General features: G+C 67.3%; 54 protein-coding genes (1 of these 54 running past the window's edge). 32 read left to right on the top strand and 22 right to left on the bottom strand.

The genetic code is table 11. The features are described 5' to 3' along the window. The 4 genes from infB to G154_RS05640 form a co-directional block, all read left to right on the top strand. Positions 1–2,576: translation initiation factor IF-2 (infB, locus tag G154_RS05655; RefSeq protein ID WP_237742486.1), on the top strand; the 2,576-nt coding region annotated here is incomplete at its 5' end. Next, on the top strand, positions 2,576–3,070 hold the full coding sequence (gene rbfA, locus G154_RS05650) for a 30S ribosome-binding factor RbfA (RefSeq protein ID WP_019513095.1): 495 nt from the start codon (positions 2,576–2,578) through the stop codon (positions 3,068–3,070). The genes infB and rbfA, both read left to right, overlap by 1 nt. Further along, complete coding sequence (locus tag G154_RS05645) at positions 3,045–4,055, top strand: bifunctional oligoribonuclease/PAP phosphatase NrnA (RefSeq protein WP_019513094.1); 1,011 nt, start codon at positions 3,045–3,047, stop codon at positions 4,053–4,055. The genes rbfA and G154_RS05645 overlap by 26 nt, the downstream gene beginning before the upstream one ends. After that, on the top strand, positions 4,048–5,361 hold the full coding sequence (locus G154_RS05640) for an MATE family efflux transporter (RefSeq protein WP_019513093.1): 1,314 nt from the start codon (positions 4,048–4,050) through the stop codon (positions 5,359–5,361). Before G154_RS05645 ends, G154_RS05640 begins: the two co-directional genes overlap by 8 nt. Before the next feature lie 20 nt (positions 5,362–5,381). On the opposite strand, the gene G154_RS05635 is transcribed toward G154_RS05640, so the two are convergent. The 5 genes from G154_RS05635 to G154_RS05615 form a co-directional block, all read right to left on the bottom strand. Then, the gene (locus G154_RS05635; RefSeq protein ID WP_019513092.1) at positions 5,382–6,329 is read right to left on the bottom strand and encodes an alpha/beta hydrolase family protein; all 948 of its coding nucleotides are present in this window, start codon (positions 6,327–6,329) and stop codon (positions 5,382–5,384) included. Positions 6,330–6,537: 208 nt separating this feature from the next. Continuing rightward, positions 6,538–7,350 carry an ABC transporter ATP-binding protein gene (locus G154_RS05630; RefSeq protein ID WP_019513091.1) on the bottom strand — a complete coding sequence of 271 codons (813 nt, stop codon included), beginning with the start codon at positions 7,348–7,350 and terminating at the stop codon, positions 6,538–6,540. Between the two features lie 13 nt (positions 7,351–7,363). After that, positions 7,364–8,407, bottom strand: a complete 1,044-nt coding sequence (locus G154_RS05625; protein WP_019513090.1) for an ABC transporter substrate-binding protein — start codon at positions 8,405–8,407, stop codon at positions 7,364–7,366. Between the two features lie 26 nt (positions 8,408–8,433). Then, the gene (locus tag G154_RS05620) at positions 8,434–9,318 is read right to left on the bottom strand and encodes an ABC transporter permease (RefSeq protein ID WP_023985613.1); all 885 of its coding nucleotides are present in this window, start codon (positions 9,316–9,318) and stop codon (positions 8,434–8,436) included. A 132-nt stretch (positions 9,319–9,450) separates the two neighbouring features. Then, a complete protein-coding gene (locus G154_RS05615) occupies positions 9,451–10,482 on the bottom strand; it encodes a LacI family DNA-binding transcriptional regulator (protein ID WP_019513088.1) in 1,032 nt (343 codons plus the stop codon). A gap of 170 nt (positions 10,483–10,652) precedes the next feature. Between G154_RS05615 and G154_RS05610 the strand changes: the two genes are divergently transcribed. From G154_RS05610 to G154_RS05595, 4 genes are read left to right on the top strand one after another with little or no spacing between them, the layout of a single operon-like run. Continuing rightward, entirely contained in the window at positions 10,653–11,819 is a 1,167-nt protein-coding gene (locus G154_RS05610; protein WP_031601442.1) for a Gfo/Idh/MocA family protein, read from the top strand. A gap of 2 nt (positions 11,820–11,821) precedes the next feature. Further along, complete coding sequence (locus tag G154_RS05605; RefSeq protein WP_023985614.1) at positions 11,822–13,000, top strand: dihydrodipicolinate synthase family protein; 1,179 nt, start codon at positions 11,822–11,824, stop codon at positions 12,998–13,000. After that, on the top strand, positions 13,000–13,830 hold the full coding sequence (locus tag G154_RS05600; protein ID WP_019513085.1) for a sugar phosphate isomerase/epimerase: 831 nt from the start codon (positions 13,000–13,002) through the stop codon (positions 13,828–13,830). Before G154_RS05605 ends, G154_RS05600 begins: the two co-directional genes overlap by 1 nt. Further along, complete coding sequence (locus tag G154_RS05595) at positions 13,827–14,933, top strand: glycerate kinase (RefSeq protein WP_019513084.1); 1,107 nt, start codon at positions 13,827–13,829, stop codon at positions 14,931–14,933. The genes G154_RS05600 and G154_RS05595 overlap by 4 nt, the downstream gene beginning before the upstream one ends. On the opposite strand, the gene deoC is transcribed toward G154_RS05595, so the two are convergent. From deoC to G154_RS05555, 8 genes are all read right to left on the bottom strand, one after another. Next, the gene (gene deoC / locus G154_RS05590; protein ID WP_019513083.1) at positions 14,927–15,613 is read right to left on the bottom strand and encodes a deoxyribose-phosphate aldolase; all 687 of its coding nucleotides are present in this window, start codon (positions 15,611–15,613) and stop codon (positions 14,927–14,929) included. The genes G154_RS05595 and deoC overlap by 7 nt on opposite strands. Before the next feature lie 38 nt (positions 15,614–15,651). Continuing rightward, positions 15,652–16,650: an ABC transporter permease gene (locus G154_RS05585; protein ID WP_019513082.1), complete on the bottom strand. Its 999-nt coding sequence runs from the start codon at positions 16,648–16,650 to the stop codon at positions 15,652–15,654. Beyond that, positions 16,643–18,199: a sugar ABC transporter ATP-binding protein gene (locus tag G154_RS05580; protein ID WP_019513081.1), complete on the bottom strand. Its 1,557-nt coding sequence runs from the start codon at positions 18,197–18,199 to the stop codon at positions 16,643–16,645. Before G154_RS05580 ends, G154_RS05585 begins: the two co-directional genes overlap by 8 nt. Then, positions 18,196–19,182: a sugar-binding transcriptional regulator gene (locus G154_RS05575; RefSeq protein WP_019513080.1), complete on the bottom strand. Its 987-nt coding sequence runs from the start codon at positions 19,180–19,182 to the stop codon at positions 18,196–18,198. The genes G154_RS05580 and G154_RS05575 overlap by 4 nt, the downstream gene beginning before the upstream one ends. Next, positions 19,182–20,735: a ribulokinase gene (locus G154_RS05570; protein WP_019513079.1), complete on the bottom strand. Its 1,554-nt coding sequence runs from the start codon at positions 20,733–20,735 to the stop codon at positions 19,182–19,184. Before G154_RS05570 ends, G154_RS05575 begins: the two co-directional genes overlap by 1 nt. Before the next feature lie 2 nt (positions 20,736–20,737). After that, positions 20,738–21,826, bottom strand: coding sequence for a galactitol-1-phosphate 5-dehydrogenase (locus G154_RS05565; protein WP_019513078.1), 1,089 nt, complete (start codon positions 21,824–21,826; stop codon positions 20,738–20,740). Between the two features lie 44 nt (positions 21,827–21,870). Beyond that, a complete protein-coding gene (locus G154_RS05560; protein ID WP_019513077.1) occupies positions 21,871–22,869 on the bottom strand; it encodes a substrate-binding domain-containing protein in 999 nt (332 codons plus the stop codon). Positions 22,870–23,007: 138 nt separating this feature from the next. Further along, entirely contained in the window at positions 23,008–23,763 is a 756-nt protein-coding gene (locus tag G154_RS05555) for an enoyl-CoA hydratase (RefSeq protein ID WP_019513076.1), read from the bottom strand. Between the two features lie 55 nt (positions 23,764–23,818). On the opposite strand from G154_RS05555, the gene G154_RS05550 reads away from it, so the two are divergent. Both G154_RS05550 and G154_RS05545 read left to right on the top strand, forming a co-directional pair. Continuing rightward, positions 23,819–24,082 (top strand): DUF2277 domain-containing protein, encoded by a 264-nt coding sequence (locus tag G154_RS05550; RefSeq protein ID WP_019513075.1) that lies wholly within the window; start codon positions 23,819–23,821, stop codon positions 24,080–24,082. Beyond that, the gene (locus tag G154_RS05545) at positions 24,079–24,627 is read left to right on the top strand and encodes a DUF1802 family protein (protein WP_019513074.1); all 549 of its coding nucleotides are present in this window, start codon (positions 24,079–24,081) and stop codon (positions 24,625–24,627) included. The genes G154_RS05550 and G154_RS05545 overlap by 4 nt, the downstream gene beginning before the upstream one ends. Here G154_RS05545 and G154_RS05540 read toward each other — a convergent pair. Then, on the bottom strand, positions 24,616–26,262 hold the full coding sequence (locus tag G154_RS05540) for a CocE/NonD family hydrolase (protein WP_023985618.1): 1,647 nt from the start codon (positions 26,260–26,262) through the stop codon (positions 24,616–24,618). The two genes, G154_RS05545 and G154_RS05540, sit on opposite strands and share 12 nt — an antisense overlap. 32 nt (positions 26,263–26,294) lie before the next feature. Beyond that, a complete protein-coding gene (locus G154_RS05535) occupies positions 26,295–26,867 on the bottom strand; it encodes a DUF3558 domain-containing protein (protein WP_019513072.1) in 573 nt (190 codons plus the stop codon). 134 nt (positions 26,868–27,001) lie between these two features. Here G154_RS05535 and G154_RS05530 point away from each other — a divergent pair, with 134 nt between their 5' ends. The 4 genes from G154_RS05530 (at position 27,002) to G154_RS05515 (ending at position 30,318) form a co-directional block, all read left to right on the top strand. After that, positions 27,002–27,976 (top strand): metallophosphoesterase, encoded by a 975-nt coding sequence (locus G154_RS05530; protein ID WP_023985619.1) that lies wholly within the window; start codon positions 27,002–27,004, stop codon positions 27,974–27,976. After that, on the top strand, positions 27,977–28,633 hold the full coding sequence (locus G154_RS05525; RefSeq protein WP_019513070.1) for a 4'-phosphopantetheinyl transferase: 657 nt from the start codon (positions 27,977–27,979) through the stop codon (positions 28,631–28,633). Next, positions 28,630–29,526: a tRNA pseudouridine(55) synthase TruB gene (gene truB / locus G154_RS05520; protein WP_019513069.1), complete on the top strand. Its 897-nt coding sequence runs from the start codon at positions 28,630–28,632 to the stop codon at positions 29,524–29,526. The genes G154_RS05525 and truB overlap by 4 nt, the downstream gene beginning before the upstream one ends. Before the next feature lie 177 nt (positions 29,527–29,703). Next, a complete protein-coding gene (locus G154_RS05515; RefSeq protein WP_019513068.1) occupies positions 29,704–30,318 on the top strand; it encodes an SRPBCC family protein in 615 nt (204 codons plus the stop codon). On the opposite strand, the gene mntR is transcribed toward G154_RS05515, so the two are convergent. Beyond that, entirely contained in the window at positions 30,315–31,013 is a 699-nt protein-coding gene (gene mntR / locus G154_RS05510; protein ID WP_023985621.1) for a manganese-binding transcriptional regulator MntR, read from the bottom strand. The genes G154_RS05515 and mntR overlap by 4 nt on opposite strands. Positions 31,014–31,094: 81 nt before the next feature. Here mntR and G154_RS05505 point away from each other — a divergent pair, with 81 nt between their 5' ends. The 7 genes from G154_RS05505 to bla all read left to right on the top strand — a co-directional run bounded on the left by G154_RS05505 (position 31,095) and on the right by bla (position 38,184). Continuing rightward, positions 31,095–32,072, top strand: coding sequence for a bifunctional riboflavin kinase/FAD synthetase (locus tag G154_RS05505; protein WP_023985622.1), 978 nt, complete (start codon positions 31,095–31,097; stop codon positions 32,070–32,072). A gap of 97 nt (positions 32,073–32,169) precedes the next feature. Continuing rightward, positions 32,170–32,439, top strand: a complete 270-nt coding sequence (gene rpsO / locus G154_RS05500) for a 30S ribosomal protein S15 (RefSeq protein ID WP_019513065.1) — start codon at positions 32,170–32,172, stop codon at positions 32,437–32,439. A 44-nt stretch (positions 32,440–32,483) separates the two neighbouring features. Continuing rightward, positions 32,484–32,936: a hypothetical protein gene (locus tag G154_RS05495; protein WP_019513064.1), complete on the top strand. Its 453-nt coding sequence runs from the start codon at positions 32,484–32,486 to the stop codon at positions 32,934–32,936. A 265-nt stretch (positions 32,937–33,201) separates the two neighbouring features. Continuing rightward, positions 33,202–35,457 carry a polyribonucleotide nucleotidyltransferase gene (locus G154_RS05490; protein ID WP_019513063.1) on the top strand — a complete coding sequence of 752 codons (2,256 nt, stop codon included), beginning with the start codon at positions 33,202–33,204 and terminating at the stop codon, positions 35,455–35,457. A 53-nt stretch (positions 35,458–35,510) separates the two neighbouring features. Then, positions 35,511–35,906, top strand: coding sequence for a glutamate synthase-related protein (locus G154_RS25865; RefSeq protein WP_081649940.1), 396 nt, complete (start codon positions 35,511–35,513; stop codon positions 35,904–35,906). Positions 35,907–35,986: 80 nt separating this feature from the next. Next, a complete protein-coding gene (locus tag G154_RS05485) occupies positions 35,987–37,273 on the top strand; it encodes a pitrilysin family protein (protein ID WP_031601446.1) in 1,287 nt (428 codons plus the stop codon). Between the two features lie 14 nt (positions 37,274–37,287). After that, positions 37,288–38,184: a class A beta-lactamase gene (gene bla, locus G154_RS05480; RefSeq protein WP_110807065.1), complete on the top strand. Its 897-nt coding sequence runs from the start codon at positions 37,288–37,290 to the stop codon at positions 38,182–38,184. An 18-nt stretch (positions 38,185–38,202) separates the two neighbouring features. On the opposite strand, the gene ald is transcribed toward bla, so the two are convergent. Then, positions 38,203–39,330, bottom strand: a complete 1,128-nt coding sequence (gene ald, locus G154_RS05475; protein WP_019513060.1) for an alanine dehydrogenase — start codon at positions 39,328–39,330, stop codon at positions 38,203–38,205. Between the two features lie 92 nt (positions 39,331–39,422). On the opposite strand from ald, the gene G154_RS05470 reads away from it, so the two are divergent. Further along, positions 39,423–39,938: an Lrp/AsnC family transcriptional regulator gene (locus tag G154_RS05470; protein WP_023985625.1), complete on the top strand. Its 516-nt coding sequence runs from the start codon at positions 39,423–39,425 to the stop codon at positions 39,936–39,938. Continuing rightward, positions 39,935–40,774 carry a hypothetical protein gene (locus G154_RS05465; protein ID WP_019513058.1) on the top strand — a complete coding sequence of 280 codons (840 nt, stop codon included), beginning with the start codon at positions 39,935–39,937 and terminating at the stop codon, positions 40,772–40,774. The genes G154_RS05470 and G154_RS05465 overlap by 4 nt, the downstream gene beginning before the upstream one ends. Before the next feature lie 10 nt (positions 40,775–40,784). Here the strand turns inward: G154_RS05465 and G154_RS05460 are convergent, their stop codons facing one another. Beyond that, the gene (locus tag G154_RS05460) at positions 40,785–41,696 is read right to left on the bottom strand and encodes an NAD(P)-dependent oxidoreductase (protein ID WP_019513057.1); all 912 of its coding nucleotides are present in this window, start codon (positions 41,694–41,696) and stop codon (positions 40,785–40,787) included. A 9-nt stretch (positions 41,697–41,705) separates the two neighbouring features. After that, positions 41,706–42,464: an META domain-containing protein gene (locus G154_RS05455; protein WP_019513056.1), complete on the bottom strand. Its 759-nt coding sequence runs from the start codon at positions 42,462–42,464 to the stop codon at positions 41,706–41,708. Positions 42,465–42,506: 42 nt separating this feature from the next. Between G154_RS05455 and dapB the strand changes: the two genes are divergently transcribed. From dapB to G154_RS05435, 4 genes are all read left to right on the top strand, one after another. Continuing rightward, a complete protein-coding gene (gene dapB / locus G154_RS05450) occupies positions 42,507–43,244 on the top strand; it encodes a 4-hydroxy-tetrahydrodipicolinate reductase (protein WP_023985626.1) in 738 nt (245 codons plus the stop codon). Further along, entirely contained in the window at positions 43,241–43,711 is a 471-nt protein-coding gene (locus G154_RS05445; RefSeq protein WP_019513054.1) for a hypothetical protein, read from the top strand. The genes dapB and G154_RS05445 overlap by 4 nt, the downstream gene beginning before the upstream one ends. A gap of 44 nt (positions 43,712–43,755) precedes the next feature. Next, on the top strand, positions 43,756–44,163 hold the full coding sequence (locus G154_RS05440; RefSeq protein WP_045546583.1) for a flavodoxin family protein: 408 nt from the start codon (positions 43,756–43,758) through the stop codon (positions 44,161–44,163). Positions 44,164–44,269: 106 nt separating this feature from the next. Next, positions 44,270–44,728, top strand: a complete 459-nt coding sequence (locus G154_RS05435) for a hypothetical protein (RefSeq protein WP_019513052.1) — start codon at positions 44,270–44,272, stop codon at positions 44,726–44,728. 1 nt (position 44,729) lies between these two features. On the opposite strand, the gene G154_RS05430 is transcribed toward G154_RS05435, so the two are convergent. Beyond that, a complete protein-coding gene (locus G154_RS05430) occupies positions 44,730–45,467 on the bottom strand; it encodes a dienelactone hydrolase family protein (protein ID WP_019513051.1) in 738 nt (245 codons plus the stop codon). Positions 45,468–45,581: 114 nt separating this feature from the next. On the opposite strand from G154_RS05430, the gene G154_RS05425 reads away from it, so the two are divergent. The 5 genes from G154_RS05425 to G154_RS05405 all read left to right on the top strand — a co-directional run bounded on the left by G154_RS05425 (position 45,582) and on the right by G154_RS05405 (position 49,932). Then, positions 45,582–46,340 carry a thymidylate synthase gene (locus G154_RS05425; RefSeq protein WP_045546574.1) on the top strand — a complete coding sequence of 253 codons (759 nt, stop codon included), beginning with the start codon at positions 45,582–45,584 and terminating at the stop codon, positions 46,338–46,340. Beyond that, positions 46,337–46,801, top strand: coding sequence for a dihydrofolate reductase (locus G154_RS05420; protein WP_019513049.1), 465 nt, complete (start codon positions 46,337–46,339; stop codon positions 46,799–46,801). The genes G154_RS05425 and G154_RS05420 overlap by 4 nt, the downstream gene beginning before the upstream one ends. A gap of 58 nt (positions 46,802–46,859) precedes the next feature. Then, on the top strand, positions 46,860–48,077 hold the full coding sequence (locus tag G154_RS05415; protein ID WP_019513048.1) for a winged helix-turn-helix domain-containing protein: 1,218 nt from the start codon (positions 46,860–46,862) through the stop codon (positions 48,075–48,077). A 74-nt stretch (positions 48,078–48,151) separates the two neighbouring features. Further along, positions 48,152–49,255, top strand: a complete 1,104-nt coding sequence (locus G154_RS05410; RefSeq protein ID WP_019513047.1) for a GGDEF domain-containing protein — start codon at positions 48,152–48,154, stop codon at positions 49,253–49,255. 77 nt (positions 49,256–49,332) lie between these two features. Continuing rightward, on the top strand, positions 49,333–49,932 hold the full coding sequence (locus G154_RS05405; RefSeq protein ID WP_019513046.1) for an SDR family oxidoreductase: 600 nt from the start codon (positions 49,333–49,335) through the stop codon (positions 49,930–49,932). Positions 49,933–50,617: 685 nt separating this feature from the next. Here G154_RS05405 and G154_RS05400 read toward each other — a convergent pair. Together G154_RS05400 and G154_RS05395 are read right to left on the bottom strand one after the other, a co-directional pair. After that, a complete protein-coding gene (locus G154_RS05400; RefSeq protein ID WP_045546582.1) occupies positions 50,618–51,019 on the bottom strand; it encodes a DUF6188 family protein in 402 nt (133 codons plus the stop codon). After that, a protein-coding gene (locus tag G154_RS05395) for a hypothetical protein (protein ID WP_019513044.1) crosses the window boundary here: on the bottom strand, positions 51,016–51,318 show its 3' end. It continues 963 nt past the right edge of the window; 303 of the gene's 1,266 nt are visible here — the last part of the coding sequence; its start codon lies off the right edge, out of view; its stop codon occupies positions 51,016–51,018. The genes G154_RS05400 and G154_RS05395 overlap by 4 nt, the downstream gene beginning before the upstream one ends.

Raw genomic sequence — 51,318 nt, 5'->3', positions numbered from 1 at the left:
AGCAGCGGGAGCGCGCTGCCCGCGTAGGCGAGCACCAGCGTGTAGACCGTGCTGGCGATGTGGTCCCGGCCGCACCCGCGGCCCAGGCTCCGACGCCCGCACCGGCTCCGGCTCAGACCCCCAGCCCCGCGGCGCCGACACCCGGCCCCGCGCCGACGCCCGCACCCGCACCGTCGGCACCCGCGGCCACCGGCACTCCCGGGACCACCCAGACCCCCGGTCCCCGTCCGGGTCCGACTCCCGGTCCCAAGCCCGCACCGCGGGCACCCCGTGTCGGCAACAACCCCTTCTCGTCGCAGGCACCGGTCGAGCGTCCGGCGCCTCGTCCGGCCGCCGGTCCCGGTGGCCCGCGTCCGGGCCCCGGCCCGGGTGGTCCGCGTCCCGGCGCACCCCGTCCCGGTGCCGCCTCACCAGGCAACATGCCGCCCCGTCCGCCGGGCGCGCGTCCCGGCGCGACCGGTCGTCCCGGTGGTCCGCGTCCCGGACCGGGCGGTCGTCCGGCTCCCGGTGGCCGTCCCGGCGGTGGCGGCGGTGGTAACTACCGCGGTGGCGGTGCAGGCGGCGGCGCAGGTGCCGGTGCCGGCGGCGCAGCGGCCGGTGGATTCCGCGGACGCCCCGGTGGTGGTGGCGGCGGTGGCCGTCCCGGCCAGCGCGGCGGTGCCGCAGGTGCCTTCGGCCGTCCCGGTGGTGCCCCTCGGCGCGGGCGCAAGAGCAAGCGCGCGAAAAGGGCCGAATACGAGAACATGCAGGCCCCGGTCGTCGGTGGCGTGCGGTTGCCGCACGGCAACGGCGAAACCATCCGGTTGGCCCGCGGCGCGTCGCTGAGCGATTTCGCCGACAAGATCAACGCCAACCCGGCTTCGCTGGTGCAGGCGCTGTTCAACCTCGGTGAGATGGTCACCGCCACGCAGTCGGTGGACGATTCCACGCTGGAGCTGCTGGGCAGCGAGATGAACTACGTCGTCCAGGTCGTCTCCCCGGAGGACGAGGACCGCGAGCTGCTGTCCTCCTTCGACCTCACCTATGGCGAGGACGAGGGCGGCGAAGAGGACCTCGAGTTCCGCCCGCCGGTGGTCACCGTCATGGGCCACGTCGACCACGGCAAGACCCGCCTGCTCGACACCATCCGTAACGCCACCGTCCGTGAGGGCGAGGCCGGTGGGATCACGCAGCACATCGGCGCCTACCAGGTCCTCACCGAGCTGGACGGCAACGAGCGGCTGGTCACCTTCATCGACACCCCCGGTCACGAGGCGTTCACCGCCATGCGTGCCCGTGGCGCCAAGGCCACCGATATCGCGATCCTGGTGGTCGCCGCCGACGACGGTGTGATGCCCCAGACGGTGGAGGCCATCAACCACGCGCAGGCGGCCGATGTGCCGATCGTGGTGGCGGTCAACAAGATCGACAAGGAAGGTGCCGACCCGAGCAAGATCCGGGCGCAGCTCACCGAGTACAACCTGGTGGCCGAGGAGTACGGCGGCGACACGATGTTCGTCGACATCTCCGCCAAGCAGGGCACCAATATCGATGCGCTGCTGGAAGCGGTGTTGTTGACCGCCGATGCGTCGCTGGATCTGCGGGCCAACCCCGATATGGAAGCCCAGGGTGTGGCCATCGAAGCGCACCTGGACCGCGGTCGCGGTCCGGTGGCGACGGTGCTGATCCAGCGCGGCACGCTGCGGGTCGGCGACTCGATCGTCGCCGGCGACGCCTACGGCCGCGTCCGACGCATGGTCGACGAGCACGGTGAGGATGTCGAGGAGGCGCTGCCGTCGCGTCCGGTGCAGGTCGTCGGGTTCACCTCGGTGCCCGGTGCCGGCGACAACCTCCTGGTTGTCGACGAGGACCGCATCGCCCGCCAGATCGCCGACCGGCGCAGTGCGCGCAAGCGCAACGCCCTGGCCGCGCGCAGCCGCAAGCGGATCAGCCTGGAAGACCTGGATTCGGCGCTGAAGGAAACCAGCCAGCTGAACCTGATCCTCAAGGGCGACAACGCCGGTACCGTCGAGGCGCTGGAAGAGGCCTTGATGAACATCGAGATCGACGACGAGGTGCAGTTGCGCGTCATCGACCGCGGTGTCGGTGGTGTCACCGAGACCAACGTCAACCTGGCCTCGGCCTCGGATGCCATCATCATCGGCTTCAACGTCCGTGCCGAGGGCAAGGCGACCGAGCTGGCCAACCGCGACGGTGTCGAGATCCGCTACTACTCGATCATCTACCAGGCGATCGACGAGATCGAGGCCGCGCTCAAGGGCATGCTCAAGCCGGTCTACGAGGAGAAGGAGCTCGGCCGCGCCGAGATCCGCGCCATCTTCCGGTCGTCCAAGGTCGGTAACATCGCCGGTTGCCTCGTGCAGTCGGGCATCATGCGGCGCAACGCCAAGGCCCGCCTGTTGCGCGACAACGTGGTGGTCGCCGAGAACCTCACCATCTCCTCGCTCAAGCGGGAGAAGGACGATGCCACCGAGGTCCGCGAGGGTTACGAGTGCGGTCTGACCGTGACCTACAACGACATCAAGGAAGGCGACGTCATCGAGACCTATGAACTGGTCGAGAAGGCGCGCACCTAATGGCTGATCCAGCTCGCGCACGCCGGCTGGCCAAGCGGATCTCGACGATCGTGGCCTCGGCCATCGAGTACGAGATCAAGGATCCGCGGCTGGCCGGCGTGACGATCACCGACGCGAAGGTGACCGCCGACCTGCACGATGCGACGCTGTACTACACGGTGTTGGGGCCGACCCTGGAGGACGAGCCCGATTACGCCGGTGCGGCGGCCGCATTGGAGAGTGCGACCGGTGTGCTGCGCTCCAAGGTGGGCGCGGGCACCGGCGTGCGGTTCACCCCGACGCTGGCCTTCGTCAGGGACACCGTTCCGGACGCGGCCAATCGGATGGAAGAACTGCTGTCGAAGGTGCGGGCGGCCGATGCCGACTTGGCCCGAGTTCGGGAGGGTGCGGTGCCGGCAGGCGATGCCGACCCGTACCGTGTGAGCGGGGGAGACGCTCGCGGGGACGAACTCGACGCTGAGGACACCGGTGACGACGACCGATACGACCGCTGAGACCGCAAACGACGCGGTCCCATCCGGCCCGCGGGTCGATGCCGCGGGTGCGGCACGGTTGTTCGATGCTGCCGATTCGATCGTCATCATCGCGCACGTCTATCCCGACGCCGACACCATCGGCGCCGGTCTGGCACTCGCACAGGTCGCCGCCACGGCGGGCAAGGACGTCCAGGTCAGCTTCGCCGCTCCCGATGCACTTCCCGAGTCGCTGGCCACCCTGCCCGGCGGGCACCTGCTGGTCCCGCCGGCCCAGGTGCGCCGAGACCCGGACCTGGTGGTCACCGTCGACATCCCGTCGGTGAACCGCCTCGGCAGCCTGAGCGGGTTGGCGGAGGGTGCCCGCGGGGTACTGGTCATCGATCACCATGCTTCCAACACACTGTTCGGCACAACCAACTTCGTGGATCCCAAGGCGGACTCGACGACGATGCTGGTCGCCGAGCTCCTCGATGCCTGGGACAAGCCGATCGACGAACCGGTGGCGCACTGTCTCTATGCCGGATTGACCACCGATACCGGCTCTTTCCGGTGGGCCAGCGCACGCGCGCACCGGTTGGCGTCCCGACTGCTCGATACCGGGTTGGACAACGCCGGTATCAGTCGCGACCTGATGGACACCCACCCGTTCGCCTGGCTCCCGATGTTGTCGCGCGTGCTGGGTTCGGCCCGGCTGATCGACGATGCCGCCGGCGGACTGGGGCTGGTCTACGCCATGGTCGACCACGAGGAATGGACCAATGCCCGGCCCGAAGAGGTCGAGAGCATCGTCGATATCGTGCGCACCACCGCCCAGGCGGAAGTGGCGGCGGTGTTCAAGGAGATCGAACCACGGCAGTGGTCGGTGTCGATGCGCTCCAAGTCATTGGATGTCTCGGCGGTGGCAGGGCGTTTCGGCGGCGGGGGACACCGCCAGGCCGCAGGCTACTCGGCCGCCGGCTCAGCCGATGACGTCGTCCGTGCGTTGCAGGACGCTCTTGGCTGACGAACCCGTCACCGCGCGGCGGATCGCCGGACTGGCGTTACCCGCACTGGGAGTGCTTGCCGCCGAACCTCTTTACCTGCTGTTCGACCTCGCCGTCGTAGGTCGGCTCGGGGCGCTGAGTTTGGCGGGTCTGGCGATCGGCGGCTTGGTGATCTCACTGGTCGCCTCGCAAGGCACCTTCCTGTCCTATGGCACCACCGCACGATCGGCGCGTTTCTTCGGGGCAGGCGATCGCGCCGCCGCAGTCCGTGAAGGTGTGCAGGCCACCTGGCTCGCGGTGGGGCTCGGGGTGCTGATCGTGGCCCTTGTGCAGGTCTTCGCCGATCCGCTGGTCTCCGTGCTCGCCGACGGCGGCGCGCTGGCCGCCGAGACGCTGCCATGGCTGCGCATCGCCATCTGCGGGGCGCCGGCGCTGTTGATCTCGTTGGCAGGCAACGGCTGGATGCGCGGTGTGCAGGACACCGTGCGGCCCCTTCGCTATGTCGTCTTCGGTTTCGCCGTGTCGGCGCTGCTGTGTCCGCTGTTGGTGTACGGCTGGCTGGGATTGCCCCGGCTGGAGTTGGCCGGCTCGGCGATCGCGAATCTGGTCGGGCAATGGTTGGCGGCGTTGTTGTTCTGCCGGGCCCTGCTCGCCGAAAAGGTGCCGCTGGCAGCCGCGCCCGCCGTACTGGCTGCGCAGCTGCTGATGGGACGCGACCTGCTGGTGCGCTCACTGGCCTTCCAGGCCTGCTTCGTCTCCGCGGCCGCGGTGGCCGCCCGGTTCGGCGCCGCCTCGGTGGCTGCCCACCAGGTGGTGTTGCAACTGTGGAGTTTCCTTGCCCTGGTGCTGGATTCGCTGGCCATAGCCGCTCAGTCACTGGTCGGTGCCGCCCTGGGCGGTGGCCAGTTGAGCCACGCCAAGTCGGTTGCCACCCGCGTCACCATCTTTTCCACCGCGGCCGCCGCGATACTCGCGCTGATCTTCGCCGCCGGTTCCGAGGTGATCCCGCGGCTGTTCACCTCCGATGCGGCGGTCCTCGACCAGATCGGCGTGCCATGGTGGTTCCTGGTCGGCCAATTGATCGTCGCCGGAATCGTTTTCGCGCTGGATGGGGTGCTGCTGGGCGCCGGTGACGCCCGGTTCATGCGTAACGCGACGGTGTGCAGCGCGTTGGTCGGTTTCCTACCGCTGATCTGGTTGTCGTTGGCGTTCGGCTGGGGACTGGCCGGCATCTGGTCGGGCCTGTCCCTGTTCATGGTGCTGCGCCTGCTGTTCGTCGGCTGGCGCACCCTCTCGGGACGCTGGCTGGTGGCAGGCACCGGATAGTCCCCAGCTGAAGCCGGCCGTCAGGCTCCCAGCGTGCGCTGGATGTCACCCTTCATGGCGTTGAGCTGGCTGCCCCAGTAACCCCAGCCGTGGGTGCCGTTGGGCGGGAAGTTGAACGTGCCGTTGGTACCACCGGCCTTCTCGTACTGGGTCTGGAAGTTGCGGTTGCTGTCCAAGGTGATCGTTTCCAGCACCTGGCCGGCCACATCGCCACCACCGCCGAGCTCACCGGGACGACCGGTGCCGCAGTACACCCAGATGCGAGTGCCGTTGGCGACGAGCTTGCCGACGTTCACGGTCGGGTCGTTGCGCTGCCAGGCCGGTCCGCCGCCCAGACCCCACATGTTGATCGCGTTGAACCCGCCGGCGTCGGCCATGGCGAAGGTGACCAGCAGTGGCCACAGGCCCTGCGAGAGGTTCAGGTAGCCCGACAGCGAGGCGGCGTAGCTGAACTGACCGGGGTGGAAGGCTGCCAGGGTCAACGCGGCGCTACCCGACATCGACAGCCCGACAACGGCATTGCCGTTCGGCGAGATGCCCTTGTTGGCCGCCAGGTAGTTCGGCAGCTCGGAGGTCAGGAAGGTCTCCCACTGGTAGTTGTAGGTCTGGCCGTTGCCGACCGCGGGTCCCTGCCAGTTGGTGTAGAAGCTGGACATGCCACCCACCGGCATGACGACCGAGACTCCGGATTCGAAGAAGGTCTCGAAGGCCGCGGTCTCGATATCCCAGCCGCTGTTGTCGTCGCGGGCGCGCAGACCGTCGAGCAGGTACACCGCGCGCGGACCGCCCCCTTGGAAGCGCACCGGGATGTCGCGGCCCATCGCGGCCGAAGGAACCATCAGCGTCTCCACCGGTAGCCCGGGACGGGAGAATGCCGAGGCGGTGGTCGGTTGGACCACCCCGACGAGCAGGAGTGTGGCCATCAGGCCGACCACTACTCGGCGGGTCACTGTGTGCAGATTTTTCATGAGATCGATGCCGTCCTGTCGGGCGAGCCCCCCGCGGCGCGCAGGTACGAAGATGCGGTCCGGAACTGCGCTGGGCCGGACCGGTGTCATCGATTACGTCGTCCGCGAACGGCTTTTCGTTACGACGCCTTCGGTTCGCTGTCGGTGAACGCCCGGAAACACCACGGACGCCCGACGCATTCAGCGCCGGGCGTCCGAGGGTGCTCGATCAGTCCGCGGCGCCGGAGCTTCCCAGCAGGTAGCGGACCCGATTGGCCACCGTGATGAACTCTGGCCGTTCCATCGTCTCGGCGTAGTCCCGTTCGGCGGGTAGGTCGACGTCGATGGTCTCGATGATGCGGCCCGGCCGCGGGCTCATCACCACGACCCGGTTGGCCAGGTACACCGCCTCGGCCACCGAGTGCGTCACCAGTACGACGGTGGTTCCGGTTTCCCGCCAGATCCGGTGCAACTCGACATTCATCTTTTCCCGGGTCAGCGCGTCGAGTGCACCGAAGGGCTCGTCCATCAACAGCACCTCGGGTTGGTGCAGCAGCGCCCTGCACAGCGAAACACGTTGCTGCATACCGCCGGACAGCTCGTGGGGCAGGGCGTTCTCGAACCCGCTCAGCCCGGTCATCTCGATCAGGTAATCGCAGCGGGACTGTGCCTCCTTACGGGGCATGCCCCGCATCTCGGCCTGCAGCAGGATGTTCTTGCGGACCGAACGCCATTCCAGCAGGGCGGCCCGCTGGAAGACGTATCCGATATCGCGCTGTGGTCCCTTGACCTGCTTCCCGCGCAACCTGACATCACCGGAGGTGGCGGTGGTCAATCCGGCGACCACCTTGAGCAGGGTGGACTTGCCACAGCCCGACGGTCCGGCGATGGAGACGAACTCCCCGTGTGCGACCCGCAGATCGACATCATCGACGGCGGTGACGGTGGACCGTTTGGAGGAGAACGTGACGGTCAGGTTGTCGATGGAGATGGCGTCTGAGGTCACGGTGGTCCTCGGTGCGGTGATCGTTGCGGAGGTCATGATCGGGCTCTCCCTATTGTCCTGCGGTGGCGGGGACGAACGATGACGCCCAGTATTCGGCCGGGTCCTTGGCCGACTGCAGGAGACCGGCCTCGCTCAGGGTGGCGATGGTGGAGGTCCAGTCCTGTTCGGCATTGGTGCCGGGAACCTTGCCGGTGGTGGCCGGGGTGTTCAACAGCGGGATGGTCTCCTGCCACTGCTGCAGCAGTACCTGCTCCGGTGGCGTCTGCGGGTCGACACCGACCATGGCCTTGGCGGCGGCCTCGGGATCGTTCTTGGCCGACTCGTAGGATTCGCTGACCGCGTCCAACATCGACTGCACCAGTTCCGGATTGTCGGCGATGGTGGAGTTGTGGGTGATCAAACCGTTGCTGTAGAAGTTCAGCCCGGCGTCGGAGTAGCGGAAGTAGCGCATTTCGCGGCCGCTCTTGTTGGCGATGGTGGGGCCCTGGTCGTGGGCGAAGCCGATGAGCCCGTCGACGCGGCCGGCCATCAGGGCGGCCATCTTGCCCGCGGAGTCCAGGTTCTGCTCCTGTACCGCACCGGGTTCCAGGCCGACATCGGCGAGGTACATCGGGAACGTGGTGGTCGGGGCGTCACCTGCGGACACCGCGATGGTGCGTCCGGCGAGATCGGCCGGTTCCTCGATTCCGGAGTCGGCGAACACCTGGACCGCCGAGGGGGTGGTCTGCAGGAACACGCCGACGCTCTTGATGTCGACGCCTTGGTCGATATTGCTCAACACCGCGGCGGTATCGGACCAGCCGAAGTCGACCTGCTTACCGCCGACCGCCTGCGCGGTGCGGGTGGAGCCCTGGCCGGGATCGATGGTCAGGTCGATACCGTGCTTGGCGAAGATGCCCTCTTTCACGCCGAGGTAGAGGGGAGCGTGCTCGCCGTAGGGGTACCAGTTCAGCATCAGCGTGACCGGGGTGGTGCCCTCGCCACCGTCGGCGGCCGAGTTGTCCTGGCCCGCACCGCCGCCGCAGGCGGCGAGTGTGAGCATGGCGGTGGTGGCGGCGATCGCGCCGGCGGCGCGACGATTCAGCGAAAACATTCCGGTCTCCTGTTTCGGGGTGGGTGTCAGACGTCCGCGGTCGAGGCGGAGTTGGATGTACGGCGCGAGGCGTGCCAGGGGATGAGCAGCTTCTCGGCGATCTCGATGATGGCGAACAGCACGATCCCCAGGATGGACATGATGATCAGGGCCGAGAACAGCATGGCGGTGTCCAGGCTTCCGTTGGCCTGCAGGATCACATAGCCCAAACCTTCGTTGGCGCCGACGAATTCACCGACCACGGCGCCGGTGACCGCGAGGGTGGCGGCCACCTTCAGGCCGGACATCAACTGCGGCAGGGACGCGGGGAAGCGAACCTTCATGAAGGTCTTGAACCGGCTGGCACCCATGGTGGAGGTGAGTTCGAGGATCTCGGGATCCACCGAACGCAGACCGGCCAGCCCGGAGATCACGATGGGGAAGAAGGCCATCAGCACGGCGACCAGGATCTTGGGGGACGGGCCGAAGCCCAGCCACACGATGAACAGTGGGGCGATGGCGATCTTCGGGACCACCTGGGCGAACAGGATGAGCGGGTAGACGGTCTTCTCGAAGCTGGTCGAGTAGATCATCATGACCGCGACGAAGACGCCGACGACGGTGGCGATGAGGAAGCCGATGACGGTCTCCCAGGTGGTCACCCAGGTGTTGGCCGCGAGGTATGCCGCGTTCTGCTGGGTTGCGGCCCAGGTGTCGGCGGGCGAGGGAAGGATGTAGGGCGCAACGAGTTCGGCCTCGGTGACTGCCCACCAGCCGGCCAGCAGCGCGAGCACCAGCATGATCGGCCGCCAGGTGTTCGACAACGTGCGTCCCGGTGAGAATGATCGGCGAGCCCGTCGGGACCCGGTGCGCGATTGTGCCCGCGTGCCGATGTCCGGTGACTGGACGCGGGCCGATGCGGTTACCGCCATGGAATGTCCTCTAGTTCGCAGTGAACGGGATGAAACCCGTTGGGAATGCGCTTTCCGAAGCAATTCCGACAGTAACGTGACCTGGCGCACACTGTCAACCGAGCAGTGGTCCGCGCCTCGTGAGGCTGAGAATCAGCTCAGCTTCGTGCTGTCCCGCAGCACGATCCGACCGGGGATCCGCTCGCGCAGATCGTCGGCGCCGTCGTGGTTGCGCAACGCCAAATCGACTGCGCGCAAGCCGATTTCTTCGAGCGGAAGGATCACGGTGGTCAGGCTGGGGGTGTGGTCGCGCAGGGTGGGGATATCGTCGAAGCCGGCGATGCAGATATCGCGGGGAACGCTCAGTCCCAGCTCCCGCCACGCGGCGATCGCCCCGATTGCCATGACGTCGGTGACCGCGAACACGCAGACCGGCGGTGTCATTGCACCCGGTTTCAGATCCAGTGCGGCGGCCAGGCGGCGGGCGGCCGAATGGCCACCGTCGCGATCGAAGTCTCCGGATACCTCCACCAAGGGGGTCAGTCCGTGCCTGCCGAGCGCCTCGACGAATCCATTGCGCCGGTCGACCGAGGTTCGGATATTGCCCGGCCCGCCGATCACGGCGAACTGCCGGTGCCCGGCCGCAACCAGTGCGTCGGCCAATTCTGCTGAAGCGAAATGATTTTCGGGTTCGACGGCACCGCCGAAGGCCAGCGGCTGGCCGATTACCACGACCCGTCCGCCGTTGGCTCGGTAACGGCCGAACTCGGCCTCCAATTCACGGTCGAGGTCGCCGCTCTGGCGTGAGCCGGCCAGCACGATCGCATCGGCGCGGTGTGCGATGAACGTACTGACGGCCTCACGTTCGATATCGAAATCGCGGTCGGTGCCGGCCAGTAGTACCTGCTTGCGTGCGGCCCTGGCGGCGGCCTGTACTCCGCGAGCGATCGAGGAGAAGTAGGGGTCGGCAATGTCATGCACGATGAGGCCGAGCAGTCCGGTGGAAGCCCGCGCCAAGGCCTGGGCCTGGGCATTCGGCACGTAGCCCAGCTCTCGTGCGGCTGCCCGCACCCGGTCGGCAACGCCTTCCCCCGGAACGCGGCTCGACCCGTTGAGCACGCGCGACGCCGTCGCCTGTGAGACTCCCGCGCGTACCGCCACATCGTGCAGAGTGACCGCTGCCATGCCCGTTCTTCCCCTGTGTCGCCGACGTCCGGAGTTGACCGGAGAGTGTCGACAGCTTACCTTGGAAAGCGCATTCCGAAGTGCAGACGCCGCCGTCACTCGACCGATGAGTTCGGCCGCGGTGTCGGTCCGCACACCTTTCACCGTCTCTTCAGACAAGGAATCTGCACATGTCTTCAGCTGAATCATCAGGCCGCCGTACGGTGCGCATCGCCATGAACGGCGTCACCGGGCGGATGGGTTACCGGCAGCACCTGGTGCGTTCGATCCTGCCGCTGCGCGACACCGGACTGCTGCTCGACGACGGTAGCCGGGTGGCCATCGAGCCGATCCTGTTGGGCCGCAACGCCGACAAGCTCGCCGAGCTTGCCGCCGAGCACGGCATCGAGTCCTGGACCACCGACGTCGCCTCGGTGATCGCGGACCCGACGGTCGACGTCTATTTCGACGCGCAGGTGACCTCGCGCCGGATGGAGGCGCTCTCGACCGCGATCAAGGCGGGCAAGCATGTCTACACCGAGAAGCCCACCGCGGAAACCCTCACCGAGGCGATCGAACTGGCACGGATGGCCGAGAATGCCGGAGTGGTGGCCGGTGTCGTCCACGACAAGCTGTACCTGCCCGGACTGGTGAAACTGCGCAGGCTGATCGACGAGGGATTCTTCGGCCGCATCCTCTCGATGCGCGGCGAGTTCGGTTACTGGGTGTTCGAGGGTGACCACCAGCCCGCGCAGCGACCCAGCTGGAACTATCGCGCCGAGGACGGCGGCGGTATCACCGTCGATATGTTCTGCCACTGGAACTATGTGATGGAGGGTTTGCTCGGCACCGTGGAAGCCGTCACGGCGCGCACGGTGACCCACATCCCGACCCGTTGGGATGAGCAGGGCAAAGCCTATGCGGCCACCGCCGACGACGCCGCCTACGGCATCTTCGAGATCGAGGGCGGCGTGATCGCCCAGATCAATTCGTCCTGGGCGGTGCGGGTCCACCGCGACGAGCTGGTCGAGTTCCAGATCGACGGCACGCATGGTTCCGCGGTGGCGGGTCTGCGCCAATGCGTGGCCCAGCAGCGCGCGCACACCCCGAAGCCGGTGTGGAATCCCGACCTTCCGGTCACCGAGAAGTTCCGCGACCAGTGGCTGGAGGTCCCGGCCAACGCCGATCTGGACAATGGCTTCAAGCTGCAGTGGGAGGAGTACCTGCGCGACGTGTTGGCCGGCCGCCCGCACCGCTTCGGTCTGCTGTCGGCGGCCCGCGGTGTGCAGCTCGCCGAACTCGGTCTGCAGAGCTCGGCCGAGGGACGGCGCATGAGCGTGCCGGAGATCGTGCTGTGACCATGACCAGCGCCGGCGCCGGCGTGCTGCTCGACCTGCCGGAGCACGGATCCTACGAGCTCTCCCGTCCGGGGTCGTGGCGCAAACCCGACTTGCCGATCACCTCCCGGATCGCCTATGCCGCAGCCCATGTGGTGCCCGCCGCCGCGGCCGACTGCACCCCTGGTGCGCCGGCACAGCTGGACTGGGACGTCACCATGGCCTACCGACACGAGTTGTGGTCCTACGGGCTCGGTGTCGCCGAGGCCATGGACACCGCCCAGCGTGGGATGGGTCTGGACTGGGCCGCTACGCGGGAACTGATCGCCCGTAGCGGCCGCGAGGCCGCCGCGGTGGGTGGCCGGCTGGCGTGCGGCGCGGGCACCGATCAACTCGATCTCGCCGATGTTCCCGGCGGCGCAACCGGTTTGGCCGTCGTCACCGATGCCTACCGTGAACAGATCGACGTCGTCCGCAACGCTGGGGCCGAGGTGATCCTGATGGCATCACGAGCATTGGCCCAGGTGGCACAGTCACCCGCCGACTATCTCTCGGTGTACGGCACGCTGCTGGCCCAGGTCGACCGGCCGGTCATCCTGCACTGGCTGGGCGAGATGTTCGATCCGGCGCTGCGCGGATACTGGGGTGACACCGATATCGACGCCGCCACCGCCACCTTCCGGGAACTGCTGGGCACCCACGCCGACAAGATCGACGGGGTCAAGGTCTCGCTGCTCGACGCGGGCCACGAGGTGGCGCTGCGGCGCGCGCTGCCCGCCGGTGTCCGGCTCTACACCGGTGACGATTTCAACTACCCGGAACTCATCATCGGCGACGGGGCGAGCCATTCCGACGCGTTGTTGGGGATCTTCGCCGCCATCTACCCGGCCGCCTCCACGGCACTGCAGGAACTCGACGCAGGCAACACCGCGGTGGCCGAGGACATCCTGGAATCCACCCGCGCGTTGGGGCGGCACATCTTCGCCGCGCCGACCTATTACTACAAGACGGGGATTGCGTTCCTGTCCTGGCTCAACGGCCATCAGCCCGGTTTCACGATGGTCAACGGTCTGACCGCGGGCCGCTCGGTCCGGCATCTGTGCGAGTTGTTCGTGCTCGCCGATCGGGCCGGCCTGCTCGACGACCCGCACATGGCTGCCGATCGGATGCGGATGTACCTGACGTTGAACGGAGTCCGGTGATGAGCGATCCCTACGCCAGGCTGTCGCTGAACACCATGACCACCAAGTCCTGGACCCTGCGCGAGGCCGTCGAGGCGACCGCCGCGGCGGGATTGCCGGCCATCGGGCTGTGGCGCGATCGGGTCGCCGAGGCCGGTGTCGATGATGCGGCGAAGATCGTGCGCGATCACGGGCTCCGGGTGTCCAGTCTGTGCCGCGGCGGCTTCCTGACCGGTCTGCACGACGGCGACACGGCACTGGCGGACAACCGTCGGGCGATCGACGAGGCGGCCACCCTGGGCGCACCGGAATTGATAATGGTTGCCGGCGGTGTGCCGGACCGGGATCTACCGGGCGCCCGCGCCCGGCTCGCCGACCGAATCGCCGAACTGGTGCCCTATGCCGCACAACGGGATGTCCGGCTTGCCCTGGAGCCGCTGCATCCGATGTTCTGCGCCGACCGCGCCGTGATCTCGACCCTCGGACAGGCCCTGGAGCTGGCGGCACCGCACCCTGCCGAGTCGGTGGGCGTCGTCGTGGACACCTTTCACATCTGGTGGGATCCCGAACTCGCGCAACGGGTTGCCGACGCCGGTGCCGCGGGCCGTATCAGCTCCTATCAGATCTGTGACTGGTTGGTGCCGATGGCCGCGGATCCGCTGGTCTCGCGAGGGATGATGGGCGACGGTGTCATCGACTTCGGAGCCATCACCGCGATGGTGGCCGCGGCCGGATATGCCGGGGACGTCGAGGTGGAGATCTTCAACGAGGCGGTGTGGGCCACCGAAGGCCACACGGTGCTGGAGACGATGAAGAGCCGCTATCGGGATATGGTGCTGCCCGCGCTGTGAAGATTCTCATCGCACCGGACTCGTTCAAGGGCACCGCGACGGCGATGGAGGTTGCCGAGGCGCTGGCCGCCGGTTGGAAGGCATTGCGAGGCAACGACGATATCGTCGTCCTGCCGCAGGCCGACGGCGGTGAGGGCACCTTGAGCGCCATAGCCGCATCGGCACCCTGGCAATGGCACGAGACCGTCGTGGACGGCCCCGATGGCCGTGCGGTGCCGGCCCGGTGGCTGCTCGACACCAGCGCCGGCCAGCACCGGGCGGTCGTGGAGCTCGCCGAGGCCTCCGGTATCGCGCTGATGTCCAGGCTGGACCCCTGGCGGGCCGACAGCCGCGGGCTCGGCCAGCTGATCGACGCCGCGCTACGCGCCGGTGCCTGGTCGGTCCAGGTCGGGCTCGGTGGCTCGGCGAGCACCGACGGTGGCGCCGGCGCGTTGATGGCGCTGGGGCTCAAGGCCTTCGACCGGCACGGCCGCCCGATCGGTGCGGGTGCATCCGGGCTGCGTGATGTCGATCGGATCGAGGTGGACGGGCTGGCGCCGCTGCCGCCGGGTGGGGTCGAGATATTGGTCGACACCGCGGCACCGCTGGCCGGTCCGCAGGGCGCGGCGGCGGTGTTCGGTCCACAGAAGGGTGTCGCACCCGCCGATATCGCGCTGTTCGACGACGGGCTGCTGCGCTGGTCCCGTGCGCTGCGAGCGGCCGGTCTGCACGCCGATCCGGACAGCCCCGGCGCCGGGGCGGCCGGCGGAGCGGGTTTCGGATTGCTGGCCTGGGGTGCGGCGGCGGCCTCGGGATCCGACCGCATCGCCACCGTCACCGGCCTCGATGCCCAACTGCCACGGGCGGATCTGCTCATCACCGGGGAGGGCCGATTCGACGGCACCTCCTGGACGGGCAAGGTGGTCGGCCATCTGCTCACCGCGGCCGACCATGCCGGGGTGCCCGCGCTGGTGGTGGCCGGTCAGGTCGCCGCCGCGGCGGACGTGTCCACCCTGTCGCTGACGGAACTGGCCGGCTCGGCGGATGCGGCGATGGCCGATCCACGGCGCTGGCTGCACGCCGCCGGATCGGCCGCCGCGGGGCTATTCGCGCAGGGTCAGTAACCCGACCCGGCTTCGCCGGAGGTCAGCAGCGCCCGCGACCCGGACACCCCGAGGCGGGTGGCACCGGCGGCGACCATCTCGAGGGCCTGCTCCAGGGTCCGGACCCCGCCGGAGGCCTTCACCTGCAGCCCAGCTCCGGACACGGTGCGGTGCATCAACTCCACGGCGTGCACGCTGGCCCCGCCGGTCGGGTGGAATCCGGTAGAGGTCTTGACGAAATCGGCGCCGGCGGCGACCGCGGCCCGGCACACCCCGACGATCTCGTCATCGGTCAGCGCCGCCGATTCGATGATCACCTTGAGCACTGTCGGGACGGGCGCGGCGGCGCGCACGGCGGCGATATCGGACTGGACGGCGGCGAAGTCACCCGCCTTCGCGGCACCGACGTCGATCACCATGTCGATCTCGTCGGCACCCTTGCCGACGGCCTCGGCGGCCTCGGCGGCCTTCACCGACGAGGAGTGCTTACCGCTCGGGAAGCCGCACACCACCGCGACTTTGAGCTTTTCGGGCACGGTGATCGGCAGCATCGACGGTGACACGCAGACCGAGTAGGTGCCCAGCTCGGCGGCCTCGGCGACCAGTGCGGCGACGTCGGCGGCGGTGGCCTCCGGCTTGAGCAGCGTGTGGTCGATCATCGCGGCGATATCGGCGACGGTGGGTGCGGTGGGGATGCTCATGTGTGCTTCTGTCTTTCCTTCTGACGGGGTGGGAGAAATCAGGCGGCGCTCTTGGACTGGCGGTCCAACAAGTAGTTCATGATCAGCGCCGCGATCAGGATCAGGCCGGTGACCAGCATCTGGAAGAACGAGCTCAGTCCCAGCAGGTTGAACAGGTTACGCAGCACCGACAGCAACAGTACGGCGATGAAGGTGCCCAGCACCCCGCCCTTGCCGCCGAACAGGCTGGTGCCGCCGAGCACGACCGCGGCGATCGCGTCGAGTTCCAGGCCGGCGTTGGCCGTCGGCTGGCCGATGGTCAGCCGGGCGGTGAGCAGGACTCCGGTCAGGGCGGCCAGCCCACCGCTGATCACATAGGCCATGGTGGTGATCCGTTGCACGGGCAGACCCGACAGCCGGGCCGCTTGGGCGTTGCTGCCCACGGCATAGATGTGTTCGCCGAAGGTGGTGCGCCGCAGCACGAGTCCCACGATGATCGTGGTCGCCACGAAGATGATGCCGACGACCGGGACGCCGGCGATCGACCCGGCGCCGAGAAAGCGCAGACCCATCGGGATCTCCGCGGTGGTCGGGGTGCCGTTGGTGGTCAGATAGGTCAGGCCGCGGATGCTCTGCATACCGGCGAGGGTGACCATGAAGGCAGGCAGCACCAGATACGCACTCAGGCCGCCCATCACGCCGCCGAGCACCAGTCCGGAGGCGATCGCGAGCGCCATCGCCAGCGGCCAGGCCAGACCGAGGCCGATGAAGATGGCGACCAGCATTCCCGACAGCGCGGCGACGCTGCCGACCGACAGGTCGATACCCGAGGTGAGGATCACCACCGTCATCCCGATCGCGACGATGCCGGTCAGGCTGGATTGCTGCAGCAGGTTGGCCATGTTTCCGGTGGTGAGGAACTGTGGTGCGGACACCGAGGCCACCACGAACAACGCGATGAAGATGAACAGCAGGTTGAACCGCATGAAGACGGCGCGGCGGCTCGATTTCGTTGCGCCGGCGGCCGAGTCGGCGGGCCGATCGATCAGGTCAGTCATTGTCAGTCTTCGTTCTTCCGGTGACGATGCAGCGGGCGATATCCGCTGTGGGGGTGGTGGCGGGCTCGAACTGCGCGATGTTGCGGCCCTCGTGCAGGACCCAGATGCGGTGGCAGTTCTCGGTGAGCTCGCTGAGTTCGCTCGATGCCATCACGACACCGACGCCCGTCTCGGCCAGTGCCTGGACCTGTTCGAACAGGTCGGCCTTGGCGCCGATATCCAAACCGCGGGTCGGCTCGTCGAGCAGCAGTAGATCGATGCCGCGGGCAATCCACTTGGCCAGCACCACTTTCTGCTGATTGCCGCCGGACAGTTGCCCGACGGGCTGCTCGACGCTGGCGAACTTCACACCGAGGCGCTCCAACGGCGGGCCGCACACGTCGCGGGCCTTGGCCAGCGGGTTGATCCGCCGCGGCGGCAACGCGGCGATGGCGGCGTTGCGCAGGATCGACTGTTCCAGGAAAAGGCCCTGCCTTTTGCGGTCCTCGGGAACCAGTCCGATACCGCAGCCGACCGCCGAACGCGGTGTCAGCGAGGTGATGTGCCCGTCCTTGAACGTCATGTCCAGCGCGGCCTTGCGGTCACCGAAGATGGTGGCCAGCAGGGTGGATCGGCCGGCGCCGCCGAGACCCGCGAGGCCGACGATCTCGCCACGGCCGACGGTGACATCGCGGATGTCGATGACACCGTCGATGGTGGCCCTACGCACGTTCAGCAGGGGAGCGCCGGAAAGGGCGCGAGGTTGCCGTGGCGGACGCGCCTGCACGGTTCGGCCGATCATGGCCTCCACCAACTCCTCCTTGGTCACCGAGGCGATATCGAAGACGCCGACCGTGGTGCCGTCGCGCATCACGGTGGCGCGGTCGCCGATGGCCTTGATCTCGTCGAGCCGGTGGGAGATGTAGATGACCGATTTGCCCTCGGCGGTCAGTTCGCGGATCACGGTGAAGACGGCCGCGAGGTCATGATCGGTCAGGGTGGCGCTGGGCTCGTCCATGATCACGATGCGGGCATCGGTGGTGAGCGCCTTGGCGATCGCGGTGAGCTGTTGATCCGACACCGACAGTTCGCCGACGACGGCGGTCGGCGCGAACCTGCCGCCGACCCGGGCGATTGCCGCTGCCGCCCGGCGGTCGCGAGCCCTGCGGTGGACGAACGGGCCGCGCCGCGGCTCGTGTCCGAGAAACAGGTTCTGCGACACCGTCATATCCGGCACCAGGTCCAGTTCCTGATAAATGGTGTTGATCCCGGCACGCACACCGTCGATGGGGGAGCTGAACCTCACCGCCTCCCCGCTCAGGGTGATCGTTCCCGAATCCGGTGTATACGAGCCCGACAGGATCTTCATCATCGTGGACTTGCCCGCGCCGTTCTCGCCGAGCAGGCAGTGCACCTCGCCCTCGGCCACCTCCAGGCTGGCGCCGGCACAGGCCTTCGTGCCAGGGAACGACTTGACGATCCCGACCATGCTGAGCGCGGTGGGTCGGTCCACACGTGTCCGCCGGGACCCCGCGGCGGCCGACGGCGGGGTGGAGTCCAGATCGGTCATGCCATTCCTCCAGCCTTGGCGGTCTGCTCCAGAACTGCGGTCGCGGTGGGTTCGTCGGTGATCAGCACCGAACACAGCCCGCTGCGCAAGGCCGCCCCGACCATCGGGACCTTGGCGGGCCCCGCGGCGACGGCGATCGCACAGTTGGCGTTGCGGACATCGTCGAGCCCTAGGCCGACGGTCCTGCTGTCGATACCGGGATGGGCTATCTGCCCGTCGGCGGTGAGGAAGTGGGCCAGCACGTCACCACACGCCCCGGCCGCGTCGAGTTCGCGCAACTCGGCGGGGGTGACCGCGCCGGATTCGACGAGCACCGAGGTCGGTCCGGACGCTCCAAGCGAGAACAGCAGCGCATCGGCCTGCCGGGCACCGTTGAGCACGTCGACGACAAAACCCTCGGCGTACAACGCATCCCGGGTTTCGATCCGCTCGACGATGGCAGGTACCGGCAACAGAGTGGCCCGCCCGTTGCCGCTGTGCGCGATGCTGGTGGCGATATTGGCCGCCGTGGTGGGCCGCACCGAACGGCTGACCCCGCCGTTGGCCTGGATGACCTCGATATTGCTGGTCCAGCCGGCCGGCAACACCGCCGCCACATGCTGCAGGGTGTTACCCCAGGAGACCGCGAGCGTGGCGATCGACTGCGCGTTGGCCTTGAGGTAACCCGCTGCGGCGGCGGCGATGTGGTCGTCCGAGCCGGGGCGTTCCGGGCCGGGCACGACGATGCACTCACGCAGTCCGAACTCGCCGCGCATGCGCACCTCGAGGTGGGTGCGCCGGGCCTGCGGATGCACGATCTTGATCTGCACGATGCCGACCTCGCGAGCTTCGTCGAGCAGTCGGCCCACCTTCCAGCGGGTGAGGTGCAGCTCCCGGCCGATGTCCTCCTGGGTTCGGCCCTGCTCGTAGTAGCTCTGCGCGACGTGCAGCATCAACTGGGTGTGGCTGGGTCCACTGGCTTTGGGTTCGGTCGGGCGCGCCATCAGGAACCCACCCGATCCGCGGTGGCGACGGTGCGCGCGGTCAGCGCATCGGCGCTGTCGCGCATGAACGGCGCCATGATCTCGGTGAGCCGCTGGTACTCACCGAAGGTGTTCTGATACAACGCAATCCGTGCAGGATCGGGCTCGAGTATCCGCACCGTCGGGGCGAACAGCGCCGATCCCTCGTCGAGCGATCCGGTGACCCCGGCGGCGGTCGCGGCGATCACCGCGCAGGCACGCAGGGTGAGGTTCTCGCCGACCACCAGTTCGGCGGGGCGGCCGAGGACGTCGACGGTCACCTGCTGCCACAACGTATTGCGTTCGATACCGCCGGAGAACACCAGCCGCTCGCATGACACCCCGGCGCGCTCGAAGGAGTCGACGACGCTGCGGGTGCCGCAGGCGACCGCTTCGACCATCGCCCGGTAGAGCTCGGCCTTGGTGGTTCCCAGGGACAGACCGACCACGGTCCCGCGCAACCGTGGTTCGCGGTAGGGCGTGCGGTTGCCCATGAAGTAGTCCAGTGCGTGCAGCCCGTGAGTGGCCGGGTCGACCGCGGCCGCCTCGTCGATCAATGCCGGAAGGTCCTGGCGGGCAACGCCCATGATGGACTCGCCTGCCCATTTGAGCACTGAACCGCTGGCGACCTGCCCGCCCTCGACGAGCCACTTGTCCTGGTGCAGTGCGCGCGGGTAGGGGCCCCAGATCTCGCGGGTGTCGGTCGGCTCGTCGACCTCGGCGATGATCGCCGACGAGGTCCCCGAGACAAGGGAGACCAGCCCGTGCAGTTCGGCACCGCAGGCCAGCAGCGAGACGTGCGCGTCGATGCCGCCGACGGCGACCACCGGGCTGCCGGTGATCCCGAGATCGGCGGCAGCGGCCGGGTGTAGCGCTCCGGCGACACCGCCGACGGCGACGATGCGGTCGGGAAGTTTGGCCGTCAGATCCGGTACGCCGAGGGCCCGGTACAATTCGTCGGGGAAGCGCCCGGCGAGGGTGTCGTAGTTGTATTTGCATACGGCGTTCATCTGCGAGCCGACCCATTCGCCGGTGAGCCGGAAGGTGACGTAGTCGACGGCCTCGACGATGCGCGCCGCCGACCGGTAGATGTCCGGTTCGTGGGTGTGCAGCCACATCGCCTTGGGCACCAGCCATTCCGAGGCATCCGAGCCACCTGACCATTTCAGGATGGGATGCTCGTCGACGAGTTCGGCGGTGAGTGCGGACTCGGCGCCGCTTCGGCAATCCATCCACAGGATGGCGGGTCGCAGCGGCTCGCCTGCGCCGTCGAGTACCGCGACGGTCGAGGCCGTGGTGGACGCGGCGATCGCCACCACCGCACCCGCGCCGCGACATGCTTGGCCGTCCAACAACTCGCGGCTGGCGGCAGTGAGCGCCGCCCACCAGTCGCGAGGGTCCTGTTCGGCCCAGCCCGGTCGCGGAAACCGGGTGCCATACGGTCGGTGCGCGGTGCCCAGCACCCGACCGTCCTCGGTGAACGCGCCGACCCGGGCACCCTCGGTGCCCAGGTCGATCGACAGCAGAATCCCCATGATCAGTCCTCGTTGGGCAGGAACAGAACCTTCGAGGAGAAGATCGAGCGCTCACCGAGTTGATGCATCGTCTGCGGAAGCGCCGACAGTGGCAGCTCGTGAGTGATCATGAACTCCCACTCGAGTTGGCCGGTCGACATCATCTTCGCCGATGTGCGCCATTCGTCGCCGGGGAACGGCGCGGAGAAGGAGTTCCACGACCCGTGCAGGGTGGCCTCCAGGCGCATGAACTGATTGAAGGTCTCCTTGGCCAGCGGTACCGGTGCGTGGGGGATGCCGATGAACACGGCGTGGCCGTGCGGACCGGTCAGATTGGCCGCCATGTCGGCGGTCGCCGGCACGCCCGCCGATTCCAGCACGATGTCGAACCCGCGCCCGCCGAGCGCTTTTGCCTCCTCGACACCCTGGACGGCGTGGTCGGCACCGGCCTGGCGGGCCATCGCCGCCTTCTCCTCGCTGAGGTCGACCGCAACGACCTCGGTGGCACCGTGCAGTCGTGCCCACTGGACTCCGAACAGGCCGATGGGGCCGGCACCGATCACCAGCACCCGGTGCCCGGCCCGCAGGCCGGTTTTCCACAGACCGTGCAGGGCGATGGCTGCCGGGTCCAGCATGGCGGCGGCCCGCGGGTCGATACCGGCGGGCAGCTTGAGCAGGTTGCCCACCGGAGATACCGCGTACTGCGCGTACGCACCATCGCAGCGACTGCCGAAGTAGTCGTAGTTCTCGCACAGTCCGAACGCGCCCTTGAGGCAGAAATCGCAGCTGCGGCACGGGATCAGCGGCGGCACCGACACCAGTTCACCCAGTTCGAACCCGGTCACGCCCTCACCGAGTTCGACCACCCAGCCGGAGAATTCGTGGCCGCAGATGATCGGCATGATGTAGCCGCCGTTGCGCAGCATCCGGGGGATGTCGGAACCGCAGACACCGCACGCGGCGATCTTCAGCAGTACCTGGCCGGGTCCTGGCCGGGGCGTCGTGACCTCCTCGACCCTGATATCGCCGGGGGCGTGCATGACGGCAGCCGTCATCGTCTGCGGGATGTTCTGCTCGGGCGTGAGGTCGCGCGCCGGTGCTTCGGTTGTCATGACTTCTCTCTCTTGATCGTTCGCGATTCGAAGGCGTGTCGGTGTCAGGCCGGCGGCTGCGGTGCCTTGGCGAAGGTGGTGTCACCGAGCAGCGATGCGGCGTTGGACTTGTCCACCAGACCCGTTCCGGCGTCGATGAACTCGTCGACCGTCTCGCCGCGGGCCACCTTCACGGCGGTCTGCACGGCCAGTGCGCCCTCGGCATTGGGGTCGTTGAGCGCGGTGGCGACGTATTCGTCGCCGTCGGCGATGGCCCGGACGGCCTCCATCAGGCCGTCGACGCCGAACACCTTGACGTCGGCACGGTTGTTCTCGGCGAGCACCTGCAGGGCGCCGAGGGCCATATCGTCGTTCTGCGCATAGACGGCTTTGAGGTCGGGGTGGGCTTGCAGCAGATCCTGCATGGCGGTGACGGCATTGGCGCGGATGTAGTCGCTGTAGGGGCCGGGGATCACGGTGATGTTGGGCTGCGCGGAGACGGCGGCGGCGAATCCTTCGTGCCGGTCGCGGGCCACCGCGCCGCCGGCATCGCCCTGGATTTCGATGATCTTGCCGCCGGCCGGGCCGAGTGCGGACACCGCGGCCTCGCCGACGATCTGGCCCATGGCCTTGTTGTCGCGGCCGACGAAGGCCGCCGCACCGGATTCCACGGGTCGGTCGACGGTGACGACCTTGATGCCTGCCGCGTCGGCGGCAGCCAGCGATGGTGCGATGCCCTTGGGGTCGACCGGGTTGATCACCAGCACGTTGATGCCACGGGTGATGAGGTCCTGCACGTCGTTGTTTTGCTTGGTCACGTCGCCGTTGGCGTCGGCGAAGTAGAACTCGTTGCCGTCGCCCTCGGCGGTTTGGCGGGCGGCGTCGGAGAGCGCCACATAGAACGGGCTCTGTTGGGTGGCCTGGCTGAAGCCGATGACAACGGTGCCGTCGGTGGTGGCGCTGTTGGTGGCGGATCCGTTCTCGCCGGGCATCGAGCACGCGGTGGTGCCGATCGCCAGTGCGGCCGAGATCGCGAATCCGGTGACGACCTTTGCGAACCTCATTGCAACTCCTTACGTGCGCTTCGGCGTCGAAGCGCGTGACGTCCATCACCGTAGGAATTACCGTGAGGTTACGTCAACGTATGCGCATATCTTTGCTCATATGAGCAAAGCGAGGTGGTGCAGGTCGCCGGTGTGCGGCTACACCTGGGTGCGTCCGCGCTCGATGACCGAACTACGACTGGCGGCGATGTCATCGCCGGTGGCGGTGGCCATCCACGCCCGCGCCGCCTCGGCCTCGATCCACAGCCCGGCCTGGGTCTGTTCGGCATCGATGCGGTGGTAGGACTCCAGCAGCGCGCGTACGGCCTTCTGGTTGTTGCCGACGATGGTCGCCGCGATCCGCCGGGCGGTGGGCAGCAACTCGTCGTGCGGCACCACCTCGGTGACCAGCCCGGCGCGCAGCGCATCCTGCGCCGAGAGGTAGTCACCGGTCAGGCTCATCCGCCGGGCCATGCCGACGCCGACCTTCTGCGGCAGCCGCACCGAAAGTCCCCAGGTCGGCAACAGGCCGACGCGGGCGTGGGTGTCGGCGAATTTGGCCCGCTCCGAGGCGATCAGCACATCGCAGTACAGCGCCATCTCCAGGCCGCCGGTGACTGCCGCGCCGTTGATCGCGCCGATCACGGGCTTGCGCATCGGCGGCCACTTCGGGGAGATATCCGGCAGTTCGGTGGTGTCGCCGAGTTCCTTGAGGTCCAGTCCCGCGCAGAACACCGGGTCGGCACCGGTCAGAATCACCACATCCACGTCATCATCGGCCTCGGCGTCCCGCAGGGCGGCGATGAACTCCCCGCGCAACCGCGCCGAGAGTGCATTGCGCGCCTGTGGGCGGTTGAAGGTCAGGGTGCGGACCCGGTCGGTGGTGTCGATCAGCAGGACTGGCGAGTCGGTCATTCGCCCACCGTATCGACCTCTGTCACGGCCACGCGGGCGGGCCTATCGTGGACTCATGTGCCGAAACATCACCGAGTTGCGCGGGCTGGAACCGGCGGCGACCCCCGAGGAGATCGAGGCCGCCGCGCGTCAGTACATCCGCAAGATCAGCGGGGTCACCCGCCCGACCGTGGCCAATGCCGATGCGTTCGAGGCGGCCGTCGCCGAGGTCACCGCCACCACCGAACGTCTGCTCGCGCAGTTGCCGCCACGACGGCAGCCGCCGAAAACCGTGCCGCCGCTGCGCCGCCCCGAGGTGCGGGCCCGGCTCGGTCTGTGAGTACACCGGCGCTCAAGGAGTGGGGCGCGGCGGTGCACGCCCTGCTCGACGGGCGGCAGACCGTGCTGCTGCGCAAGGGCGGCATCCACGAAAAGCGGTTCGAGGTCAGCTCCGAGGAATTCCTGTTGTTCCCCACGGTCGCGCACTCGCACGCCGAGCGGGTGCGTCCCGAACACCGCGACACGCTGTCCGGCTCGGCGGACAGCACCGATGATGCGGTGCTGCTGCGGGCCGGGGCGAAAGTGGTGGCCGCGGTCGAGGTCAACCGTCCTGACCGGATCGAGGACATCTTCGATCTGCACATCTGGACCGCGGAGTCCGTGCGTGCCGACCGGCTGGACTTCCGTCCGCGGCACCGACTGACGGTATTGGTGGTCCAGGCCCGTGCGCTCGTGGACCCCGTGCGCCTGGAGCGCACCCCGCAGTACCGGGGATGCGCCAGTTGGGTGACCCTGCCGGTCTCCGAAAGCCGTTACGCCGCACCGGTTCACGATCTCCGCACACTGGCAGCCATCGGCGCCCGCGTGCGCGACTCAGTGGGTTGACGGCGGCTGGCTGTCGGCGGGCAGGACCACCCGGGTCTCCTCGCCGAAGACCACGGTGTGTGTGGCCGGCCGCATCGCGGTACCCGACACCGCCGGATCACCGGTGCCCAGATTGCGGGCGTAGCGTGGATGCGACCCGCCGGCCACCAGCAGCCGGATCCGAGATCCCGCGGCGAACCGGTGCGCGACCGCGTCCAGGTCGATGCGGATCGGTTCTGATACGGAATCGCTTGTGTACCTCCGGAATCCGTCACTGACATTGCGGGACCGGCCCTTGGCGTCGACCTCGCTGATCCGCACGAACACATCGTGGTGTGGATTGTCGGCGCGGTGGGTGAGTTCGACGACGGGACTACCGACGACATAGAGGTCCGCCGGCAGCGGCTCGCCGGTGAACGCGAGCACATCGGCCCGATCTGCCAGCGCGGAGTCGTCTCGATAACCGCCGTCGGGGGACAGCAACCGGCCGCCGACGGTGGGGGTCGGGTCGGCAGGCTGATAGGTGAACATCAGGTGCCCGCCTGCCGGGGTGCCGGCCAGGGCGCCGTCGGCGCGCGGGTACAGCGTGTGGTGCGCTGTGGCCGGCGGCCAATCGTCCAGCTCGACCCACCCGTCGCCGGCGGCCTGATGTATGTGGATGCGCACCGGATGGCGCCGCGTCGACGGCGCGCCGCCCAGGTGCGTGCCCAGCCAGTCCAGCGTCTCGCGTAGGACGGTGGCACCGCCGCGGGTCATCACCTGGGTGTGGGTCCACGATCCGACGGTCAGGGCCGTCTCGACGCCTCGGTCGCGCAGCCGTCGATACTGGGCCAGCGTCTGGTCGAGGAACAGGTCCTGCCATCCGCCGAGCAACAGCACCGGCACCTCCGTGCGGTCCAGGGCCGCGCCGGCGGCCAGGCGTTGCCAATGCTCGGGATCGTCCTGCGGAGGCCGCAACCAGGATTCGTACCACGGCGCACCCTCGCCGAGCAGTGCGCGTCCGCCGGTGCCCAGCGGCAGATCCCGTGCCGCGGCCAGGACCCGCCGCCCCGCGGTCGCCTGGCGCGCCAGCGCCCGCGCCAGGCCTGGTTCCTCCTGATGGGAGACCATATCGCTCCAGCCGAGGAAGTCGTTGAGCGAGAACGCGCCGGTGCCCCAGGATGATTCGGCGAAATCGTGCGGACCGACGGTGATGATCGCCGCGGCCAGGTCAGCGGGCGGCTCGACCAGCAGCGCCCACTGGGTGAAGCCCAGGTAGGACAGCCCGACGGTGGCGAAGGTGCCGGTGAACCAGGGCTGGTCCCGCAGCCAGGCCACCGTGTCGGCACCGTCGGCGACCTCGTTGGCCATCGGCGTGAACTCGCCGCCGGAACCGAACGTGCCCCGCACGCTCTGGAAGACGACGTGATACCCGCGGCTGGCGTAGACGCTGCCGAACGACAAGGTGAACGGGAAACGCCTGCCATACGGCGCCCGGACCAGCAGGGTGCCCGCCGGGGTCGTCGTCAGCGGTTCGTAGTGGTCGGCCAGGAGTTCCACGCCATCGCGCATCGGCACCCGGAGGCGCTTGTGCACGACGAAGTCGGTGCTGGGCGAAGGGACATTCACTACCCGGCTCAAGGCCTGCCGGGCGTGACGGGACAGTCGTGAGCTCACCTAACGAACACTACGTGGGCTCAGAAGCGGCGTCAGAACTTGTAGTACGGCACCAGTTCGTTGGCGCGCTGCAAATTGACCTGCAGACAGTCCGGCCGATCCGGGGAATGGATGGGGGAGTAGAACACCGACTGCTGCAGCACGCCGTAGCTGGTCTTGAAGGCGATCATGCAGGTCACCCACCATCGATCGTTCCAGTCCGTCGGCTTCATGATCCAGAACTGGGCGGCCCGATGCCCGGCGATGTCGAGTTCGACCGCGTCGGGGGGCAGCGTCGCCTCGTAGGTGCGCCACACGAACGCCTCGATGGCCATCTGATAGTTGCCGGCGTCGTATTTGCAGCGCAGCCCGTCCTCGGGCGTCGGCGGCGTGAGGGCCAGGCCGATGCGCTGCACCACGTCGATAGGGATGTCCTCGCACGGGTCGAACGGCCGCGGGTCGGTCGTCTCGATGACCGGCCATTTGATCGTGGTCGACACGTTGGTCATGGGCAGGTCGTCGACGCTCACCGTGACCGGCGTGCCGGCCGGGTTGGTCTGCCACACGACGATCACCGCCGCGACGAGCGCACTCAACGCCGATAGCAGGCGCAGCTTGGCACCCATCGAACCCCCATACATCGTCATCCGACCCGAGGGTCCGCACGAACCCTGCCGGGAGTCTAAACGAGAACAGGTTCTAGTTGCCCGGGTTCGGGCATCTCGGGGGCGTCCGTGCCCGGCAAGTACGCTGGACCGCTGTGTCCTCGCCTGTTTCGAAGCCGTCCCGGGAACAACGACGACCGGTGTTGTGGGCGATCAGTGACCTGCATACCGGGCACACCGGCAACAAGCCGGTGACCGAGTCTCTGTATCCGTCCAGTCCCGATGACTGGCTGATCGTCGCCGGGGACGTCGGTGAACGCACCGACGAGATTCGCTGGGCGCTGGACCTGCTGCGTAAGCGGTTCGCCAAGGTCATCTGGGTGCCGGGTAACCACGAACTGTGGACCACCACCCGCGACCCCATGCAGATCTTCGGTCGCGCCCGCTACGACTACCTCGTCGACATGTGCGACCAGATGGGGATCGTCACGCCCGAGCATCCGTTCCCGGTGTGGAATGAGCAGGGCGGCCCGGCCACGATCGTGCCGATGTTCCTGCTCTACGACTATTCGTTCCTGCCCGAGGGCACTGGCACCAAGGCCGAGGGGCTCGCGCTGGCCAAGGAGCGCAATATCGTCGGCACCGACGAGTACCTGCTCTCGGCCGAGCCCTACGCCACGCGCGATGCGTGGTGCCGCGACCGGGTGGCCTACACCCGCAAGCGATTGGAGGAGCTCGACTGGATGACGCCGACCGTGCTGGTGAACCACTTCCCGATGGTGCGCGAGCCGTGCGATGCGCTGTTCTACCCCGAGTTCGCGCTGTGGTGTGGGACCACCGCAACCCGGGATTGGCACACCCGTTACAACGCCATCTGTTCGGTGTACGGCCATCTGCACATCCCGCGCACCACCTGGTATGACGACGTGCGATTCGAAGAGGTGTCGGTCGGATATCCCCGAGAATGGCGCCGCCGCAAGCCATATCGCTGGCTGCGTCAGATCCTGCCGGACCCCAAGTATCCGCCCGGCTACCTCAACGACTTCGGCGGCCATTTCGAGATCACCGACGAGATGCGGGAGAACGCACAGAAAATGCAGGACCGGATCGCCTCGCGCAGGAGCAAGTAGATGCTGCTGCCCGCCGTCGTCCCCGAGATGGTCTCGACCGCCGAGATGTACCACGATCCGCCGGATCTGACACCGCTGCCCGAGGAGGCGCCCCTGGTGGCGCGGTCGGTTGCCAAGCGGCGCAACGAATTCGTCACCGTGCGTCACTGTGCGCGGATCGCGCTCGGCGAGATCGGCGTGCCGCCGGTGCCGATCCTCAAGGGTGACAAGGGTGAACCGTGCTGGCCCGACGGGGTGGTCGGCAGCCTCACCCATTGCGATGGCTTCCGCGGCGCCGTGGTGGGCAGGCAGGGGCAGGTGCGGTCGGTCGGCATCGATGCCGAGCCGCATGGAGAGCTGCCCAAGGGCGTGCTCGACGCCATCAGTCTTCCGGTCGAGCGCCACCAGATCTCCGCGCTCCCCGCAGAGTTGCACTGGGATCGAATTTTGTTCTGCGCCAAGGAGGCCACCTATAAGGCGTGGTATCCGCTGACGCACCGATGGCTGGGATTCGAGGACGCCCACATCACCTTCACCGTCGACGGCACCGGCACGGCCGGCACGTTCCGGTCGACCATCCTGATCGACCCCGCCGCCGAGCACGGCCCGCCGCTGAGCGCGCTGGACGGTCGGTGGTCGGTGGCCGGTGGGATCGCGCTGACGGCGATCACGCTGTGAGCAAGCCCGTTCCGGCTCCGGGCCTGGTGATCGTCGACAAGCCCGCCGGAATGACCAGCCATGACGTCGTCGGGCGCTGCCGACGGCTGTTCGGCACCCGCAAGGTGGGCCACGCCGGCACGCTGGATCCGATGGCCACCGGGGTGCTGGTCATCGGTATCGAGCGCGCCACCAAACTGCTCGGGCTGATCACCGGCACGGACAAGTCCTACGTTGCCACCATCCGCCTCGGGCAGACCACCTCCACCGAGGACGCCGAGGGCGAGGTGCTGCAGACGGTGCCCGCCGAGCATGTCACCGACGCGCAGATCGAGGAGGCGCTCGCGCGGCTGCGGGGTGATATCGCGCAGGTGCCGTCGGCGGTCAGCGCGATCAAGATCGCCGGCGAGCGGTCCTACAAACTCGCTCGTGAGGGCCGCGCCGTCGAGCTGCCCGCCCGACCCGTGCGCATCTCCCGATTCGAGATGACCGCCGTGCGCAGGGGCGGCGGGTTGACCGACGTCGACGTCGAGGTCGATTGTTCCTCGGGCACCTACATCCGGGCGCTGGCGCGTGATGTGGGTGCGGGGCTGCAGGTGGGCGGGCATCTCACGGCGTTACGACGCACCGCGGTCGGGCGGTATGACCTGCAGCAGGCGCGGACGCTCGACGACCTCGCCGAGCAGGCCCGGCTGTCCTACAGCCTTGACCAGGCCTGCCTGCAGGGGTTCGCCCGGCGCGATCTCACCGAGAAGGAAGCGCTGGACACCGGCCACGGCCGCCCGCTGGACGTGGCGGGCATCGACGGGATCTATGCCGCCGTCGCGCCCGACGGCAGGGTGATCGCATTGCTGCAGGACGGACCGTCACGCACCACCCCGGTGGTGGTGCTGCGTCCGGCCACCTTGTCCTGAGCCTGTCGGCACCTCCCGGGCATCGGCGCTGCGCGCGAGTGGCACTGGTCACCCCGGGCAGCGGTGTGTGAAACGAGTGGGCCGTTTATCAGGTTTTCCCTAACCAGGGGCCGTTTTTATTAGCCAAATCCCAGGTTTCCTGTGAACTTTCTGCGTCGGCCGGGCGTTGAAGAAGGTATGAGCGAGCACGCACCGGTTTGCGACCATCCGCTGTTCACCTATCAGCCCGCGTGGGCCCACGGTGAGCGGGGAGCCCGCGTCGGCCATGTGACCCACACCGTCGATCTGCCGATCGCTCCGACGGCGCTGTGGTCGGTGTTGTCGGACCCGCGCACCTGGTCGGACTGGCTGACCGTTCATCAGCGCTGGATCGGCCAGCCGCGGACCGGCTTCGTCCCCGGCGCCCGGATGACCGCCGAGACGCTGATGCTCGGCGTGTCCGGGACCGTGGAGTGGACGGTCGAATCCGCGATCGCGCCGGGCACCCTGGTGCTCATCGGTGTCGGTGAGGCCGGCCTGCGCGCCCGGTTCACCGTCCTGGTCAACTCCGCCGAGGGCGGCTCACAACTCACCGTCACCAGCGAGGTCACCGGTGAACTGCTGACGGCTCCGCTGATCTCGGCCATCGAGCGCGACGGGGCCGAACAGCTCGAGATGAGCGTGCAGAAGCTGCTGGCGTGTGCCTGTGCGCAGGCGGCCCCCAAACCCCGGGCGTTGCGCCTGGTGCATTCGGCCACCGATGTCGTGCCGGTCGAGAGCAGTGCCGTCCCGCCGCTGCGGGCGGTGCGCTAGACCACCCAGATCGCTTCTGCTGCAGGGCTTCCCAGGTCGACGGTGACGGGCGTCCCGGTGTCGTTCGACGGTGCCTGCACGGCGACGGAGATCATCCCGGCGAAGTCTCGGCGCGCCACCACCTGCAGTCGGGAATCCAGCGTGATGCCCACACTGTCGAAATAGCGCAGCATCTCCGGATCGGCATCCGAGATCCGGGCCACGGTGCCGTCTTCGCCGTCCACGCATACCGACAGCTGCCTGGCCGGTGGTGTCGGGACCCGCCCGTCCGGTGCCGGTATCGGATCGCCGTGCGGGTCGCGGGTGGGGAAACCCAGTTTGGCGTCGATGCGGTCGAGCATGCGGTCCGATACCGCGTGCTCCAGGATCTCGGCCTCGTCGTGCACCTCGTCCCACCCGTAGCCCAGCTCGCGCACCAGGAAGGTCTCCATCAGCCGGTGCCTGCGGACCATCGCCAGTGCGGCCTTGCGGCCCGCGTCGGTCAGCGTCACCGCGCCGTACTTGGCGTGGTCGACCAGCCCTTGATCGGCCAGCTTGCGGATGGACTCCGACGCCGTGCTCGCCGACACCCCGATGCGTTCGGCCAGCAGTTTCGTGCTCACCTTGTCCGGTGACCATTCCTGGGCCGTCCAGATGACTTTGAGGTAATCCTGGGCAACCGTCGTCAGTTCCTGCGGGTCGCTGTTGGAGTCCACGGTCACTGAGTTTAGGCAATCGTTGCCTGCTGCGGGTATCCCAGGCGGACGGCGGTGACACCGCGCCGTAGGCTTGCGGCTGTGCAGCGGTGGCGGGGCCGGGAAGACATTCCCACGGACTGGGGCCGATGTGTCCTGACGATCGGCGTGTTCGACGGTGTTCACCGTGGCCATGCCGAGTTGATCAATCGTGCCGTCAAGTCGGGGCGGTCGCGCGGGGTTCCCACCGTGCTGATGACCTTCGACCCGCACCCCATGGAAGTCGTGTTTCCGGGCAGCCATCCGGCGCAGCTCACCACGCTGGCCCGCCGGGCCGAGCTCGTGGAGGAAACCGGTGTGGACGTCTTCCTGGTGATGCCGTTCACCGCGGATTTCATGAAGCTGACCCCCGAGCGCTACATCCACGAGCTCCTCGTCGAGAGCCTGCACGTGGTCGATGTCGTGGTGGGGGAGAACTTCACCTTCGGACGGAAGGCTGCAGGCAATGTGGACCTGCTGCGTAAGGCCGGCGAGCGTTTCGGATTCGCGGTCGAGGGGATGAGGCTGGTGTCCGAGGAATTCGCCCGCGACGAGTCGGTCACGTTCTCCTCGACCTATATCCGTTCCTGCGTGGACGCCGGCGACGTCGTTGCCGCAGCCGAGGCGCTGGGCCGTCCGCACCGCGTCGAGGGGGTCGTGGTCCGTGGTGACGGCCGCGGCCGGGGCCTGGGCTTCCCGACCGCCAATGTCGCACCACCCATGCATTCGGCCATCCCGGCCGACGGCGTCTACGCGGCCTGGTTCACGGTGTTGGGACACGGGCCGGTGGTCGGCACGGTGACCCCCGGCGAGCGCTATCAGGCGGCGGTGTCGGTGGGCACCAACCCGACCTTCTCCGGGCGCACCCGCACCGTGGAGGCCTTCGTCCTCGACGCCGAAGCGGATCTCTACGGCCAGCATGTGGCAGTCGATTTCATCGCCCGCATCCGCGGCCAGGAGAAGTTCGACTCGGTCGAGGATCTGGTGCTCCAGATGGGTGCCGATACCGAGCGGGCGCGCTCGATTCTCGCTGCAGGCTGAGGTCCTGTTAGTATTTCGTCCCGACCCAGCGTGTGCTGCAGTTCGCGGCGGCCGCGCCCCAGATGTTCCTCGCGGACCTTTTTGATGGAGTTTTTTCGTGGCGCTCACTACCGAACAGAAGAAAGAAATCCTCGGCCAGTACGGTCTGCATGACACCGATACCGGTTCGCCGGAGGCCCAGGTCGCGATGCTGACCAAGCGGATCCAGGATTTGACCGAACACCTCAAGCAGCACAAGCACGATCACCACTCGCGGCGGGGGCTGCTGCTGCTGGTCGGTCGTCGGCGTCGGTTGCTCAAGTACGTCGCACAGGTCGACGTCGAGCGCTACCGCTCGCTGATCGAGCGCCTCGGCCTGCGCCGCTGACGCTCCGGACCGCGGCCCTGGCCGCGATCTGCACCCTCGGGTGCGTGTTGGGGGGACTCACCGGCTGCTCGTCGGCGGCCGCGGCGGCTCTACAGGTCGGCGACTGTCTGAAGGTCGTCGGCACCCCCGATCGCCCGGACGCCGTCAAGGCGATCTGTGGCAGCACGGATTCCACATTCAAGGTGGTGGCCACCGCCGCGTCCAGTGACGGTTGTCCCACCGATGTGGATTCCTACTACTCCACGCACAGCACGTTCAGCGACACCACCAGCACCGTCTGCATGGATGTGGATTGGGTTGTCGGACAGTGCATGAGCGTCGATCCCGACAACGGCCGCGATCCCGTCCGCGTCGACTGCGCCGACACCACGCAGCCGAACCGGCAGCGCGCCACCGAGATCCTGCACGGCGTGGCCAACGTCGACCAGTGTCGCAGCGGCATGGGCTACGCCTATGACCAACGAGAGTTCACCGTGTGTGTCGATGACGTCACCTGAAGGCGGTCATCACCCGCCGGTGTAACATGAAGATGTTTTGGGCCACATGTGTTCATGAGCCGGCCCGAACAACAAGGTGCGGTTCGCGCAGTTCCGCGCGCACCGTCCCTGCGCGTCACAGCAGTGCCCGCCTGTTCGGGCGGTCTTCGGTAGTGGCTGCCGGGGTATTTCGAACCCCGGCCGCTTCGATCGACGGCCGTAGCCGATTTCAGGGGACCGCTGACGCGTGTACGCGCAAAACAGCTGAATACCCAGAAAGGCTGCAATGTCTGCAGTTGAAACCGACGAGGGTGTGTTCGAGTCCACCGCCGTCATCGACAACGGGAGCTTCGGCACCCGCACCATTCGCTTCGAGACCGGCCGCTTGGCCCGCCAGGCCGCCGGCTCCGTCGTCGCCTACCTCGATGAAGAGACGATGCTGCTGAGCGCCACCACCGCCAGCAAGTCGCCGAAGGATCATTTCGACTTCTTCCCGCTGACCATCGACGTCGAGGAGCGGATGTACGCCGCGGGCCGGATCCCCGGCTCGTTCTTCCGTCGTGAGGGACGTCCCTCCACCGACGCGATCCTGACCTGCCGTCTGATCGACCGGCCGCTGCGCCCGACCTTCGTCTCCGGTCTGCGCAACGAGATCCAGGTCGTGGTGACGGTGCTGAGCCTGGATCCCAAGGATCTGTACGACGTGCTGGCGATCAACGCCGCATCGGCATCCACCCAGATCTCCGGCCTGCCGTTCTCCGGCCCGGTCGGCGGCGTACGCGTCGCCCTGATCTCCACTCCTGAAAACAAGGCTGGCCAGTGGGTTGCGTTCCCGACCGTCGAGCAGCTCGAAGACGCCGTCTTCGACATGGTGGTTGCCGGGCGTAAGGCCGGTGACGACGTCGCCATCATGATGGTCGAGGCCGAGGCCACCGAGAAGGTCATCGAACTGATCGCCGGCGGCGCCGGTGCCCCCACCGAGGCCGTCGTGGCCGAGGGCCTGGAGGCCGCCAAGCCGTTCATCTCGGCGCTGTGCACCGCGCAGGAGGAACTGCACGCCGCCGCGGGTAAGGCGACCGTGGAGTACCCGCTGTTCCCGGATTACCAGGCAGATGTGTACGAGCAGGTCGCCGCGGTGGCCACCGAGGCGCTCTCGCAGGCGCTCACCATCGCGGGCAAGGCCGAGCGCGATGACCGCACCGACGAGATCAAGGGCGAGGTGCTCGAGCGCCTGGCCGGTCAGTTCGAGGGCCGCGAGAAGGAGATCGGCGCCGCCTACCGGTCGCTGACCAAGAAGCTTGTGCGGCAACGCATCCTGACCGACCACTTCCGCATCGACGGTCGTGGCGTCACCGATATCCGGGCACTGTCGGCCGAGGTCGCGGTCATCCCGCGGGCGCACGGCAGCGCGTTGTTCGAGCGTGGCGAGACCCAGATCATGGGTGTCACCACACTCGACATGGTCAAGATGGCCCAGCAGATCGACTCGCTCGGGCCCGAGACCTCCAAGCGTTATATGCATCACTACAACTTCCCGCCGTTCTCGACCGGCGAGACCGGCCGTGTGGGCTCGCCCAAGCGCCGTGAGATCGGCCACGGTGCGCTCGCCGAGCGTGCTCTGATGCCGGTGCTGCCGAGCGTCGAGGAGTTCCCGTACGCCATCCGCCAGGTGTCGGAGGCGTTGGGCTCCAACGGTTCCACCTCGATGGGCTCGGTGTGTGCCTCGACCCTGTCGCTGCTGAACGCCGGTGTGCCGCTCAAGGCGCCGGTCGCCGGTATCGCCATGGGTCTGGTCTCCGACGATGTCGATGGTGAGCGCAAGTTCGTCACCCTGACCGATATCCTCGGCGCCGAGGATGCGTTCGGCGACATGGACTTCAAGTGCGCGGGTACCAAGGACTTCGTCACGGCCCTGCAGTTGGACACCAAGCTCGACGGCATCCCGTCCAAGGTGTTGGCCGGTGCGCTGGCCCAGGCCAAGGACGCCCGGATCACCATCCTGGAGGTCATGGCCGAGGCCATCGACGAGCCCGACGAGATGAGCCCGTACGCGCCGCGCATCACCACCATCAAGGTCCCGGTGGACAAGATCGGTGAGGTCATCGGGCCCAAGGGCAAGATGATCAACTCGATCACCGAGGAGACCGGCGCGTCGATCTCCATCGAGGACGACGGCACCGTGTTCGTCGGTGCCAGCAATGGCGAGGCCGCGCAGGCCGCGATCGACAAGATCAATGCCATCGCCAATCCGCAGCTGCCCAAGGTGGGTGAGCGGTTCCTGGGAACGGTGGTCAAGACCACCGACTTCGGAGCGTTCGTCTCGCTGTTGCCGGGTCGTGACGGTCTGGTGCACATCAGCAAGCTGGGCCGCGGCAAGCGCATCGCCAAGGTTGAGGATGTCGCCAAGGTCGGTGACAAGATGCGTGTCGAGATCGCCGATATCGACAACCGCGGGAAGATCTCGCTGGTGCTGGTCGACGAGGAGAGCTCGACGAGCGCCCCGGAGACCGAGGCGGCCGAGCCCGCCGGCGCGGAAGCGTAGCTCGACAGCGTCATTTCGACGGACATGCCCCGGTGCCCACACGGCACCGGGGCATGTCCCGTTTCTGGCGAAAGAATGTGACCAGCAAGCGCTTTCCGTGTGCTGACGACGCGCCATCCCCACCTGCAGGGCGGTGGGTACCAGGAGGCCAGGCGGCGGAAAACGGTACCGGCGGCCATCTTTCGGGAAAGAAGGTGGTGGGTAAGATTGTCGAGGTGCACGGCCTTGCCCCCGGGACGGACGCCATTTCGCCCGCCCGATTCCCGGACTGGACGACCGTCGGCCAGTACGCCGACTTCGCCGCCGAGGTCCATCGCGCTGGCCGACTCGGCGCTGCAGGCGATCGGATGCGTCGGCATGCGGGCCTGCGGCACCAACAACTGTCGGGACATGGCCTACCTCAGCGGGGTGCCCTGCGCCGGAGTGATGCCGCTGTGAGCGACCGGTAGCCTGCCCCGGCTACAGGTGGGCCGCGTGTCGGTGCCCGACGGGCATACGGCAACATGGGTCGCCGCAGAGAGGAGCGCCGATGTCGACGGCAGTGCGCCGAACAGACCTACCCGGCGGTTTGCGGGTGGTCACCGAGCACCTCCCGTCGGTGCACTCGGCGTCGGTGGGTGTCTGGGTCGGGGTCGGTTCGCGCGACGAGGGCGCGACTGTCGCCGGTGCGGCACATTTCCTGGAGCATCTGCTGTTCAAGTCCACGCCCACCCGGTCGGCGGTGCAGATAGCTCAGGCCGTCGACGCGGTGGGCGGTGAACTCAATGCGTTCACCGCGCGCGAACACACCTGCTACTACGCCCACGTGCTCGATTCCGATGTGGAATTGGCGGTCGATCTGGTGGCCGATGTGGTCCTGCGGGGTCGCTGCGCCGCCGAGGACGTCGAGGTGGAACGCGATGTCGTGCTCGAGGAGATCGCGATGCGCGACGACGACCCCGAGGACACGCTGGGCGATGTGTTCCTGTCGGCCATGTTCGGTAATCACCCGGTCGGCAGGCCTGTGATCGGCACCGTCGATTCGATCTCGGCCATGACGCGCACACAGCTGCACTCGTTCCACATGCGGCGCTACACACCGGAACGGATGGTGCTGGCGGTGGCCGGCAACGTCGACCACGACCACATCGTCGGACTGGCCAAGGAGTACTTCGGTCCGCGACTGTCGCGCGATCGTGCTCCGGCCCCGCACCGCAAAGGCGCCGGACGGGTGCCGGGAACGCCGTCGCTGGAACTGGTGAGCCGCGATGCCGAGCAGAGTCACGTGTTGGCCGGCGTGCGCAGCCCGGGCCGCTACTGGGAACATCGCTGGGCACTCTCGGTGCTGAACACCGCGATCGGCGGCGGATTGAGCTCGCGACTCTTTCAGGAGATCAGGGAGCGGCGCGGGCTGGCATATTCGGTGTATTCGAGTGTGGACACGTTCTCCGACGCCGGCGCCTTCTCGGTGTACGCGGCCTGTTTGCCGGAACGGTTCGACGAGGTGGTGCGATTGGCCACCGACGTGCTCGCCGACGTGGCGCGTGATGGCATCACCTCCTCGGAGTGCGCGATCGCCAAGGGCTCGTTGCGCGGCGGGCTCGTGCTGGGCCTGGAGGACTCGAGTTCCCGGATGCACCGGATCGGGCGCAGTGAACTGAACTTCGGGGCGCACCGCAGCATCGCCCAAACCCTCGAGCAGATCGACGCTGTCACCCTCGAGGAGGTCAACGCCGTCGCGCGTCGATTGCTGTCGAAACCTCTCGGTGCGGCGGTGCTCGGTCCGTACAAATCCAAAAGGTCCTTACCGCAGCGCCTTCGAGATATCGCGGGGTAGTGGGTTACAGTCGGGTGATGCGCCTGTCACGACGCGAGCTGTTGATCGGCGGTCTGACGCTGGTGGCGGTGGGGTCGGTTGCCGGTTGCGCGGACGATACCGCGCTGGCTGCCCCGGCGACCGCACTGCCCGAGCGGATCCGCGATCTAGAGGCTCGGCACAATGCCTTCATCGGGGTGTTCGGGATGAACCTGGACTCCGGGATGTCCGTTCGGTACCGCGACGGGGAATCGTTCGCGATGTGCTCCACATTCAAGGCCTATGCGGCGGCTGCGGTGTTGCGAAGGGTGGCCGACGGCGAATTGTCCTTGGAGAAGCCCGTTTTCGTCGATCCAGCGGGGATCCTCCCGAATTCTCCGGTGACCGAGGAACGTGCAGGCGGCCAGATGACGCTCGCCGAACTGTGCCAGGCCGCGCTGCAACGCAGCGACAACCTGGCTGCCAACCTTTTGCTCGCCACACTCGGCGGCCCACGCGCTATCACCGATTTCGCGCGCAGCATCGGCGACGACACGACTCGGTTGGACCGCTGGGAGACCGATCTGAACTCGGCGATCCCCGGCGATCCTCGTGATACCAGTACCCCCGAGGCGCTGGGTACGGGGTACCGGAACCTGTTGGCGGGTGACGCTTTACCGCCCGTGCAACGCGATCTCCTCGATGGATGGATGCGCGCCAACCAGACCTCGAGCATGCGCGCGGGTCTGCCGCCGGACTGGACGACGGCGGACAAGACCGGCAGTGGCGATTACGCCACGACCAATGACGTGGGTATCGCCTACGGGCCCGGTGGTACGCGCGTGCTGCTGTCGATCATGACCCGCACCCAATCCGCCGATCCCGATGCCGAGGGGCTGCGGCCGGTGATCGGTGAGGTCGCCGCGCTGGTGCTACCGGACCTGCTCGCCTGACCCGCAGCCGTCCTCGGTTCAGGCGAGCACTGCCGTGGGGTCGGTGAACGGCAGGTCGAGATCGCTGGCCACCTGCTCGGAGAGCAGCGCGCCCTCATGGGTGGACAGGCCCTTCGCCAGTGACGGGTCGGCGCGGCAGGCCTCGCGCCAGCCCTTGTCGGCCAGCTTGAGCACGTAGGGCATGGTGGCGTTGGTCAGCGCATACGTCGATGTCCGTGGCACGGCGCCGGGCATGTTGGCCACGCAGTAGAACACGGTGTCGTGGACGGCGAAGGTCGGGTCGTCGTGGGTGGTGGGGCGCGAATCCTCGAAACAACCACCCTGGTCGATGGCGATATCGACCAGCACCGCGCCGGTCTTCATCTGCGCGACCGTCGAATTGGTGACCAGTTTCGGCGCCTTGGCGCCGGGCACCAGCACGGCACCGATGACCAGGTCTGCCTGCTTGACCGCGTCTTCGAGATCCAGGCTGGACGAGTAGCGGGTCTCGATCGCCCCGCCGTACTCGGCGTCGATCTTGCGCAGGGTGTTGATGTTGAGATCGAACACGGTGACGTGGGCACCCATGCCCCATGCCACCGCGGCCGCATTGTCGCCGGCCATGCCGCCACCGATGACGACGACCCGAGCGGGGGCGACGCCGGGCACCCCGCCCATCAGCACGCCGCGGCCACCCTGGGTGCGCATCAGGTGGTACGCGCCGACCTGTGCGGCCAGGCGTCCGGCAACCTCACTCATGGGGGCGAGCAGGGGGAGAGCCACCGATCCGTCCGATCCGGTTGTCTGCACGGTCTCGTACGCGATCGCGGTGGTGCCGGAGGCCATCAGCGCGTCCGTGCACGGCCTGGACGCAGCCAGGTGCAGGTAGGTGAACAGCGTTTGACCCTGTCGTAGCCGTGCGTACTCGGCTTCGATCGGTTCTTTGACCTTGAGGAGCAGATCTGCTTCGGCCCACACCTTTTCGGCGCTCTCGACGATCTCGGCACCAGCGGCCTTGAAGTCGTTGTCGGTGATGGCCGAGCCCGCGCCCGCGCCGGCCTGGATGATGACGTCGTGACCGCGCTTGGTCAGCTCGGCCACCCCGGCGGGCGTGATCGCGACGCGGTATTCGTTGTTCTTGATCTCGGTCGGGATGCCGACGAGCATGCTCGCTCCTAAAGTCTGGGATGTACCAGCAAGTGTGAATATGCATCGACAGACGCACAATCTTTATGTCGATAATTCGCTAAGATCGCTACATGGCAGAACGATCATCAACCCGTGGTCCGCGGTTGGCGCCTGGGCCGAAAGATGTTCGACCCTCCGATCTCGACGATATCGACCGGCGAATGTTGCTCGCCCTGCACGCGGATGCGCGGATGTCCAACAGCGCGTTGGCCGAGGCGGTGGGGATCGCGCCGTCGACATGTCACGGTCGGCTTCGTCGCCTTCAGGACATCGGGGTGATCCGGGGGTTCTACACCGATATCAACCCGGCGGCGGTCGGGCTGACGCTCCAGGCGATGATCTCGGTGAGCCTGCAATCCAATGCGCGCGGGCGCATTCGGGATTTCATCGCCCAGATCCGACAACGCCCGCAGGTGATGGACGTCTACTTCCTGGGAGGCGGTGACGATTTCATCCTGCATGTCGCCGCGCGCGATACAGAGGACCTGCGTGCGTTCGTGGTGGAGAACCTCAATGCCGACGGCGATGTGGCCGCCACCCAGACGTCCCTGATCTTCGAGCACCTACGGGGAGCGTCGCCCTTGTGACCGTCGATGACGACCTGGCCACGCTGTACGGGGTGCCGCCGCCGGAATTCACCGCGCTGCGAAGCCGATTGGCAACGCAGGCGAGGGAACGCGGCGATACCGAGGCGGCCCGCGCGATCGGTGCGGCCCGCCGGCCCACCCAGGCCGCCTGGGTGGTCAACGCGTTGATGCGTGCGGATCCCACGGCCGCGGACCGGCTGGCCGAACTACGTGCGCAGCTGCAGGCTGCGCACGCCGCCATGGACGGTGCGCGTATCCGCGAGTTGACCACCGCGCAACGCCGAGTGGTCGCAGACCTCACCAGGGCCGGCCTCGCGGCAGCGCGGGTGGACTCGCCGACGCCCGCTCTGCGTGCCGATATCACCAACACGCTGCAGGCGGCGATCGCCGATCCGGGCGTACACGCCAGGCTCGGCCGGCTGGAAAAAGCCGAGGAGTGGTCGGGGTTCGGTGATTTCGGGGTATCGGTGGCCGTCGGGACCCGGCGGCCCGACTCGACTGCGCCGGCCCCGCCCGCCCGGCGCACTCCCGATACCGGTGAGCGTCGGCGTCTCCTGTCCGAGCAGCGTGCCGCGGCCGCAGCGGCACTCGCGCGGTCGCAGAAGGCCGATGCGGTCGCCGCCGGCGCGGTCGCGGAACGGCAGGCCGCACTCGTCGCCGCGCGGCACCGCCTTGAGCAGGCTCGTGAGTCGCTGGCGGCCGCCGAACACGATGTCGATATCGCCGATGCCGACCTTGCGGACGCCCGGCGCGCACACGATGTCTCGAAATCCGATCTGGAGCGCGATACCGCGGCGCTGGCCGCCGCCGATGCCGCGCTCGATGCCCTGACCTGACCGCGGCCCGCTACACCGCGCTGGGCGCGACCAGTTCCGGGTGAAACGTACTCACCATCCGGCGGATTCCGTCGCGCCAATCCACCGATGTCCCACCCACGATCTCATGCATCTTGGTGGTATCGGTCGGGCCGGTGGGAAGGGCCTGATCGCTGACCTCGAAAACCGGCTCCCGACCGATGAGTTCCCCGATGTAGGTGCACCATTCCTGCAACCCGACCGTTTGGTCACCGCACCAGTTCACCGTGGTCGCCGGGACTGTCGCGGCCTTCAGCATCCGGGGCAGCATGGCGATGATGTCGTCCTGGTGGATTGGGTTGTAGCGAGCCGGCCCTCCCGGGGGCACCGGTAGCGGAATGCCCGCCAGCATCATCTCCATCTGATAGAACGGCCAGCCGCCGTTGTCGCCGTAGGGGACGTTGAGCCGCGTGATCACCGTTGGCAGCCCCAATGCGCGCGCCATCGTCCGCGCCACCACCTCGCCGGCGATCTTGGAGATCGAGTAGGTCGGGAAGAGGGGCTTGTGGTTGTCGCCCAATGCCGCTGACTCGGTGCGGGGTTCCTCGCCGGGCGGGTCGTACACGGCCGCCGACGAGCAGTGCAGAAATGCCGTGGCGTCGGCGCAGTGCGCCATCAGCAGACCCACCGACTCCGCATTCGCCGCCAGGTCCTTGTCCCAGCGGCCGCTCTTGGCGACGGCAAGATTCAGCACGTAATCGAAATCCGAGGGCAGGCGGGAGAAGTCGCCGGCGGCAAGGTTCACCTGTTCACAGTGAATTCCCGCCAACTCCAGGCGCTCCCGCGCGGCGGGATCGGTGAATCGGGCGATGCCCCAGACCTCGTTGTCGGCCGCCAACGACATCGCGATGGGGGCTGCTACCTGTCCGGTCGGGCCGGTGATGAGGATCTTGTGACCACGCATGGCCGGATGCTACTCGGCGCGCAGTGCCAATCCATTGCCTTCGGCGTTGGTCAGCGTCAACCGATCGGCCTCGACGATCGCCGTCACCTCACCGGTGAGCACATCCAGGACCGATCGCTCGATCTGGCCGACCTCGCCGGGGCAGGCCGGACCACTGGTGTTGATCGGCCCGAAGGTGATGACGCCGGCCACGGCCGTGGCGCGACCATAGAAGGTGTTACACCCTGTCCAACCGACCACGGTGTCGTCATCACGGACGGTCAACCCGGGTTTGGCCTGTTCCAGGGCCACCGATGTCATCGCCGCGTCGCCCGAGATCAGGGTGTCCACCCGCCAACTGGTGCCGACGACCGGCCGGTCGGGATCGAGGACGGACTTGTCACGCAGGGTCACCGTCGTGGCGGCGGTGGTCAGGGTGAGATCGTCATCGGTCAACGTCCACCCCGGCCGGGCCTGCAGCAGTCGCGTCATCCAGGCATCGGCTTCGGAGAAGGGTGGCGGGCAGGCCATCATGGTGGTCGCGAGTTCCCCGGTACTCAGGTGCCCGCCGGACAGGTCGGCGGTGGCCGATCCACGGTTGCATCCGGCGAAGGCCGAGATATGGCCGTCGCGGAACTCCAGCGTCAGCGGCCCGCCACCGGGGATCGGTTCGCCGACGACACCGACCGATACGAAGGTCCGGCCTTCCGGGGTGGGGTCTTGCGCATCGGCCACGCCGCCGCAGCCTGCGAGAGCCGCGACCGCCAGGGGGAGCCATGCGATGCGCATGTGCCCACGGTACCTACTGGCGCGCGCAGTAGGCTGCCCCTCATGCGAGTCGCAGTGTTGGGTGCCCACGGCAAGGTCGGCGCCACCATGGTCGAGGCCGTCCGGGATGCCGCCGATCTCGAGCTCTCCGCCGAGGTGGACGCCGGGGATCCGATGAGCCGGCTGACCGAGAGCGGTACCGAGGTCGTCATCGATTTCACCCATCCCGATGTGGTGATGGACAACCTGAAGTTCGTCATCGACAACGGTATTCACGCGGTGGTGGGTACCACCGGTTTCACCGAGGAGCGCATCGCCACCGTGCGCGGGTGGCTGGCCGACGCGCCCGGATCTGCCGTCCTGATCGCGCCGAACTTTGCCATCGGCGCCGTGCTGAGCATGCACTTCGCCAAGCTGGCGGCGCGCCACTTCGAGTCGGTCGAAGTCATCGAACTGCATCACCCGCACAAGGCGGATGCGCCCTCGGGTACCGCCACCCGCACCGCAGCGCTGATCGCCGAGGCGCGAAAGGGGCTGCCGCCCAGCCCCGACGCCACCAGTACCGGGTTGGAGGGTGCGCGCGGCGCCGATGTCGACGGGGTCCGGGTGCATTCGGTCCGGCTGGCCGGGTTGATCGCCCACCAAGAGGTGCTGTTGGGTACGCAGGGGGAGACCTTGACCATTCGTCACGACAGCCTCGACCGCACCTCCTTCGTGCCCGGCGTCCTGCTCGGCGTGCGACAGATCGCCGGACGTCCTGGCCTGACTGTCGGGATTGAGCCTCTGCTCGACCTGTCATGAACAACGACGGTGGGCGTGCCCTGCGAATCCAGGTATTGATCGGATTCATGTGCATTGCGCTGCTGGTCTACTTCGTCATGTTGGGCCGAACGGCGTTGGCGCTCATCGCTTCCGGTGAGCCGGCGCCCATCGGGCTTGGCGCGGCGCTGCTGGTGTTACCGCTGATCGGGTTGTGGGCCATGGTGGCCACGCTGCGCGCCGGGTTGGCCCATCAGCGTTTGGTCCGGCTGGCCCGCGAGTCCGGAATGGATCTCGACGTGAGTGATCTTCCGCGCCGAGCCTCGGGTCGCATCGAACGTGACGCCGCCGACGCGTTGTTCGAGCGGACCCGCGCGGAGCTGGAAGCCGACCGTGACAACTGGGTTCGTTGGTATCGGCTGGCTCGCGCTTACGATTTTGCCGGGGACCGAGGCCGGGCCAGGGAGACCATGCGCACCGCTGTCGAGATGGAGCGCGACGCGCGGTGAGACTGCTGATCGTGCACCACACCCCGAGCCCGCACTGTCAGGCCATGTTCGAGGCGGTGCTGGCCGGCGCCACCGATCCCGAGATCGAGGGTGTCGAGGTGGTACGGCGGCCGGCCCTGACGGTGTCGGCGGCAGAGATGCTCACCGCGGACGGCTATCTGCTGGGTTCGCCGGTGAACCTTGGTTACATCTCCGGCGCGCTCAAACACGCTTTCGACCAGAGCTATTACCAGCTGCTCGACAGCACCCGCGGACGCCCGTTCGGACTGTTCCTGCACGGCAACGAGGGCACCGAGGGTGCGGTGCGCGCGGTCGACGGCATCACATCCGGCCTGGGCTGGCAGAAGGCAGCCGAACATGTGGTGGTCTCCGGCGCACCCGGTAAGGCCGATCTGCAGGCCTGCTGGAACCTCGGCGCGGCGATTGCGGCCGGCCTGATGGACGCGCCCTGAAACGGGCCACCGGCCTGCCACCGTCGTGACTTTGTTCCCAAGCCGCGGACCTCCGACCGGCGGGATGGCACACTGACCGCGACGTCGAGTCAACAACGGAGGGGCTATGCCGGGAATCGCCGAGATCGCGTTGGGCGCCGCACCGATCGCCGGTGGCGCACTGCTGGGCCTGGCCGCCGGAGCCTTCAAAGGTCCGGACATCCGCGGCAACATCAAGGCCGATATGGAACTGCTGGAGAAGATCCCCGAGGATCAGATCGAACGGCGCGCGGCGTTACAACGGTCCATCGACATCCGCATCGACGATATCGTCGGCGCCGTCGAGAAGCAGCGCGAGATCCGGCAACTGGCCGTCTCCTACGAGGGCAACTGGCGCGATATCGTGGTGTTCGTCTGCACCGTGCTGTTCGCCATCGTGTGGTGGAACGTCAGCCATGACCGCACCAACTGGCTGGTCATGTTCGTGCTGCTGATCGTCCTGTCGGTCGTCGCCGCGATCTACGCCTCACGCGGAATCCTTCGTGCGTTCGCGACGTACCTGCACGACCGTCGCACGACCCCGTAGCTCAGCCGAGCGCGCGCCCGAACACCGCGCTCATCGCCTCCCAGTGCCGCGCCGCCGCCGCAGCATCGTATGGGGCATTGTCCGGCACCGCGAATCCATGTGCTGCGGAATAGAATTCGATTGTGTGCTCGACACCGGCCGCCGTCAACGCCCGTTCAAGGGTTCGGGCTTGCGTCGCGGTGAACGACGCGTCATCCTGCGCCCCGCCCACATAGACGACAGCCCGAATATCGTCGGCCAGCAGGTGCGGGCTGTCGGGTTGGTCGGTGGCAAGCCCGCCGCCGTGGAACGACATCGCCGCCGCCACCCGCTCGGGCACCCGCCCCGCGATGATCAGCGACGTGCGCCCACCCATGCAGTAACCGGTGGTACCGAAACGTTCGCCGACGACATCGGGGCGGGCGCCCAGATAGTCGAAGAAGGCTGCCGCATCGGCGGCCATCACGTCGGGGGTGATGCCTTTCATCATCCCGAACAGCCGCCTGCGTTCGGCCTCGTCGCCGAAGACTGTGGCCATGTCGAACGGCGCCCAGTCGGCCTGGCGGTAGTAGACATCGGGCACCAGTACCACGTAGCCGTACCCGGCGAGCTGGGCGGCCATCTCGTCGAAGGTTCTGCGCGCGCCGCCGGCGTCGGGGTACATCACGACGGCAGGCCAGGGACCGTCGCCGTCCGGGGTGGCCACGGTGACCCGGCAGGAGCCGTCAGCAGTGGTGATGGTGTCCGTGGTGGTGGGCATGGTTTCAGTTCTACCCGACATCGGGGTCGGGTCCGAGCGTGTCGGGTGGGTGCGACGTAAGCTGGCCCGGTGGCCCCGGTTGACACTCCGTACGAGGATCTACTGCGTCTGGTGATGGAGCAGGGCACCCCGAAATCCGATCGCACCGGCACCGGTACCCGCAGCGTGTTCGGACACCAGCTGCGCTATGACCTGAATGCCGGATTCCCGCTGATCACCACCAAGAAGGTGCACACCAAGTCGATCGTCTACGAGTTGCTGTGGTTTTTGCGCGGTGATTCCAACGTGCGTTGGCTGCAGGAGCGCGGAGTCACGATCTGGGACGAATGGGCCTCTGAGACAGGCGATCTCGGCCCGGTCTACGGCGTGCAATGGCGATCCTGGCCGACCCCGTCCGGTGATCACATCGACCAGATCTCGGCAGCGCTCGAACTGCTCAAACGTGACCCCGACTCCCGACGCAACATCGTCTCGGCATGGAATGTCGGCGAGATCCCGCAGATGGCGCTGCCGCCATGTCACGCGTTTTTCCAGTTTTATGTCGCCGACGGCCGACTGTCCTGTCAGCTGTACCAACGCAGCGCCGACCTGTTCCTGGGCGTGCCGTTCAACATCGCCAGTTACGCCCTGCTGACCCACATGATGGCCGCCCAGGCCGGTCTGGGTGTCGGTGAGTTCATCTGGACCGGCGGTGACTGCCACATCTACGACAACCACGTCGAGCAGGTGACGTTGCAGCTGTCGCGGGATCCGCGTCCCTACCCGGAACTCGTTCTGGCCCCGCGTGATTCGATCTTCGACTACACCTATGAGGATATCGCCATCGTGAACTACGACCCGCATCCGGGGATCAAGGCCCCGGTGGCGGTGTGAAGCTGATCTGGGCACAGTCGACATCCGGTGTCATCGGCCGGGCCAACGGCATCCCGTGGCGGCTGCCCGAGGACCAGGCGCGCTTCAAGGAGCTGACGCTGGGGCAGACCGTCGTCATGGGCAGGTTGACCTGGGAGTCGCTGCCCGCCGCGGTGCGCCCGTTGCCGGGACGTCGCAACATCGTGGTGTCCCGTGACCCGGACTATCAAGCAGCAGGCGCCGAGGTGGTCACCGAACTCCCTGCCGATATCGACGGCTGGGTGATCGGTGGCGCGCAGCTCTACGGCCAGGCGGTGACGTCGGCGGATCGTTGCGAGGTCACCGAGATCGAGATCGACCTGGTGCGCGATGACGAGGACGCGGTTGCCCCGGTGCTCGACGAGACGTGGACCGGCACCGTCGGAGACTGGCTGACCAGTAGTTCGGGGCTGCGGTACCGATTCTCCAGTTACGTGCGCTGACAGGCTTGTCGGTGCCATACGGCACGAGCCTGTCGGTGCCATACGGCACGATGACCACGTGGCGACCCTGACCCCAGCACAGGCCCGCCGGCTCGCCGTGGCCGCACAGGGATTCCATGAACCCAAACCGCGCGGTCCCGTCACCCGCGCGCATCTCAAACGGTTGGTCGCACGCACGCAGGTGCTGCAACTGGACTCGGTGTCGGTCTCGGTGCGTGCGCACTACGCGCCGGTGTTCAGCCGGCTGGGCCCCTACGACCGGGACGTACTCGACCGCGCCGCCTGGAGCCACAGCGCCAGGTCCCCACGATTGCTGACCGAGTATTGGGCACACGAAGCGGCCCTGATGTCGGTGGAGGACTGGCCGTTGATGCGCTGGCGGATGCGGGAGTTCCAGCACGGCCGTTGGGGTAGCGAGATCGTCAAGAGGAATGGCCGGCTCGCCGAGGACGTCATCGCCGCGGTCGCCGAGCTCGGGCCGTCGACCGCCGGCCAGATCGAGGCCCACCTGCAGACCGAACCGCGCGGCCGTAAAGGGCCGTGGTGGGACCGCAGCGATACCAAGTGGGTGGCCGAGGCGCTGTGGTCGGCAGGCGTGCTCACCACGGCGACGCGGATCGGGTTCGCCCGCCACTACGACCTCACCGAGCGGGTGTTGCCGCCGGAGGTGCTGGCCCGGGAGGTCTCCGACGAGGAGGCGGTGCGTGAGTTGATGCTGCGGGCGGCCGGCGCGCTGGGTATCGGCACCGAACCGGATCTGCGCGATTACTTCCGGCTGAGCCCGAAGCTGAGCAAGCCAGCGCTGGCCGCGCTGGTGGCCGACGGCGAATTGGAGGCCGTCGAGGTGGACGGGTGGGGCGCGCAGGCCTACCTGGTGCCGGGCCGGACGATCCCGCGCCGAGATCGCGGGACGGCGCTGTTGTGTCCATTCGACCCGTTGATCTTCTTCCGCCCACGGGTACAGCGCTTGTTCGACGGATTCCACTACCGCATCGAGATCTACACCCCGGCCCCCAAACGCCAGTTCGGGTACTACGTGTGGCCATTTCTGCTGGACGGGCAACTGGTCGGCCGTGTCGACCTCAAGCGCGCCGACGGCGCCCTGCACGTTCTGGGTGCGTTCACCGAGGACGGGCACGATCGTGGGCACGTCGCCGCCGCCATGGCACCGGAGCTGACGGCGATGGCGCGCTGGCTGGGGCTCGATGACGTCGCCGTGGGGCATCGCGGCGAGCTATGTGGGCCGCTGCGCGCAGCATTGCGGACCGCTGGTTGACCGCGCACCGTTGAACGCGCACCGTTGAACGCACAAAGATGACGCGGGCGTCGTCAAAAGGCACACTGTTAGGAATGTCCGGGCGGGACCGACAGTGGTGGCAACAAAGCGATCAATTCCACTGGTTCAGCGCCTATCTGCAGGACCGTGACCTCGCGCTGCAGTGGCGGCTGGCCACCTTCACCTTCACGGTGCTGTTTGCTTCGGTACCGGTGCTGATGATGGGCAGCCCGCTCGGTCCCAGCGCGAACGCAACCCGCACGCTGGCCGTCCTGGTGTCGGTCCTGGCTGTCGCGGCGGGATCGGTGTGGCTGTTCGGCTGGCCCAGCCGTGGGCGCTCGTTGGCGTACCACGCGATCTGCAGCGGCTCCATCGCATTGGGCTGTCTGACGCTCTCCGGTCCCTATGGCGGTCTCATGGGTTGCGCGATGTTCGCCGCCATCGGCGGCATGCTCGCCTACTTCCACGCGCTCATCCATGTGTTGGCCAATTTCGTCGTCGCCGCCACGTGCGTGGCCGTCACGGCGTGGCGTCTACACGCTGATACCGGCGACACCGCTCTGGTCGTCGCATCGGTCCTGGTGGTACTGGGCCTCAACCTCGGTGTGCCGTTCGGCATCCACGCGCTGGTGCATTCATTGCATTCCGATCTGAGGCTGGCCGACCACGACCCGTTGACGGGGCTGGCGAATCGACGATCGTTCTACAACGCGGTGCACGAACTCGTCCTGTCCCGCGCCGGTATATCCATCCCGTTCAACGTCACGATGATCGATATTGATGACTTCAAGAAACTGAACGACAGCCGGGGGCACGCTGCCGGCGACGCGGCGCTGGTTGGTATCGGTGCTGTGCTGCAACGGCTCTGCGCGCCGGGCGCCCTCGTGGGGCGCATCGGCGGTGAGGAGTTCGTGGTCGCCGACATCGCTCCGAAGGAGCAGCACGCGGCCGCGGCCGAGAGCATCCGGCACGGCATCTCGGCGCTGCCGGGGCAGCTCACCGCGAGCCTGGGCTGTTGCACCGCGACGTTGGCGGCCGATGCTGCGTTCCCGGCGTTCCTGGACGAGATGATCGCGATCGCCGATGCCGCGATGTATCGGTCGAAGCGGGCCGGAGGCGACCAGGTGCAGTACGTGGAACTGGCCGATGACGGTGACACTCTCTCCACCTCACCGTGACCTTAAGGATCCCTTATTTTTCTTATTTTTGGTGTACGGTGATCGGAGAAGCCCAGGGACGGCGAAAGGATCCGAACATGCACGACACCCAGATTGCCTTGGTGACCGGCGCGTCCCGAGGTATCGGTGCCGAGGTCGCCCAGCAGTTGGCGCACCCGGGTACCCGTGTCATCAATGCTCCCGACATCGCCGACGAGACGGCCGCGGAGTCGGTGATCGCCGATATCCGGCATCGGTTCGGACGGCTGGACACCTTGATCCTGAACGCTCCCGGCGTCCTGGAACACGACGCCCGCGCAGCGATACGGGTCAACCGTGATGCTCAGCGTCGGATCGTGGAACTGGCCATGCCGCTGATGCCGATCGGTGGACGAGTCGTGTTCGTCACGAGCCACCAGGCGCACTTCTATCCGCACAAGGCGGTCCCCAAGGGCTATGCCCCGATCGCGGCGAGCATGCGCGCGGGGGAGACGGCCATGTACGGCATGCGTTACGAATTCAACCGGCGCGGAATCCATTTCACCGTTGTCTCGGGCAACATGATCGACGGCGCGTACTTCGCGCCGCCGCCATCGGCCGACGGTTTTGCCGCTGCGGTCGCCGGTGCGGCGCAGTCGGAGTACCACCCCGGCATCGTCTACGTCGGCGGCGGTTCGCAGTACCTCTGCTCGGCCTAGGGTCGGTGCGGATCTGCGGTGTCCGGACCATTCGTGGTACGTCGAGAATGATCATCGAATCTGGCCGAAACCAGCCTGGCTGGCGGGCGGCCAACCGGAACCTGGTCGCTTTGCTCGTCATTGAGGCCATTCCGCAATCCGTATTGCGTTTGTTTTCGGAAGGATCTGGCTGATGTGCCGACCATAGTCGGTAGGCTCCCAGTCGGCGTCAAGATTGTCACTGATCTCGTCACGGAGAGTATTGATGATTTCGGCTGCGTCGCTACTGGAAAATGGAAGATTTTTACGGATCAGAGTTGACAATGGCGCATATCTTCGCCTCGAACGTGCGCAATGCCAGGTCGCGATCGGGTTCTCCTAAAAATCGAAAATCGCTATCCACCAGATCCTCCTGTACCCGCGGAGTTGTTCGCCGACCCGTCACAACCTTGCCTTGCTCGTTGGCGATGAGCGCTAGCTCACCCGTTCCGGTTGATCAACGAGACTCTCCGCATCTAATTTGGTTGTTCGAAGCTTTCGCGGATTTCCGATTCGGCCCTATACCACCAACGCGTCTGGCGATCTGGTCTCCGCCGTGCTCTGTGTAGCCCATGACAATCTTCGTCACCGTGGCGTGGATCGCGCAGTTCGCCAGCACCTTAAGGCAGGCCATCGACGTCCGATTGAGAGACACCTAACCGGCTGCTCACGGGCGAGGTGTGTTATCTCGGCCCTCGATCTTGGCGTTCCACACAGACAGCTCGCCGCCTGCCAAACAGACGATGATCAGTCCCGCGGGCCCTGTGACGGTCCAGGCCTCATACTCCGGATCGGCTTCAACCGACAGTGAAACGCTGTTCTCGAAATGGACCTCCAATGTACCTTTATCGCTAATTTCCGCTTCGATAATGCGCTGTCCTACAAGTTTGATCAACGGCTCGAAGTTTGGGGCCGCGTCATCTTCAGGCGAAAGCTTGATTACTGAACCAGGTGAAACAATCTCGAACGGCGATTCGATTCGAATGAAATAGTCGTCTGATAGCTGTAGCCCTACGGTGTACTCGACGTTCGCGGCTGCAAGCGTCTTGCCGGCCAAGTTGATATTCATCGAGGCCATCCTTTCGGAATCGGGTATGAACCATCAGGGTTTCGAGGAATATGAGTTTCAGCCCGTGGCCCAGGCTTTCCGTCGAGATTTATCGGCTGATTGTGCTCGTTGGTGAACTTCACGTACCCGTTCGGATACCGAGGGTCCGCGCCCGGTTCCATGATACGTACGGAATTTGAGTCGCCGGGCGAATTTGGTTTCTGGTAGACGGTGCCGGGGCCTCTGTCGGCAGGGCGTGCTGGCCAACCAGGTTGTACACCCGGTGGCGAGACAGGGGGCGGGACGTTTGGCTCATCCTT

It is taken from the genome of Mycobacterium sp. VKM Ac-1816D (assembly GCF_000416385.1).
Lineage (GTDB): Bacteria > Actinomycetota > Actinomycetes > Mycobacteriales > Mycobacteriaceae > Mycobacterium > Mycobacterium neoaurum_A.
The sequence above is the reverse complement of the archived record's forward strand: the minus strand, read 5'-3'. Positions and strand labels throughout refer to the sequence as shown.

Excerpts from the sequence above, each read along its gene's own strand:
- G154_RS05600 (WP_019513085.1), top strand. The coding sequence starts at position 13,000 with ATGAGCGATCCCTACGCCAGGCTGTCGCTGAACACCATGACCACCAAG.
- G154_RS05570 (WP_019513079.1), bottom strand. The coding sequence starts at position 20,735 with ATGGGGATTCTGCTGTCGATCGACCTGGGCACCGAGGGTGCCCGGGTC.
- G154_RS05615 (WP_019513088.1), bottom strand. The coding sequence starts at position 10,482 with ATGGCAGCGGTCACTCTGCACGATGTGGCGGTACGCGCGGGAGTCTCA.
- G154_RS25865 (WP_081649940.1), top strand. The coding sequence starts at position 35,511 with ATGTCCCGTTTCTGGCGAAAGAATGTGACCAGCAAGCGCTTTCCGTGT.
- G154_RS05400 (WP_045546582.1), bottom strand. The coding sequence starts at position 51,019 with ATGAATATCAACTTGGCCGGCAAGACGCTTGCAGCCGCGAACGTCGAG.
- G154_RS05485 (WP_031601446.1), top strand. The coding sequence starts at position 35,987 with ATGTCGACGGCAGTGCGCCGAACAGACCTACCCGGCGGTTTGCGGGTG.
- G154_RS05585 (WP_019513082.1), bottom strand. The coding sequence starts at position 16,650 with ATGACTGACCTGATCGATCGGCCCGCCGACTCGGCCGCCGGCGCAACG.
- deoC (WP_019513083.1), bottom strand. The coding sequence starts at position 15,613 with ATGAGCATCCCCACCGCACCCACCGTCGCCGATATCGCCGCGATGATC.
- G154_RS05405 (WP_019513046.1), top strand. The coding sequence starts at position 49,333 with ATGCACGACACCCAGATTGCCTTGGTGACCGGCGCGTCCCGAGGTATC.
- G154_RS05440 (WP_045546583.1), top strand. The coding sequence starts at position 43,756 with ATGTTCGAGGCGGTGCTGGCCGGCGCCACCGATCCCGAGATCGAGGGT.
- G154_RS05560 (WP_019513077.1), bottom strand. The coding sequence starts at position 22,869 with ATGAGGTTCGCAAAGGTCGTCACCGGATTCGCGATCTCGGCCGCACTG.
- rbfA (WP_019513095.1), top strand. The coding sequence starts at position 2,576 with ATGGCTGATCCAGCTCGCGCACGCCGGCTGGCCAAGCGGATCTCGACG.
- G154_RS05490 (WP_019513063.1), top strand. The coding sequence starts at position 33,202 with ATGTCTGCAGTTGAAACCGACGAGGGTGTGTTCGAGTCCACCGCCGTC.
- G154_RS05515 (WP_019513068.1), top strand. The coding sequence starts at position 29,704 with ATGAGCGAGCACGCACCGGTTTGCGACCATCCGCTGTTCACCTATCAG.
- G154_RS05565 (WP_019513078.1), bottom strand. The coding sequence starts at position 21,826 with ATGACAACCGAAGCACCGGCGCGCGACCTCACGCCCGAGCAGAACATC.
- G154_RS05630 (WP_019513091.1), bottom strand. The coding sequence starts at position 7,350 with ATGACCTCCGCAACGATCACCGCACCGAGGACCACCGTGACCTCAGAC.
- ald (WP_019513060.1), bottom strand. The coding sequence starts at position 39,330 with ATGCTCGTCGGCATCCCGACCGAGATCAAGAACAACGAATACCGCGTC.
- G154_RS05620 (WP_023985613.1), bottom strand. The coding sequence starts at position 9,318 with ATGGCGGTAACCGCATCGGCCCGCGTCCAGTCACCGGACATCGGCACG.
- G154_RS05430 (WP_019513051.1), bottom strand. The coding sequence starts at position 45,467 with ATGCCCACCACCACGGACACCATCACCACTGCTGACGGCTCCTGCCGG.
- G154_RS05525 (WP_019513070.1), top strand. The coding sequence starts at position 27,977 with ATGCTGCTGCCCGCCGTCGTCCCCGAGATGGTCTCGACCGCCGAGATG.
- G154_RS05575 (WP_019513080.1), bottom strand. The coding sequence starts at position 19,182 with ATGGCGCGCCCGACCGAACCCAAAGCCAGTGGACCCAGCCACACCCAG.
- G154_RS05445 (WP_019513054.1), top strand. The coding sequence starts at position 43,241 with ATGAACAACGACGGTGGGCGTGCCCTGCGAATCCAGGTATTGATCGGA.
- G154_RS05625 (WP_019513090.1), bottom strand. The coding sequence starts at position 8,407 with ATGTTTTCGCTGAATCGTCGCGCCGCCGGCGCGATCGCCGCCACCACC.
- G154_RS05425 (WP_045546574.1), top strand. The coding sequence starts at position 45,582 with ATGGAGCAGGGCACCCCGAAATCCGATCGCACCGGCACCGGTACCCGC.
- G154_RS05470 (WP_023985625.1), top strand. The coding sequence starts at position 39,423 with ATGGCAGAACGATCATCAACCCGTGGTCCGCGGTTGGCGCCTGGGCCG.
- G154_RS05410 (WP_019513047.1), top strand. The coding sequence starts at position 48,152 with ATGTCCGGGCGGGACCGACAGTGGTGGCAACAAAGCGATCAATTCCAC.
- G154_RS05460 (WP_019513057.1), bottom strand. The coding sequence starts at position 41,696 with ATGCGTGGTCACAAGATCCTCATCACCGGCCCGACCGGACAGGTAGCA.
- G154_RS05455 (WP_019513056.1), bottom strand. The coding sequence starts at position 42,464 with ATGCGCATCGCATGGCTCCCCCTGGCGGTCGCGGCTCTCGCAGGCTGC.
- G154_RS05550 (WP_019513075.1), top strand. The coding sequence starts at position 23,819 with ATGTGCCGAAACATCACCGAGTTGCGCGGGCTGGAACCGGCGGCGACC.
- G154_RS05610 (WP_031601442.1), top strand. The coding sequence starts at position 10,653 with ATGTCTTCAGCTGAATCATCAGGCCGCCGTACGGTGCGCATCGCCATG.
- G154_RS05535 (WP_019513072.1), bottom strand. The coding sequence starts at position 26,867 with ATGGGTGCCAAGCTGCGCCTGCTATCGGCGTTGAGTGCGCTCGTCGCG.
- G154_RS05635 (WP_019513092.1), bottom strand. The coding sequence starts at position 6,329 with ATGAAAAATCTGCACACAGTGACCCGCCGAGTAGTGGTCGGCCTGATG.
- dapB (WP_023985626.1), top strand. The coding sequence starts at position 42,507 with ATGCGAGTCGCAGTGTTGGGTGCCCACGGCAAGGTCGGCGCCACCATG.
- G154_RS05555 (WP_019513076.1), bottom strand. The coding sequence starts at position 23,763 with ATGACCGACTCGCCAGTCCTGCTGATCGACACCACCGACCGGGTCCGC.
- G154_RS05605 (WP_023985614.1), top strand. The coding sequence starts at position 11,822 with ATGACCAGCGCCGGCGCCGGCGTGCTGCTCGACCTGCCGGAGCACGGA.
- G154_RS05580 (WP_019513081.1), bottom strand. The coding sequence starts at position 18,199 with ATGACCGATCTGGACTCCACCCCGCCGTCGGCCGCCGCGGGGTCCCGG.
- G154_RS05435 (WP_019513052.1), top strand. The coding sequence starts at position 44,270 with ATGCCGGGAATCGCCGAGATCGCGTTGGGCGCCGCACCGATCGCCGGT.